Below are 54,342 nucleotides of genomic sequence, written 5' to 3' on the forward strand. Positions count from 1 at the left end.
CCAGGGCAGCTACCTCACGACTCGCGACGGCACGCAGATCTACTTCAAGGACTGGGGTCCCAAGGACGGACAACCCATCGTCTTCTCCCACGGCTGGCCCCTCACGGCCGACGCCTGGGAAGACCAGATGATGTCCCTGTCCGAACGGGGCTTCCGCACCATCGCGCATGACCGTCGTGGCAACGGGCGCTCGTCACAGCCCTGGGAAGGCCACGACATGGACCACTTCGCGGATGACCTCGCGGAGCTGACCGCCGCGCTCGACTTGCGCAAGGCCGTGCACGTCGGCCACTCGACGGGCGGCGGCGAGGTGGCGCGGTACATCGGCCGCCACGGGACTTCGCGCGTCAGCAAGGCCGTGCTCATCAGCGCCGTGCCTCCCATCATGCTCAAGACGGACTGGCACCCGAACGGCCTGCCGATGAAGGTCTTCGACGACATCCGCTCCGGCGTGCGCTCCGACCGCTCGACCTACTACAAGGACCTGAGCATGGCGTTCTACGGCTTCAACCGGCCGGGAGCGAAGGTGTCCGAGGGCCTGCGCGAGAGCTTCCGCCTCCAGGGCCTGATGGGCTCCATCAAGTCCGAGTACGACACCATCAAGGCCTTCTCTGAGACGGACTTCCGCGCGGACCTGGCGAAGTTCGACGTGCCCACGCTGGTGATGCACGGCGATGACGACCAGATCGTCCCCTTCGAGGGCGGAGGGAAGCTCACCGCCACGCTCGTGAAGGGCGCGCAGCTGAAGGTCTACAAGGGCTTCCCCCACGGCATGTGCTCCACCCACAAGGACGTCATCAACGAGGACCTGCTGCTCTTCATCAAGGGCTGATCAGGCATCCGCGCTTCCACGAGACCGCCAGCACTACGGGAACGTCACGCCACCGAGTGTCACAGTACGGGGCCCTGCATCCTCCCACAGCTTGAGGGAAAAGGTCCCTCGGGAGGCATCGGCAGGGGCCTCCGCTTCAACCACCATCCGCCATGGTTCGCCCAACGTGGCGGGCGCGTCCTGCCATACGCTCAGCACCTTCACGTCAATCCCGGTGCTGCTGCGAAGAACCGCGCCGCTCGCCACCCAAGGCGTTTCACTGAGCTGCGCGGTCAGCCAAATCTCCAGCGCTACCCGCTTCACCGAGCGGTAGGTGTGGACCCTGAATAGGCTGAGGGCGTTCTTCGGGCCCGGGGTAATCGACTCGGTCACCTTCTTCCCGGCCAGACCACCGTCGTCAACACTGCCCGCCGCGAGCAGCCCCGTCAGCCCTCCCGGGGCCCCATGCTCTGAAACGATGCGCACATTCTCTTCCTGGCAGCGCAAGGTCGCCGCCCGAGCTTCCCTCGTTTCTTCCTGGTACGACTCGACCGTTCTCTTGTTTCGGTACACCTCAACGAGTGCGTCGGCACGCGCGGGATGAACCACGAGCAAGAATGAGGCGCCGACAGGTGCCGCTCCGTCACGAAACCTCACCGCCACGCGGAACTTCTCGCCCGGACTCGCGCGCGCCGATGGAACCAACCGCATCGTCGTTCGCCCTGAATCAACGTTCGAGAAGGAATCCAGTCCCTCAATCTCGGTGGCTTCCTGCACCAGTTCAGAGTCGAAGAGCAGAACCGTGGACAAGCCTGGACTTACGGCCACCTCAACCCACGCCCCGGGCGCATTCGGCTCCAACTCGATGCGCCGAGCCCCTCCAACCGAGGCCGTGGCTCCCCGCGCTGTCGATGCGCCTGCAACGAGCAAGAGCCCCAGGCGAATGGCCGATGATGATGCATGCATCCGTCTGAGACTCCCGCACGTTGTCCTGCGCACACCACATCACTCGAACTCGCGCACAGCTCGCACGTCCCCTGTCGAGAAGACTCGGGCCGACGTAGGGCCGTCATCGCCCGGCTTCCGCTCCAAGCCCTTCTCTTCACTCTCGGCTAGCAGCTCCAGGCACACCGGGAAGCTCGCACCTGCGCCTGTGGTCGCGCGCGTGAACCGACCATAGACGCGGTCGCTCACCGTGAGCCGTCCCGAGAAGATGGTGGCATTCGGCATCCGCTCCCAAGGGCCGATCAACATGAGTTCCGTGGCTCCGTCCTTCACGGTAGTGACTCCCGCTCCTTCGACGAGAAGCGTCACCCCATGGGTGCGGCCCGTCTTGATACCTAGCGCCTCCATCGCTTCGACTGCGCCTGACGGGCACGGCGCGGGCGGAGGCGGTGGACGCACCTGCACGCCGGGGCAACCCAGTGCCGAGCAGGCCACCGCTGCGGCAACGGCCCTGCTCATGAGGACTGTCCCCTTCCTCGCGGGCTTCGGGGGAGTAAGGGTCTCGGTCTTCTGCTTCGTCACGATGGTTGTCGCCTCAAGGAGCGTCGCTGGAACGGCGACGACCGCAGGGATGGCCTCCATTCCGATGGGGGGAGCCGCGGCCGGGCCAGCTTGGGACGAACTCCCGTGACGCGCTACTTCCTGATGGGACGGCACGGCCCCGTCGATGCGTGACGTCCGCCAGCTCCACAGCGCCCCCGCCGCGACGAGCACCACGGCCAAGGCCACGACTGCCCAGACCCAAGCGGGGCGCACGGTCCTCGGCACCTGCTCCGTCGTGGGAGCGCGCTGCCCGGGTGCGCGTACCTCGCTCGCTGGCTGGGGCTCTTGCCTCGCGACCTGGGGACGCTTGCCGCGCCGGGGCCGTTGGCGGGGGGCGTGCAGCCACTTGTCGTGACTGTCCTGGTGACCTTCCGTCGTGGCCGATGCTTCGCTGTAGGAATCGCACAGCGGCACGTCCCACGCCGCGTCCGCGTCGCGAAGAGCTTCCTCCAGTGCCACGCGAAGGGCCTGCGCACTCGGCACCCGCGTCGCGGGAGTCTTCTCCAGCAGCCGCATGCACACGTCACTCAGCACCACGGGGACGCGCTCGTTCAGCTCACGCGGCGACCTCGGTACGTCAGCGATGGCGGCTTCGTCGCGAAGGTGGTCATCCGCTCCCTCGAAAGGAACGTGCGCGGTGAGCAGCCCGTAGAGGACGACCCCCAACGCCCACAGATCGTCCGAGGCCGTGGGTGCATATCTGGCCCCGGGAACGCGTGCATTCTGCCGGAGGTACGTCCTCGCCTCCGGGGAGCGATACTGCGGTGTCCCTGGCGGGAGGATGTCCGACGTGATTCCCCGCGCGCCCTCGTAGTCGCCCACGCCGAAGTCCACCAGCTTGGCCGCGCCATCCGAGGTGCGGACCATGATGTTGGCCTCCTTCACGTCACGATGAAGGACACCCGCTCCATGGGCCGCCTCCAATGCTCGCGCCACGTCCAGCACCACCCTGGCCACCTGACGCGCAGACGGGTTCTCCTCACGGGCCCACGCATCGAGCTGGCGTCCCTCCACGTACTCCATCGCGATGAAGGCGAACTCCGGCGATGCCGTAGGCCATAACCCGAAGCCGAGGATGCCCACCACGTTGGGGTGCTTCAGCTTCAGCAGGATGGAGACTTCGCGCTCCACCCGCTCTCCCACGCGCTCCAAATCCAAGAGCTTCAACGCGGAGGGCTGCCCGTCGCACCGCGCGAGGTACACGGCCCCAAAGCCACCGCTGCCCAGGGGGCTCTCCACCGTATAGCCCACCACCTGGGAGCCGGGCGCCAGCATCGCGAGGGACGGCCCGTTCCTCATGGCGTCCTTCTCCCGGTTCTCACGGTGCCACTCTCTTGCATTCGCTTGCCTCCCAGCGGGCGGCGCACGCTACCAGACGCGTCACCCACCGCGGAGTCCATCCTCGCCAGGTCCGAGCAGCGCAGGATGCCCCAGGTTCATCATCAGTCGTCAGACTCCAGGGATTCAATTCCGAGACGCTTTCGGCTACACAAGAGGGCCATGTCCATGAATGAAGCGCTGGCAATCACCATCGGAACGAGTGCGCGTGAGGCGCGCGAGAAGCTGGGGCTGACACGGGCTGAGGTGGCCGAGCGCGTGGGCCTCGTGCATGCCGTCTACAATCGCCTGGAGCGAGGGAATATGTTGCCCAGCGTCCCCTCCCTCTTCCGGCTCTGCACGGAGCTGCACGTATCTCCCGAGGTGCTGCTGGGCTTGACGCCACCAGGGGCAGGAAAGAAGGGGCAGCGCGCTCCCCCTCGCGAGGAGGGGACCCCCGAGCTGCGCCGCCTTCTTTCCCTGGCGCGGAAGCTGGACGCGGAGAAGCTCGACGCCCTGCTTCACATGGCCACCGTCTTGTCGCGCTAGCCCTTCTTCGCCAGCGCGCGCGGTGCGTGCTCCTCCAGTTCCACAGGGTAGAGGTCGCCCTCACCGAACTCCATCATGCCCCCCCGATGGCTGCCGCCCTCCGCGACGACGCGGGCCACCTCCTCCAGTGCGTCCTGGCGCCCATAACCTGGGTGCCTCTTGGCCAGGGCTGCCCGCAGCGCATCGCGCAGGTCCGCCGCCGTGGCAAAGCGCTCCTCGGGGGCAACGCGCAGGGTGGTGTGCAGAATCGCCTTCACGTCCGGCGCCAGACTCTTCACCGCGCGCGCGACGTCCTCCGGTCCGAAGCTGGCGAGCAGCGTCCTCATCTGAGTCAGGGGCAGGGAGGGAAGGTTCTCGGGGACGAGATGGCGCATTCCCTTGGGTGGTGGCGGCACGTCCTCCACGTCGAAGAGGTGCGTGCCCGTCAGCAGCTCCACGAGCAGCACGCCCAGGCTGAAGACGTCGGAGCGCGGAGACAGAGGGGCACGATCCAGGTACTCGGGCGAGGCATAGGCGACGTCGCCCCTCACCAGACTGGCGGGCGACTCGGTGCGCCCCACCAGCAACGAATAGGACGCGCCGAAGTTGGCCAGCTTCACCTCTCCGTGCGCACCCACGAAGACATGCCGGGGATTGACGTCGCGGTGGATGATGCCAAGCGGCTTGCCGTCCTCCCCCCTTAACGTGTGGGCGTAGTGCAGGGCTTCCGCCAGTTCGCCCCCCGTGTAGAGGGCGAAGGCTTCCGAGACGGGCTTGCCGCGCAGCACCCCAGCGTTCACCAACGTCTCCAGCGAGGGGCCGTCCACGTACTCCATGACGACGTGGGGCGCGTCCTCGTGAATCTTCAGGTGGAACACCTGGGCGATGCCGGGATGGTTGAGGCGGAAGGCCAGCTGAATCTCATCGGAGAGCCGCTTGCGCTCCGTGTACGTCGCGGGGCTCGGCAGACGCCGCACAAGGCATAGGCCCGGAAGCGTCTCCTCCTGCGCGTAGCGGTGGGCCACCAGCAGCGTGTCTCCTGTCTGCATGTGGGCCAGTTCGCGGACGGCCTCATACCGGACGCCTCCTACTTTGAAGAGGGGCTGGGGCGCATGCGGAGTCGGGGGATAGGACTTGCGACGTGACTTGGGGAGGGTACTGCCACTGTCCGTAGAGGGAGGCATGAGTCCGCGGGAGCAAGAGGGGTAATGCACTGACACTCCCGAGGATTCTTTGCGGCAATCACCTGAAAAGTCCATGACTCATGGACTTTTCAGGTTCCATCCCTCAACGGACGAGCTGCGCCCTCCGGATGGAGGCGACGCACCTGGCCAGATCAAGCGCCCGCGCAGGCCGCCTTCACCAGGGGCAACGCGAAGGAGAAGCGCGCCCCGCCGGACGCGGCGTTCTCCGCCCAGATGCGTCCACCATGCGCCTCGACGATGTTGCGGCAGATGGCCAGGCCCATCCCCAGCCCGCTCGCCTTGGTGGTGAAGAAGCTCTGGAAGAGTCGCTCGTGGTGCTCCAAGGGAATGCCCGGCCCCGAGTCCTGGAGCTCGAAGCGCAGCTCCCCTTCCCCTGTGAACGTGCGAAGGTGGAGCGTGGGCCGAGGGCACTCCGCGCGCTTCATCTCCTGCATGGCATTGAGCGCCAGGTTGACGATGATCTGCTGGAGCTGCACGCGGTCCGCCTCGATATCCGGGAGGCCCTCGGCCAGCTCGAAGCGCAGGTCGACGTCATGCGCCGACAGCTCGTGACGGAGGAACTGGACGGCCTCCTCGACGACCTGATTGGGCGACAACCGGCGCGCCTCCGAGCCCTTGTTGGAGGCCATGGCGCGGATGCGAGCGATGATGTCGGCGGCGCGCCGCGCATCACTCACCATGTTCGCGTGGATGGCGCGCACCTCGTCCAGGTCCGGCACGGGCCGAGACAACCAGCGCACTCCCGCCGCACCGTTGGCCGCGATCGCCGCCAGCGGCTGATTCACCTCGTGGGCGATGGACGCCGTCAGCTCGCCCAGCACCGACAGGCGTGACGCGTGCGCGAACTCGCTCTGCAGCGCCCTCACCTCCCGCTCGGCCGCCACTCGGGCCGAGAAGTCGATGACGCCCACGAGGACGGGGCCACGGCCATGGTGCCCGGGCGGCCAGCAGACGGTGAACAGCGCCTCGAAGAGCTTCCCGTCGAGGGTGCTCAGGCGCGTCTCCCGCGACAGTCCCGGCAGGCGCCGCACCGCGGCCAGCAGGCTCTCCGCGTAGACAGCGCGGCTCTCCCGGGGCCAGAACGCGGCCACCGTGCCACCCACCAGCTCCTCGCGACTCTTCGCGCCGAACAGGGAGACCGTCTTGTCATTGACGTCGACCACCCGAGTCACGTCGATGGCCGCGTCGATGAACTCGGGGTGGGCCTCGAAGTAGCCACGGAAGTCCTCGACGCCCTGCTGCGCCAGCTCGGCCAGCATCCCGCGCACGGCCGAGAAGTCGAGCTCCCAGAACGACGCCGCCATGGCCTGGAACAGGTTGCGATAGCGGTGCGCCTGGAGCCGGGACTCCAGCTCGATGTCGCTCAGGCTCGTGATGTCGCGGCCATATTCGACAATCGAGACGGGCTTCCCGTCCGCGACGGGCTGCACCTTCCAGCGGACATCGATGCGCCGGCTCTCGCCAGACGCGGTGGTCCGCTTCAGCTCCCCTTCCCAGTGCCCCTGCTCCAGCAGGTGCCGCTCCAGACTCGCCCGCATCGTCGGGTGGTGGCTGCCCAGGTGCTCGTGGAGGTCCCTGCCCACCATGGCCTCGCGCGAGTAGCCATAGAGCGCCTCGGAGGCCTTGTTCCACAGGAGGACCTTGCCGCTCACGTCACGGACGATGACGCTCTCGGACACGCCATCGAGCAGTGCTTCGAGGAGGCCCGATGGGCCCTGCCACGCCTCTGCGGCCAGTGACGTGTTTGCTTCGGGCATCCGCGCGCTCCGACCTGGGTCCTGGGAGAGCTCCGCAGCAGACCTTCGAGGCGCGGCTCATGCAAGCGCGCGTTCGACACAGGCGATGAAGTCCTCACTGTCAAACGGTTTGCGCAGGAGACAGGCCGGCTTGCAGGCCTTCGCGCGCTCCAGCACCGCCGCGTCCGTCTTCGCGGTGATGATGATGACGGGCACCGTGGAGCCTCGCGCGTCGAGTTCCCGCTTGAGGTCGATGCCGCTCATGCCCGGCATCTGGATGTCGGTGATGAGGAGGTGCGTGCGCGCCAGCTCGCCCGACTCCAGGAAGGCCTCGGCGCTGTCGAAGGCCAGGGCCTTCCAGCCATAGGAGCGCAGGAGGTTGACCACCGCCGTGCGCACCGACGCGTCATCGTCGACGACGGAGAGGAGGGAGTCGGGCGACATGGCTCGGGCCTAGGGCTTTCGCGCCGGGAGTGCGGACGGAGGCGGCGTCTTGGTCAGCTTCAGCGCCTCGGCCATGCGCACCAGGTCCGCCAGCGAGTCCGCCTTCATCTTCCGCATCGCGGAGCCTCGGTGAATCTTGACGGTGATTTCCCGCAGGTTCAGCTCGCCGGCCACCTGCTTGTTGAGCAGTCCGGCCGTCACCAGCGTCATCACCTGTTGCTCGCGCGGAGTCAGGCTCGCGAAGCACTTCCTCACGTCCGCCAGGCCCTCGCGCTGGGCGCGCTGTCGGCGGTGACGCTCCACCGCCACCGCCACGGCGTCCAGCAGGTCCTGCTCGCGGAAGGGCTTGGGCAGGAAGTCCACGGCCCCCGCCTTCATCGCCCGCACCGACATGGGGATGTCCCCGTGGCCGGTCATCATGATGACTGGCAGGTCGATACCCAGCGACTCGAGCTGGTCCTGGAACACGAGGCCGCTCATCCCTGGCAGCCGGACATCGAGCAGCAGACACCCGGGAGCATCTTCCCGCTTCGCGTCCAGGAAGGTGCGGACCGCGTCGTGGGCCTGGGCCTTCATCCCCACCGAGCGGAACAACGACTGCAATGCCGTCCGCAACGAGGTGTCGTCGTCGATGATGTGGATGACGGCGTCCTCGCCCATGGGAGGAACTTGTCATGGCGGCGAACGGAGCCGCAATCATACGTGAGTATAGGGCTCAGCCTCCCACCATCTTCAGGAAGCGCCGCTGCATCTCCTCCGGAGACACCTCCTCGATGCGCTTGGAGAGGGACCAGCGGTGGCCGAACGGGTCCTGGATGTGGGCCACGCGGTCGCCGTAGAACTCGTCGGTGATGGGGCGCTCCAGCACGGCTCCAGCGGCGATGGCGCTTTGGGCCATCCCGTCCACGTCATCGACCGAGAGGTTGAGCAGGCTCGTCGCCCCTCCCCGGCTCTGCGGCCCGACGATTCCGTACTCCGGATACTCATCCGCGATGGACAGCACCACTCCGCCCAGGAGCAGCTCCGCATGGCCCAGACGTCCGGAGGGCTCCACCAGCCGCATCCGCTCCTCGGCGCCGAAGACCTGGGAATAGAACGTGAGCGCGGCGGTCGCGTTCTTCATCACGAGCTGGATGCCCAGCCGAGGCTGCGGGGACACGTCCTTCTTCATGTCCGCCGTGGTGTCGGGCTTCATCACGAACCTCCTGGTTCAAGGGTGGATACCCACAGTCTGCCCATGGCGCGCGCTCGGGGATTGGAAGAAATGCACCTGACGTGAGGAAGCCATGATGTCGCCGTGATGCGGCGGCAACGCCTCCCGGAGTCTGCTGCTTCCAGGCCCGCGTCCCTGGCGGCTCGCCGGTCCGACACCGCTCTTTCCCGAGGTCCCCATGCTGTCTCTTCGAGTGAGTCCGCGAGGCATCGCGTGGCTCGCGGTGCTTCTCTGCATCACGGCGGTGAACCCCGCCTGGGCGGACATCCCAGGTGAGGAGGGCTTCACCTACGTGACGTCGTGTGGTTTCGCGATGGAGAGGGATGGGCCAGGGGTGCCGTACGAGGAAGGGGGGGAGCGGAACGCGCCCCTTTTGCTTGATCGCTCGGAAGCGCTCATGGAGGACGGCTCCGTCGAGATCCGCCTGGAGAGCTTGGACAGGGACGACGACACGCTGACGTTCTCGCTGGTGGAGCTGCCACGCCACGGCCGGCTCTCGGGCACGACCCCCTTCCTCGTGTACACGCCCCACCCCGACTTCCACGGCGAGGACTACTTCACGTTTCGCGCGAGTGATGGGGAGACCGAGTCGCCTTCCGCCAAGGTGTCCTTCTCAGTCAAGGCGGTCAACGACGCCCCTATAGCCATGTCTCGCGAGGTCACCGTGTCCGCGGAGGGCTGGATGGAGCTGGAGTTGGAAGGCCGGGACGTGGAGGGAGACACCCTCACCTTCGAGCTGCTCGAAGGCCCCTCACAGGGAGAGCTCGAAGGCGCCTTGCCCCGTGTCGTGTACCGGCCCAGGGCGGGCGCATCGCGCGAGGACACCTTCACGTTCGCGGTCAGCGATGGAGAGCACACCACCTGCGCCACGGTGACCCTGCACATCATGCCCGTGAGTCCCTCCCCCATCGCGAAGAACAAAACCCGGCTCACGATGACGGCGAGCGAGCAACACTCCGTCCTGCGCGAGGCCCGCGATGCAGAGCAGGATGCACTGACCTATTCAGTGAGCACGCGCCCTGACTCAGGCGAGCTGCTCGTCGTGGCGCCCGCGCTGACAAGCCAGGCGGGTCCAGGCGTCGAGGACGTCGCCCCGCCGCTGTTGCTGGCGCTCGGCGCCCTGGGCCTGCTTGTCCGGCGGCAATCGCAACTCCGCTGCGCGAAGGCCGTCGAGCTCCGCCCCAAGCTGAGAATGCGAGCCTGAGCACGCTCCGCACCATGCCTGGGTGGCTTCATGCCCGCCAATCCCTAACTCAATGCCACCGCCCTGGACATCCCAGGCGTGGCACACAAGGACGGCGACATGCAGACGGGAACCGTGAAGTTCTTCAACGAGACCAAGGGGTTCGGCTTCATCACTCCGGATGAAGGAGGCACGGACGTGTTCGTGCATTTCTCCGCCATCAACCCGGACGCCAAGACCCTCCGTGAAAACGACAAGGTCGAGTTCGAGGTCGAGCAGGGAAAGAAGGGCACGATGGCGGCGAACGTCAGGCTCATCTAGGTGGGGCCCCTCCCAAGCAGAGCATACGAGACTGGGGGCGCCTTGCTCCCAGTCTGGATGGATTCATCCCATCCATCCCTAATTCAATACCAACTCCCTGGACATCCCCAGGCGTGGCACACGAGGACAGCAGCATGAAGACGGGAATCGTGAAGTGGTTCAACGACAGCAAGGGCTTTGGCTTCATCACTCCGGATGACGGAGGCGAGGACGTGTTCGCGCATCACTCCGCCATCAACGCGGACGGCTTCAGGTCTCTCGCTGAGAATCAGCGGGTCGAATTCGAGGTGACGAAGGGGCCCAAGGGGCTGAACGCGCAGAACATCAGGCCGCTCTAGGAATGCCCCGAATAGACCCGGCCAGCCCTCGGAAGCTCGAAGGCTGGCGATGGGCTCGAGCCCCTAGCGCGCCGCGCTCTTGATGACGGGCAGCTTGGGCGCCCGTCCATAGAGGAGCTGGTAGGTGTTGTACGAGCGCAGCACGCGCTTGATGTAGCCGCGCGTCTCGGAGATGGGGATCTCCTCCACCCACGCATCCAGCGGCAGGTCCGGCTTGTCCGCGCGCCAGCGATTCACCGCGCCCGGACCCGCGTTGTAGCTGCCCACCGCGTACGGCGTGTGCCCGCCGAACTTCTTCAACAGGCCGCCCAGGTAGTGCGCGCCGAAGCGGATGTTGAGGTCCGGCTGGAGCAGCTGATCCACCGTGAAGCGCTTGAGCTTCAGCTCCCGGGCCACGCCCTTCGCGGTGGACGGCATCAGCTGGGTGAGGCCCAGCGCCCCGGCCCAGGACAGCGCCTTCGGGTCCAACGCGCTCTCTTCGCGCATCAGCGCCTGGAGCAGATCCGCCTCCACGCCCGACACGGCCGTGTGCTTCTCGATGAGCTCGCGGAACGCGTTGGGATAGGCCACCTCCCACACCACGCGCGTCTCGCGGGTGATGCGGCCACTCAAGTCCTTGCGCAGCACCAGCCGGGCCACGGCGTGGGCGGCGCGCTCGTCACCCGCCTCGTGCAGCACCAGCACCAGCAGGCGGACGGCCTCCGCGGGCTGGTTCGTCCGGTTCACCGCGAGCAGCTCCGACGACACCGCCTCCGGGAAGCCGAGCCGCAGCAGCTCGATGCCCGCGCGGAAGTGCGGGTCCTCGCCCACCGGCCCCGCGAACAGCGGCCACGGGCTGGCGGCGTCGGGCACCGCGAAGATGTCCGGGGAGATGCGCTCCAGCCGCGCCGGGTCCACCGTCGTCAACTGCGAGCGCGCCATCAGCCCGTAGTACGTCGCGGGGTGCTCCACGGCGATCTTCTCGAACAGCTCCGCCGCGCCCTGGATGTTGCCCTGGTCCTGGAACGTCCGCGCCCGCCAGTACCGCGCGCGCTCCACATCGTAGCTCTCGTCCGCCTGCGCGAAGCGCTGCTCGATTCGGTCCAGGAAGGACAGGCCCGCGTCCTCCACCTTGCTCGTGCGCGCAATCCAGTACGCCTTGAAGAGCGCCTCGCCCAGGAAGTCGCCCTGCGGATACAGCTTCGCCAATTCATCCAGCCGCGCCATCGCCTCCTTGGGGCGGCCCGTCTTCACGTACAGGTCCGCCGCGTAGAACAGCGCGTCGTCCGCGAAGCTGTGGTCCGGGAACTCGCGGGCCAGTCGCTCGTACGTGTCAGTCCCGCGCGCCGAGTCGACAATCGAGCGCGACGAGCCCAGCACGTACAGCGCCCGCGCCAGCAGGTCGCGGTCCTCACACTTCTCCGCCACCTGCGAGAGCGTCTGGATGGCGCGCGTGTGCTCGCGCTCCTTGCGCAGGCCCTTTCCGTAGGCGAAGTGGGCGCGGCACGCGAGCTTCTCCGGCAGCTTCAGCTGCGCCAGCAGCGGCTCCAGCTGCGTCAGGCCCTGCTTGTTGCGGTGCAGCTCCACCAGCGCCTCGCCGCGAGCGACCTTCGCCTCCACGGGCGGCGTCTGTCCCTTCAGGCGCTTCTCCGCCTGCGTCGCCAGCGCGGACAGCGGATGCGCGCCCCACAGGCGCCACAGCGCGGCGCGCTCGGCGGCCTTGTCCTTCTTCTCGGCGGCGATGTCCGCGATGGCCATCAGCGCCTCGGCGCCCACGTTGCGGCCCCAGCTCGGAGCGGCGCGTGACGTGAGCGGCTCCAGCGCGGCCATGGCGCCCGCGGCGTCCTTCTTCTTGCGCAGCACCCGCGACAGGGCCAGGCGCGCGTCCACGTACAGCCGGGACTCCGGCGACACCTGGGCCAGCAGCACGGCGGCCTCGTCGAAGCGGCGCAGCCCCTCCAGCGCCACGCCCGCATGCGTCAGACACCTGTCTTGAAGCGCGGGGTAGTCCGGCGCCAGCGCGGCCAGCTCCTTCGCGGCGGTCTCATCATCCCCCGAGCGCACCGCGGCCAGCGCGCGCAGGTAGCGCACCGGCGGGCTGTCGCCCTCGTCCTTCAGCAGCTCGCGGGCCCGGCTGTAGTGGCCCTTGTCGAAGGCCGCCCGGGCCTCCTTCTTCTTGCCCTCGCCGAAGTACGGCGCCAGGTCCTCCAGCGCGTACCGGCGGCCCCGGTGGACGACGGGCGCGGGGGGCGCGGGGTTGGGGAAGGCCGGGTTGAGGACCTCCACGAAGCCCTCGGGCACCTGCGTCTTCTCCGCGTCCGGACGCGGAGAGAGCTGGGCCTCGGAAGGCGCGTTCTCCGTGTGGGACGAAGGGGCCTCCGTCACGGTGGGGCTCGACAGCTGGGGTGCTGGAGCCGGTGTGGCCTCCTCCGTCGCGGCGGGGGCGGAGACCTGGGGGGCGGGAGCCTGCGCGGACAACAGGAGCGCGGAGGCGACGACGGCGAGCTTGGGCAGGAAGGGCTTCATACGCGGGGCTGGGGACCCTGGGAGGTGGGCGCGGGCTCGCCCCATGACAACTGGGAGTGCATGGAAAATTTCCGGAGATGGACACAGGTTAGACTGTCCGCAAGCCCATGGACATCCGGACTCAGAGCGCTCTGCTGGCATCCATCATCGGCCTGGCCCTGGGCGTGTCCATGTTGTTGCGCCCGGCCCGGCCGAAGGTCCTCACCCTGTACTCCGTCTTCGCTCTGACGGTGGCCGGGTACTACCTCTCGTTCTTCTTCCACAGCCTCTTCCCCGCGGCGACCTACCCCTGGGCAGCCCGCATCACCCTGGGCATCACCGTGTTCGTCGCCTCGCTCGTCCCGGGCGCGGCTGTAGGGTTCTTCCTCGAGTTCTTGGATGTCAGCAAGGGGACACACCAGGTCGGCCGCCGGCTTGCCCTCCTGTCGGTCTTCCTGGGCCTGGCCGTGGCCGTCACCCCCCTGGCCGACAAGGTGTGGGCTCGCGTGGCCATGGGCGTCTGGGTGCTCGGCTCCCTGCTCGCTTCGGTGTCGTTGCTGCTCCACCGGGTCAGGACGAACGAGTCCCGCATCGAGCAGCTGAGGCTGATGTACCTGGCCATCGGCGCGGCCGCGGGCATCCTCTTCTCGGCGCTCGACTTCCTGGGCACCGTGATTCCGCTGCCGACGCTCGGGCCCGTCTTCACCACTCTGTACCTGTTCTTCCTCGCGCAGACGCTCTTGCGGCTGCGGCTGATGGACCTGCACGAGCTGCTGGGAAAGATTGCTTCCCAGACGGTGCTCGCGGTCATCCTGGCCGCCGTCTTCACCGTGCTGACGGCGTGGGTGGACGAGGACACGGGGCTGTTCGTCTTCAACACGGTGGTGGCGGCCTTCGTCATCCTCATCCTGTTGGACCCGCTGCGCACGAAGGTAGAGGAGATGGTGGTGCGCATCTTCTTCCGCGAGCGCTTCGCGCTGCTCGACGCGCTGGGGATGCTGCGCGCGAGGATGGCGAACGTCATCGACATCTCGGAGCTGGCGCGGCTGGTGCTCGACACGCTCCACGAGACGGGCCGGGTGACGCACGCGTCGGTGTATCTGCTCGCGGAGGACCGGCCGGGGTATCGGCTGCTGGACTCGCGGGGGCCGTTGCCGGTGTCGTTCCTGGACACGGCGGCGGCGCGCGGCCTGTTGTTCGCGGTGGCCAGCGGGCAGAAGGCGGTGCTGCTGGAGAACGTGGAGCGGCGCGGCGCGACGATGCGGCTCCAGTCGGTGGAGGGACGGCGCTACCGCGACGAGCTGAAGCGGTTGAACGACACGCGCGCGTCGCTGGTGCAGATGAAGGCCGGCATCACCGTGCCGCTGGTGGGAAATGATCGGGTCATCGGCTTCTTGAATCTCTGGGACGAGCGGGTACCGGAGGCGTACGCGTCCGACGAAATCGCGCTCATCCTGGAGGTGGCGGAGAAGCTGGCGACGGTGCTGGAGAACTCGAAGCTGTACGAGAAGATTCGAGAGCGGGACAGACTCGCGGCGCTGGGTGAGATGGCGGCGGGCCTCGCGCACGAGATTCGCAATCCGCTGGGGGCAATCAAAGGCGCGGCGCAGTGCCTGGACCCGATGCGGCTGCCGGGTGAGGACGGCGAGTTCCTGGAGGTCATCGTCGAGGAGGTCAACCGCCTCAACGGCGTGGTGACGGCGTTCCTCGACTACGCGCGGCCGATGAAGCAGAGCTTCGGGCCCACGGACTTGAACGAAGTCGTGACGCGGACCATGCGGCTCATCCAGAACGACGTGCCCGCCAACGTCCAGCTCGCGGTGGAGTTGGACCTGCTGCTGCCCCGCGCGGATGGAGACGCCGAGCAGCTCAAGCAGGTGCTCATCAACCTGGTGCAGAACGCGGTGCAGGCGCTGGACACGCGCGAGGGCCGAATCACGGTGCGCACGGAGAAGCCGGAGCGCTTCGGAGAGTTCCGCAACGCGGGGGGCGAGGTGCTGGAGGTGCGCGTGTCCGACAACGGGCCGGGCATTCCGACGGACCAGCAGCCGCACATCTTCGTGCCCTTCTTCACGACGAAGCAGAAGGGCACGGGGCTGGGCCTCGCCATCTGTCAGCGCATCGTGAAGAACCACGGCGGCAGCATCTCCGTGCAGAGCAAGGCGAGCGAGGGCACCACGTTCATCATCCGCCTGCCCGCGCTGCCGGCGGAGAAGCCCGCGGAGGGGCTCATCGCGGAGGGCACGGGCACCCCGCCGCCCGCGACGAGAATCTCCCAGTCGTTCCCCGTGCCGGAGGAGCTGCGCGAGCCCCCTGCCCCGTCGGCCCCGGAGCCTCGGCCCAAGCGCGAGCGGCGACGTCGAGCAAGCTGAGTGGGATTGGGGCTAGGCTGTCTGCCCATGAGCGCCTGCCCCTTCTGCCACAAGACGATGCGCCCCACCTTCCTGGGGGGATTGCCCCGCGAGGAGTGTGGCCACTGCGGCTCCGTCTGGTTCGAGGGCGAGGCGCTGACGAAGGTGATGGGCGGCTCGGTGTCCGACGCGCTGGTGCGCCGCGCGAAGGGCCACGCGGGCATGTGCAAGGGCTGTCAGGCGAAGCTCCAGTACGTCCCGGAGTGTCGAAGCTGTGGAACCCCCGCGCCGAGCTGTCCCCGGTGCGGGCATGCCCCGCTGCCCGTCGTGCAGGTGCTGGGTGTCACGGTGGAGGTGTGCTCGGACTGCGCGGGCGTGGCGTTGGACCCGGGTGAGCTGCAGCAACTCCAGCAGGCGGCGGCGACCCATCGCAACGCTCCCCTGGACGTGCGGCCCACGCTCAAGATGGGGCGAACGACGTCCTGCGCGGAGTGCAAGCGCGAGGTGAAGCCCCGCTACGGCTTCGTCTATGAAGAGGCGCTGTACTGCGGAAGCTGCGCGCCCGAGGGCTCCGCGCCCTTCACGGACGAGCTGACGAAGGCCTCTCCGACCTCCGAGATGGACACTCCGCATGCCTCTGGCTACACCGGAGCGATGACGGCGCAGTACACGGGCGACGCCACCGGCTCCGCGCTGATGTGGCTGTTCGGCCGCGTGTTCGGACAGTGAGCTGAAGCCTGGGTCGACTCAGCCCAACGAAGCCGTCGCCTGCGCCAGCTTCTCCTGCGCGGCTTCCCACCGCGCGTAGAGGTCTTCCAGCGCATCCTTGCCGTCGCGGTGCGCATCCATCAGCGGCTTGGCCCGAGCGAAGTCGTTGTAGAGGACCGGGTCGGCGAGCTGCGCCTCGCGCTCCTTCTGCGCGGTCTCCACCTTGGCGATCTGCTCCTCCAGCTTGGAGATCTCCTTCTTGAGCGGCCCCTCCACCACGCTGCGCCGCTGACGCGCCTCGGCCTCCTGCCGCTTGCGCTCCTTCTCCGACATCGCCACGGAGGACGCAGTGTCCCCCCGGGCGGCGCTCGCGCCACCCGCCGCGGCCTCCGCCTTCAGCCGCTGCTGCTCCTGGTGGTACAGGTAGTCGTCCAGGTTGCCCGGGTGCGGCGTCAGCTTCCCGTCCGCCACCTCCCATACCTGGGTGCACAGCCCGTTGATGAAGCTGCGGCTGTGGCTGACGAACAGCAGCGTCCCGCCGTACAGCTTCAGCGCTTCAATCAGCATCTCCGCCGAGTCCAGGTCCAGGTGGTTGGTGGGCTCGTCCATCAGCAGGAAGTTGGAGGGCACCAGCAGCAGCTTGGCCAGCGCCACGCGGGCCCGCTCTCCACCGCTGAGCACACCAATCGGCTTCTCCACGTCGTCGCCGCTGAAGAGGAAGGCGCCGAGCACGCCGCGCACGTAGCTCTCCGGCTTGTCCGCCGCGAGCGGGCGCACTTCCTCGATGATGGTGTTCTGCCGGTCCAGCTTGTCCGCGTGGTGCTGCGCGTAATAGCCCACCACCACGTTGTGGCCGATGGTCACCGTGCCCGAGTCCGGCACCAGCTCCCCGGCCACCAGTCGCAGGAGCGTCGTCTTGCCCGCGCCGTTGGCGCCCACCACGGCGATGCGCTGGCCGCGCTCCACCCGGCCCGACAGGCCGTCGTACACGGTCTGCGCGCCATAGCGCTTGGTGATGCGCTCCAGCGACACCACGTCGCGCCCGCTCCGGTCCACCTCCGGGAAGCGGAACTTCATCGTCGAGCGCTCCTCCAGGACCTGCACCTTCTCCAGCTTCTCCAACATCTTCGCGCGGCTCTGCGCCTGCTTGGCCTTGGTGGCCTTCGCGCCGAAGCGGTCGATGAAGCCTTGCAGCTCCGCGCGCCGGTTCTCCACCTTCTCCGCCCGGGCCTGGAGGAGGACCTTCTCCTCGGCGCGCAGGCGCTTGTAGTCGTCGTAGTTGCCGGCGTACTCGCGCACGCCCTCCAGCTCCAGCGACACCACGCGGTTGATCTGCCGGTTGAGGAAGTCCCGGTCGTGGGAGATGAGCACCAGCGCCTTGTTGGAGCGGCGCAGGAAGCCGTCGAACCACGCCAGCGTGGGGACGTCCAGGTGGTTGGTCGGCTCGTCGAGGAGCAGCAGGTCGGGGTCCTGGAGCAGCAATCCCGCCAGCGCCGCGCGCATCCGCCAGCCGCCCGAGAGGGCCGAGGTGGGCTTGGCCAGGTCGTTGTCCTTGAAGCCCAGGCCCTTGAGGATGCGCTCGGCGTGGTGCCGGCCGAAGCGGTTCTCGAAGTCGTCCAGCTCCGCGTGCAGGTCCGCCAGGGACTGGGCCAGCTCGAGCAGGTCCTCCTCGTCGGTGGCCGCCGCCAGGGCCTCCTCGGTCTCCTTGAGCCGGGACTCCAGGGTGTCGCGCCCCGGGACGGTGCTCATCACCGCCTCCACCACCGTGCCCTCCGGCAGCCCGGCGATTTCCTGGGGCAGGTACCCCCACCGGGCCCGCCGCCGGTAGGTCAAGGTCCCCGAGTCCGGCTGGGCGACGCCGGCCAGGATCTTCATCAGGGTGCTCTTCCCCGTCCCGTTGGCCCCGACGAGGCCTACACGGTCCTTGGGGCCGAGGGTGAAGCTGTCGCTGTCGAAGAGGACCTTCTTTCCATAGGAGAGGCTGAGGTCCTGGGCGATGACGAGGCTCATGGCGGCCGGGGGTGTAACAGCCCTGGGCTCCTCGGGAAATGGCTCAGATGCCTGCCCGGTGAGCATGGGGGCCAACGTCCCCTTTCCGGACCTGCCCGGGGCCTGCCTATACTCCGGCCCCACATGGCTGCCCCCTGTCCCCATTGCGGAAGCACCGACGGCGTCGACCACCTCTGCTCAGGCCAGAGCCTCCAGCTCATCGGCCAGGTGCTCGATGGCCGCTACAAGATTGAGAGCGTGCTCGGCCAGGGCGGCATGGGCATGGTGTTCCGCGCCACGCAGACCTCGGTGCAGCGCCCCGTCGCGGTGAAGACGCTCAACCCGTCGCTCGCCGCCGCTCCCCAGTTCTTCGAGCGCTTCCGCCGAGAGGCGGAGATCGCCAGCCGCCTGCGCCACCCGAACGTCATCACCATCTTCGACTTCGGCCGCGCGCCCGACGGCACCTGCTACTACGTGATGGAGCTGCTCCAGGGCGAAAGCCTCAAGGAAGTGGTGAAGCGCGAGGGGCCCATGTCCCTGCGTCGCGCCACCAGCCTCATCGAGCAGGCCACCCAGGGCCTCGCCCACGCGCACCAGGAGGGCTGCGTCCACCGCGACCTCAAGCCGCACAACATCATGGTGATGGACCTGAGCGGCCGGGACTTCGTCAAGGTGCTGGACTTCGGTCTGGTCAAAGCGCTCGAGGCCGAGGAGGAGGAGCAGCTCACCTCCACCGGCCAGGTGCTCGGCACGCCGCAGTACATGCCTCCGGAGCAGGCCGGCGGCGAGGCGGTGGACCAGCGCTCCGACCTGTACTCCATGGCGGGCGTGCTCTACTTCTGCCTCACGGGCAGCTCGCCCTTTGGCGCGAACACCGTGCGCAAGGCGCTCACCGCGTCGCTCACTCAGCAGGTGCCGGCCGTCAACACCAAGCGCCAGGGCGCCCCGGTTCCCGCCGCGCTGGACGCCTTCTTCCGCAAGGCGCTGTCCCCGGAGAAGGAGGACCGCCACCAGACCGCGCAGGAGTTCATGGACGCGATGATGGACTCGGTGGCGGACGTCAGCGCCGAGCAGTTCGATGCGATGCCCAGCGGCGGCGCCAGCTCCGGCGTCAGCGACCGTGGCAGCGGCAGCCGCGCGAGCAGTCGCGCGGGACGTCCGGGAGCAGGCAGCGGCAGTGGGGTGCGCTCCTCGCGCGTCGGCGCGTCCCCGGGCCGTGGCTCCACGCCGTCCAACGTCGTCATCGCGCGCAGCCAGGCGGGAGCGCCGGGTGGCAGTGGCTCGTCGCCCAGCCGCGTCCGTCCTCCCCCTGGCCGAGCCGCGCCCACTCCTCCGCCGCCCCCGCCCGAGCCGGAGGGCATGTCCACGGGCAAGAAGATCGCGTTCGTCGCGGTGCCGCTGGTGCTGCTCGGCATCGGCGCGGCGGTGGTGCTGGGAGGAGGCCAGGGTGGCTCCAAGCAGCCGGCGACCCAGGTCGTCGAAGTCCCTCGGGACAGGCCCGCGAATCCCACGCCGACGCCGACCGAGGCCGCGCCGCAGGAGCTTCGGGTGAAGTTCAACTCGACGCCGTCCGGGGCCGCCATCTACGAGGGTGACGAGCAGATCGGCACCACGCCGATCGAGCTGATGCTCCCGCGTGACAAGTCCCACCAGCTCAGCTTCCGGCTCGCGAACCACAAGGCCGAGGAGCGCTCGCTCAACTTCAGCCGTGTCGCCGGGAACAGCCAGACAGTGGACGTGACGCTGGAGCCCATCCGCGTCGCGGGCCCGCCCAAGCCCAAGCCGCCCCGGCCCACCAACACCGGCCAGGATATCAACGTCTTCGAGTAGGCGCCTGGCGGCTCCCGTTCCCCTGGGAGCCGCCCTTCCCCGCCCTCAGACGAGCTTCCCCAGCTTCGGGAGCACTTCTCCGCTCTTGCCGTGCACGGAGTGCTGGAAGCGCCGCGAGTTCTCTGCGGGGTCCAGGTTGATGAGCCACGTCTCCCCGCCCGCGGCGCTCACCTGGTCGACCAGACCGGCCGCCGGGTAGACGGCGCCGGAGGTCCCCGCCGCCAGGAAGACGAAGCGCCCGCCGGAGCTGGCCGCGCGCAGCGAGAAGTCCTGGATGCGCTCCAGGTCCGCGGGGTCCAGGTACTCGCCGAACCAGACGATATGCGGGCGAAGCAGGCTGCCGCAGTCCTTGCAGCCGGGCACGGTGCCAGCCGCGTACACGGTGGTGTCGTCGAAGGGCGCGCGCTTGCACTCGTCGTTGCTACAACGCGTCTTGAAGAGGTTGCCGTGCATCTCCACCACGCGCTGGCTGCCCGCACGCGAGTGCAGGCCGTCCACGTTCTGCGTGGTCAGGAGGAAGCGGTCGCCCAGGTGTCGCTCCCAGGCCACCAGCGCGTCGTGCCCGGGGTTGGGCGAGACGCCGGAGGCCCCTGCTCGCCGCTGGGAGTAGAAGCGCCACACCCGCAACGGATCCTTCGCGAAGCCCTCGGGCGAGGCCACCTGCTCCACGGGCTGATCTTCCCAGAGCCCGTTCATTCCTCGGAAGGTCGGGACTCCGCTCTCGGCGGAGACGCCCGCTCCGGTGAGGACGAGCAGCCAGGTATTTGAATCGAGAAGGAGCGTTTCCACGGTGCCTCCTGTGCGGCGTGGGATTCAGGATATGAAGCGTGGGACGACGATGACCGCGCCGAGCCCTGACGGGCGGGTGCGGAGACCTGGCTCGAGGCCCCCATCATGGCGGAAATCACCCTGGACCTGCGCGCGGCCCCCAAGGCGCAGGCGTACGAGGAACTCCAGCAGCACGTGCAGGCGGCGCTCGCCGGCATGGACGACCCCATCGCGGGCATGGCGACGATGAGCTGCCTCATCCACCACGCCTTCGGCCACCTGTGGACGGGCTTCTACCGGGTGGTGACTCCGGGGAAGCTGCTCCGAGTGGGTCCCTACCAGGGCACGCTGGGGTGCCTCGAAATCAAGTTCGGCCAGGGCGTCTGCGGAACGGCCGCCGCGAAGGGCGAGACGCAAGTGGTCGCGGACGTGCACGCCTTCCCCGGACACATCGCCTGCGACGCGCGCTCCGCCTCTGAAATCGTGGTGCCGGTGTACGGGAAGAACCGCGAGCTGCTCGCGGTGCTGGACATCGACTCCGCGAGCAAGAACGCCTTCGACGACCTGGACCGCCAGCAGCTCGAGCTGATGATGCGCTGGTTTCAGCAGTAACACCGTGGCGAGAGTACCCGAGGGCGCGGGAAGCCTGGCCCGCGCCCCCAGGAGTGACTGTCTTCAGTCGCCGCGCGCGTAGGCCACGGCGAGCTGTCCGGCGAAGCGGGCGTTGTTCACGAGGAGCGCGAGGTTCGCCTTGAGCGTCTTGCCTCCCGTGCGCTGCCCCAGCTCCCGCAGCAGGAAGGGCGTGACGTCCTTGCCCCGGATGCCCTGCCGCTCCGCTTCCGCGAGGGCGGAGGCGATCTGCAACTCCACCTCGTGACGAGGCAGCGCGGTCTCCTCCGGTGGCGGCACGGTGTAGAGCACGCCACCCTGCCCCAGCGTCTCGAAGCGGGCGCGAGCGATGCGCGCGGCGGTGGCCACGTCGTTCACGCTGTGCTCCAGGGTGATGCCGGAGTCACGGCTGTGGAAGGACGGCAGCTCGCGCGTGCCCACGCCGATGACGGGGACGCCCGCGGTCTCCAGGAGCTCCATCGTCTTGGGCAAATCGAGCACGGACTTCGCGCCCGCGCACACGACGGCCACGGGGAAGCGAGCGAGCGCGGCGATGTCCTGGGAGATGTCCCAGTGATCCGAGGCGCCTCGGTGGACGCCGCCGATGCCGCCCGTGGAGAAGACGCGGATGCCGGCCGCGGCGGCCAATTCGCACGTGGCGCTGACGGTGGTGCCGCCGGAGGCACGGGTTGCCACGGCGATGGCCAGGTCGCGAGAGCCGAGCTTCAGCAGGGGCTCCTTGCCCTCCGCGAGCCGGCGCAGCTCCGCGTCCTCCAGACCGATGCAGACGACGCCATCCATCACTGCGGTGGCGGCGGGCACGGCGCCGGCGCGGCGGATGGCCTCCTCGCAGGCGCGGGCGGCGGCGAGGTTGTCCGGGTAGGGAAGCCCCTGGGCCACCACACTCGTCTCCAGGGCGACGACGGGCTGCCGCGAGTCGAGGGCGCGACGCACCTCGTCCGAAAAGCGTAGGTCCATGACGCGCGTTTAAGCCACGGCGCGGCATGGGGACAAGCCGAGCGGCGGGGAAACGTCGGCTTGCGCGAAGAATCGCTGGGCCTTATTCCCTCGCGCGCCGTGTCCACGACTGCCGCCAGTGTCTCCGCTGCGCCGCCGCGCGCCTTCTCGGCGTCCGACCTGGCCATCCTCGGTGTCGTCGTTGTCTGGGGCACCAACTACACGGTGGTGAAGGAGGCCTTGGGGACGATTCCGCCCCTGGCCTTCATGTCGGTGCGCTTCGCGGTGGCGTCGGTGGCCATGGCGGTGTTGCTGCTGGCGGTGGAGGGCTGGAAGCCGCTATCGAGGCCGGTGTTCTTCAAGCTCGCGGTGCTCGGGCTGGTGGGCAACACGGCGTACCAGCTCTGCTTCATCCTGGGGCTCTCGAACACGACGGCGGCCAACAGCGGGATGTTGGTGGCGGTGACGCCCGTGCTGGTGGCTGCCCTGGGTGCGGCGCTGGGAGTCGAGCGGCTCAACCGTCCGCTGGTGATGGGCATGTCGCTGGCGGTGGTGGGCATGCTGCTGGTGGTGGCGGCGCGCGGGCCGTCGCTGGGCACGAACACGCGGCTGGGAGACGGGCTCATCCTCGTGGCCTGTGTCTGCTGGGCCATCTACACCGTGGGCATCCGCTCGCTGGGCAACGAGGTGTCCGCGCTGAGAATCACCGCCATCACGATGCTGATGGGAGCGCCGGGAGTGGTGCTGGCGGGTGCGCCCGCGGTGCTCGCGCTGGACATGGGGAGCATCGGCCCCAGTGCGTGGGCGGGGGTGGTGTACTCGGCGCTGATTCCGCTGGTGCTCAGCTACTTCATCTGGGGGCGGACGGTGCAGCAGGTGGGCAGCGCGCGCGCGTCGCTCTACAACACGGGAGTGCCCGTCGTGGCGGCGCTCACCGCCTGGGGCGTTCGTGGCGAGAAGCCCACGCTGCTCCAGGCCGTCGGCGCGGCGCTCATCCTCGCGGGGGTGTTGCTCAGTCGCAGGAAGTGACGCCGAGCCACCGCTGAGCGCGGGCACGAAGCCAACCCGAGCCGTGTCAACGCCTGTCTCGCCGCGAAGCATGACGCCGAGCCACGGCCCCGCTGAATCAGCGCCCCTCTTCCCCGCGCCGCCCCCGCTCCACCGCGAGGCCGTACTCCTCTATCTTCTTGTCCAGCGTGGGGCGGCTGATGCCCAGCAACGCGGCGGCGCGGACCTTCTTGCCTCCGGCTTCCCGCAGCGCCTCGGCGATGGCGTCGCGCTCCAACCGTCCCACGCGAGCCTGGAGCGTCTGGGTGTCACTGGCCGGGCCGCCCTGCTGGACCTCCGGAGGAAGCTGCAGCGCCCCCACCCGGCCTCCGGCATAGAGCAACCCGAGTCGCTCCCCCACCAGCTCGAGCTCCCGGACATTGTGCGGCCACGGGTAGTCCGCCAGCAGGCGCCGAGCATCCGCGCCCAGGACGGGAGGCTCCCGTCGCACCCGGCGAGCTGCTCGCGAAAGGAAACCATCGAACAGCGCGAGCACGTCCGCCCGGCGCTCCCGCAGCGGAGGCACCTCCAGCTCGAAGCCCATCAGCGTCCGCGCGAGCGCGGCATCCACCTCGCCCCGGGTACCCAGCAGGGCCACCGGAACTGAAGCCGTGACGAGCAACCGCACGTCCACGGGCTCCTCGCCGCCCTGTCGAGCCGGAGCCACGCGCCGGGCCAGCAATCGCGCCAGCCGCTCGGCCAGGTTCCGGGGCAGCGCATCGACGTGCTGGAGCAGCAACGAGCCCCGGTCCGCGCGCAGCAACGCGGAGGCCCCTGGAGGCTGCCCAGGCGCGCTGGCGCGGCCAAAGAGGGCCTCGTCGACGGCCTCCACGGGCTGTCGGCAGTCCACCACCACCAGCGGCTCCAGCGCCCGGGGCGAGCGCGTATGGACGACCCGGGCCAGCAGCGTCTTGCCCGTCCCCGGCTCGCCATACAGCACTACCGGCGCGGCGCTGTTCGCCGCCCGGCGAGCCCCATCCACCAGCGCACGCAAGGGCCTGGACGTCCCGAGGAGCACGGGCGCGGGAGACTCGGCCTCCATCCGCGAGCGCACCGCCGTATACGCCTCACCGCCGAGCCGCCCGAGCGCCGCGAGGAGCTGTCCCTCTCCCCCTGTGAAAGAGGAGTCCGCGCGCGTCGCGTAGAGCACGCCGAAGGGCATGCCACCGGAGGCCACGAGCGGCGCGCACATCTCCGTCTCCGCCTGCACCAGTTCCTTGCGCTCCATCGCCACCTGCGCCAGCGAGCGGGGCACGGACATGGACTCCGCGCCCGACACCGCCGCGGTGAGCAGCCCGGTGTTGCTCCCCAGGAGCGCGGCGGCGCGGTCCGCGCTCAGGGCCCGGGCGACTTCATCCGCCAGGCGCCGCAACACCATGGCCTCGCTGGTAGCGCCCAGGAGCGCCGTGCCCGCCGAGTACAGCGCCGCCGCCGCGCCCACGTGAGGCAGCACTTCTTCAATCGGCACATGGCCTGGCGACGTGGGGCCGCCCTCCACCAGCGTCACGGGCGGGGGCTCGAAGACAGCCATCGTCAGGCCCACCCGGACGCGGTCTCCGGGATGCAGCACCACCTCTTCGCTGATGCGCACGCCGTTCAGCAGCGTCCCATTGCGCGAGCCCAGGTCCGTCAGCCGGACCTCTCCCTCGTGGATCGTCAACTGCGCGTGCTTGCGGGAGACCTGGTCATCCCGCAGGGGGATTTCACAGGAGGGGCTGCGGCCAATGGCCATGTCCGAGAGCACCTCGTATCGGCGCCCCGCGGACGGGCCAGTGAGCAGCAGGAGTGCGGGCATGGGGCGCGGAGCCTAGCGTCCCGGAGGACGCGGGCAAGCACCGCCGCGTCGCCCTACATCGGTCGCTCTGCGTTGAGCAGGGCCCGGATTTCCCCTTCATCCAGGGCTCGACCCTCTCGGCTGAGCGCCAGCGCGTTGACCTGGGTCTCCTCGACCTCGACGTGGGCGCCCTTGCGCCACTCGGTGGTGTGCACCGCGCCATCCACCAGCTTGCCCACGAGGGTGCCGTCGTCCCGGGCCATCAGCTCCAGCCAGAGGTTCTCCACCACCGTGTTCCCGTCCGGGTGGGTGTCGAAGGGAGCCCGCACGAGGAAGGTGAGCGGCTCCATCAGCCCCCGCCGCTGGAAGCGCGCCAGGAAGGAGGGCAGGAGCGCCTGGGCCTCACGGCGCATGGACTCCGTCTGCTCCTCGGGCTCCTGGGTGAAGCGCTCCCGGTACGGAACGAGGAGCTGCGACGTGTTGTGGCGCCCCAAGGGGGACACCACGGTGAGGAACAGTCCCTCGTGTCCCTCGAAGGTCTCCAGCGGCACGCCGAGCAGGTTGGCGCGCGCCTCCTCGGAGGGCACCACCATGAACGGCTGTCCCTCGCTGGTGCCCACCTGGGAGCGCAGCGCGGGCCCCTGACCGAAGGCCAGGTCGGTGCACAACTCGTGCAGGAAGCTCTCCGCCGGCAGCAGGTCCTGCTCCGCCAGGTGGAAGATCTCCAGGTCCCTCGCTCCGAACTTCTCCATGCCGTGCGAGTGAACCCACAGCGGCGTGTCGCCCTCCGTCACCTCCACCGCGTGCAGGTGGACGTGGTCCCGGATGTCGAAGTCCAGCTCCGTGATCTCCACCACGTCCTCGGGCTCATGGAGCTTGAAGGCCGCCAGGTCCACCAGCACCCCGGGCACGTGCTCCAGCAGGGTGCGCACGGCCCACAGCGCCTCGAACACGGGCAACGTGGGCTGCGCCCCGCCCGGCTCCAGCGACAGGTGGTAGTAGGCCTTCGCCTTGCCCAGGCGCGAGAAGGCCTCGGGACTGCCGCTGTACGAGGCCTTGTTGAACTTGGGCAGGCCCTCGGGCCCCACCGTCAGCCGGACATTCACCTCCGAGCTGTCCGCCCGGAGCACGAAGCCCTGGCCGTCCTCATCCGGAGTGAACTCCACCTCGTCCGTCGCGAATGAGGCACGCAGGGCATCCAGCGGCGCGGGCCCTTCCTGCTCGGTCGCCAGGAGGTAGACCTCCATCACAGGTGCTTCTCGATTTGCTGAAAGAGGTCCACGCGGTCCACCAGGTCGGTCAGGTAGTCGAGCTTGTCGGTGGCCAGCACCAGGACTGGAGACAACCGGTAGGCATCGAACCATTCCTCATACAGGGCATTGAGGCGCTGGAGGTAGCGGGTGGGGATGTCCTTCTCCATGGAGCGGCCACGCAGGGCGATGCGCTCCTTCAGCGTCTGCACGGGGCAGCGCAGGTAGATCATCAGGTCGGGCGGACGCAGCGACTCGGAGATGGTCTCGTAGAGCTCGCAGTACGTCTTCCAGTCCCGCTTGTCGATGAGCCGCTGGCGGTGGAGGTTCTTGGCGAAGATCTCCGCGTCCTCGTAGAGGGTGCGGTCCTGCAGCACGGTACCGGGCGTGCGCTCCAACTCCCGGTGGAGGCGGAACTTGTGCGTCAGGAAGAAGAGCTGTGAGCGGAAGGCCCACGTCTTCATGTCCTTGTAGAAGTCCGCGAGATAGGGGTTTTGGTCATTGGGCTCGAAGGACGGGGTCAACCCGTACTTCCGGCAGAGGAAGGACGTGAGCTCCGTCTTCCCGGCGCCGATGTTGCCCGCGATGGCGATAAACTTTTTCCTGGCCACGCCACCCCTGCTTGTAACCCCGCCAAGCGGCGCGTACCAGCAACAAGGTGAGGAAGGCTCGTGGTAGAAGAAGTGCATGCCCCCGTGTCGTCCCTCTCGCCGCGCCCCTGGGCGCCGCCACCTTCCGGGGTGCGGCCGCTTGTCCGGCCGTCCGGGACAGGACATCTCGCCGTGGGGCTGCCCTCGGACCGCGACTTTCGCCGGCCCGACGAACCGGCCCCGAGGAGGGGGCTGAGGGATGCGTAAGCTCTTCTGTGTCGTGACGGCGGGCGTGTGGACTCCCGTCTCTTTCGTCCTGGCCATCCTGGCGATGGTGTTGACGCTGAGGCCGGCCAACTCCGTCTGGGTGGCTCGCAAGATATGGTCCCCGGTGTTGCTCTGGGCTGGTGGCGCGAAGCTGGAGGTCCTGGGCCAGGAGCACCTGGACCCCAAGCGGGCCACCATCTACGTGGCCAACCACCAGTCCACCATCGACATCCCGGCGCACTTCATGGCCGTGGCGGTGCCTTTCCGTTACGTGGCCAAGAGCCAGCTGAAGTGGGTGCCGTTCATCGGCTGGTATCTCGCGCTCGCCGGTCACGTCTTCGTCAACCGGAGCAACCGCTCCAAGGCCATCGCCTCGCTGGACGCGGCCGCTGCGAAGATTCGCGCCGGGACGAGCATCTTCCTGTACCCCGAGGGCACCCGCTCCCCGGACGGCCACATCCTGCCCTTCAAGAAGGGCCCCTTCGCGCTCGCGTTGAAGGCCCGGGTCCCCATCTGCCCCGTCACCATTGAGGGCTCCGGCGACCTGATGCCCAAGGACAGTTGGAACATCACCCCCGGCACCATCCGCGTGAAGATCGGCAAGCCCATCGACACCACGGGCTTCGCGGAGAATGACCGGGAGGGCCTCGCCCGCGCCGTGCGAGAGGTCATCATCGCCGACAGCCTCGCGCTGGGCGGCAAGGGTGGCGACCCCGAGGACTCCGTCGCCGCCGCGGGCCTCGAAGGCATCAGCGCCGCCCGCGCCACCTCCACGAACTGAGACGTTCTCCCGTGACGACGACTCCCGCCTTCCGCTTTCGCCCCTGGGCCCGCGCCGCCGTACTCGGTCTGGGTCTGCTCGCCGCCGGCTGCGGCCACACCACCTCGGCCACCACGGGCGCGCCCCGCCCCACAGACGAGCGCTCCCGGGCGCGGGCGTACCTGGAGGAGAACCAACCGCAGAAGGCGCTCGGACTCCTGAAGGACCTGCACGCCAAGGCACCCGAGGATCTGGACGTGGCCCGCACGCTGACGGAGGCCCAGGTGAAGGCGGGCCGCACGGACGCGTGGATTGAAGAGCTCCAGGGACGCATCGCCGCGGGCGAGCGCGCGGTGGACCAGTACATGCTCGGGCTCGCGCTGTTCTCGCGAGCGAAGGACGCCGGCGCACCGGCCGTGGCTGCCTTCGAGCGCGCCATCACCCTCTCCCCGGACACCGCCGAGTACCACCACCGCCTGGGTGTCGCCCGCCTGGAGTCCGAGCAGTACGCCGCCGCCGTGGAGCCCCTGCGTCGCGCGGCGGCCCTCGCTCCCGAGCGCACCGCCTGGCGCCTGCCGCTGGCCAAGGCGCTGCACCGCACCGGTGACTCCGCGGGCGCGGTGGAGGCGCTGGGAGTCGTCGTCCGAGGCCGCCCTACCCCCGGTGATGTGGCCACCGCGCGCGCGCTGATGGAGCAGGTCAGCGACCCGTTCGGCGGCTTCCCCAAGGCGGCCGAGGCCAAGCTGGAAGAGGGCCTGCGCTACCTGAACGATCTGGACGCGCCCCAGCACGCCATCCTCGCCTTCGAGGAAGTGCTGCACGACTACCCGGACCTGGCGGTGCTGCACTCGCTGCTGGGGCTCGCATACCAGCGCCTGGACGACGCGGGCCGCGCGGTGGACGAGTTCAAGCAGGCCATCGAAAGCGCGCCGCGCGACGGAAAGAACCACCTCTACCTGGGCGAGCTGTACGCCTCCCGCCAGCGTCCGGACGCGGCGCGCGCGTCGTTCGAGAAGGCCGTCGCGCTGCATCCGCTGCTGGACGCGGCCTGGTTCCGGCTCGGAGATCTGCACCTCGAGCGGAGAGATCTGGTGGCGGCCCGCGAGGCCTTCACCGTGGCGGTGTCGCTGCTGCCCGACTCCATCCCCGCACGGGGCAAGCTGGCGCTCGTGTACCAGTTGGAAGCGGACTACCCCGCCGCCGAGCGCGAGCTGCGCTACGTGGTCGGAAAAGACCCGGAGAATGTGGAGTTCTCGCTGCGGCTGGGGCTGCTCTTCACGGAGCAGTCGATGAAGTCCTCGCGCCCGCAGGTGAGGAAGTCGGCGGCCGAGGAAGCGGAGCGCTGGCTCTCCAAGGTGCTGGAGGCGCAGCCTGAGAACGCGGTGGCATCGCGCGCGCTGCAATCCCTCAAGGGCCAGTAGCCACCAACGGCATGTGCCCTCTACACTTCGCGCCCGATGAGTGATGGCCGCAAGTCTCCGCGCACGGTAACCAATCCCGGCACTCAGCCCCGGACACCGAGCAGTCCGGGCATGCCTCGCACGCCGACGGACCCGGGCACCTTGCGGGTGATGACGGCCGCGCGCACGGCGCCGCTCCAGAAGGGCAAGCAGGACGGTGCCCTGAGCAAGCGGCTCGCGGGCGAGGCCTCCAATCAAGCCCTCAACGCGCTCTCCATCCTGAAAGAGTTCGCGGGTGACTTCCGTCAGCGGGATCGCTTCTTCAAGTACAAGGCGTCCATCGTCGCGGGGTGGGTGGCGCTGACGGTGGCGAGCTTCGTCATCGCCTGCCCTGGCAGCTCCATGCAGACGGGTGACATGGACGCGCGGCTGGTGCTCAGCGACAAGTTGGATCGGCCCTCCATCACCATCTGGAACGAGAGCAAGGAGGCGTGGAAGGACGTCACGCTCATCGTCAACGGCCAGTACCGCGCGGCGGTACCGTCAGTGGGCGCCGGGGAGTTCATCACGATTACCCCCAAGCAGCTCATGGGGACGGGTGGCGCCGCGCCCGCGGACCTGCGCTTCGACACGCTGGAGATGCGCAGCAGCGACGACAGCGCGAACCTCACCGAGGACCTGGGCAAGGAGTGGAAGCGCCTCCTCGGTCCGAAGTAGCGAGCTCCTCGGAACCCCGCAAACACGAAGGGCGCCCTTCCCCTCGGGAAGAGCGCCCTCTGCGTTTCCACCCGCCCCTCCTCACGAAGGGGCGTGCGGATGACGGCCTTACTCGGCCTTGGTCTCTTCGGCGGCAGGAGCCTCGGCGGCCGCGGCCTTCTTCTCGGGCCGGTCCACCAGTTCCAGGAGGGCCATCTCCGCGGCATCACCCCGGCGGAAGCCGAGGCGGATAATGCGGGTGTAGCCACCGGGACGGTTGGCGTAGCGGTCCTTGTACTCGCTGAAGACCTTCTGCAGCACGTCGCGGTCCTTCACCGTCCGAGCCGCCAGACGCACGTTGGAGAGCCCACCGCGCTTACCCAGCGTGATGATGCGCTCCGCCAGCTTCCGGGCCTCCTTGGCCTTGGGAACCGTGGTGCGGATGGCCTGGTGCTCGAGCAGCGAGGTGACCATGTTCTTGAGCATCGCGAGCCGGTGGCTCGTGGTGCGGTGCAGCTTCCTTTGTCCTACCCTGTGGCGCATCGTCGTGCTCCGAGGCCCCGCGTGGGGGCCACCACTCCGGCCGTATCAGGTACCGGGTGGGAAGGGTGAGCCCGACACGGGGCTCACCACTGCTGGTCAGGTCCAGTCAACCGCCCTGGACCCCTTCCCTCCGCGCCGCGTACCGCCATGTCGCGGGCACGAAGGAAAGTACCACGAATACTCTACGCCTTCGGCGCCGCCGGGGCCGGAGCCTGCTTCGGGGGCCAGTTCTCGAGCTTCATGCCGAGCGACAGGCCCATCTCCGCGAGGATCTCCTTGATCTCCTTCAGCGACTTGCGGCCGAAGTTCTTCGTCTTGAGCATCTCGGCCTCGGTGCGCTGCACCAGGTCGCCGATGGTCTTGATGTTCGCCTGCTGCAGGCAGTTGGCGGAACGCACCGACAGCTCCAGCTCGTCCACCGAGCGGAACAGGTTCTCGTTCAACTTCGCCTCTTCCTTCGGCGCCTCGGCGATGACCGGCTCCTCCGTCTCGTCGAAGTTCACGAAGACGGTGAGCTGCTCCTTGATGATCTTCGCCGCGTACGCCACCGCGTCCTGCGGGGACACCGAGCCGTCCGTCCAGACCTCGAGCGACAGCTTGTCGAAGTCGGTGACCTGACCGACGCGCGCGTTGGTGACCTGGTAGTTCACCTTGCGCGTGGGCGAGAACAGCGAGTCGATGGGGATGGTGCCGATGGGCGCACCCAACACCTTGTTCGAGTTGGCCGGCACGTAGCCACGGCCGCGGCGGCACGTCAGCTCCATGCGGAGCTTGCCACCCTCGGAGATGGTGCAGATGTGGTGACCGGGGTTGAGGATCTCCACGTCGGCGTCGGTGATGAGGTCACCCGCCTTGACCTCCTTGGGTCCTTCGGCCTCGATGCGCAGCGTCTTCGTCTCGTTCGTGTGCATCCGAAGGAGGACTTCCTTCAGGTTCAGCACGACGTCCGTGACGTCCTCGGACACCTCGGGGATGGTGGTGAACTCGTGGTCCACGCCCTCGATCTTCACCGAGGTGATGGCCGCGCCCTGCAGCGACGACAGGAGCACCCGGCGCAGCGAGTTGCCCAGGGTGGTGCCGAAGCCACGCTCCAGCGGCTCCGCGACGAACTTCCCGTAGGTGGGCGTCAGGCTGTCCTGGTCCACCTCCATGCGGCGCGGCTTGATGAGGTCACGCCAGTTCTTCGCAATGTACGTATCAGCCATGGTGTACGACTCCTCGAGACGTGCGCCACCACCGACTTACCCACCGGCACGGCGGGAGGATGGCCACGTAGGGGACTGCGGATAAAGCACGACGCCCCGGCCTCGTCGGCCAGGGCGTTGAGTACCTCGTCCAGGTGCCAGCTGCGGCCTGGCGCGGGGACTACTTGGAGTAGAGCTCCACGATGAGCTGCTCCTGGATGGGCATGGTCAGGTCCTCGCGGTTGGGGACCGTGCGAACCGTGCCCTTGAACGACTTCTTGTCCAGGTCGATCCACTGCGGAACGCCACGGCGGTCCACCGTCTCCAGCGCCTCGGAGATGCGGAGCACCTTGCGGCTCTTCTCCACGACCTCGACGGACGTGCCGGGCTTGATGGAGAACGAGGGGATGTTGACCTTGCGGCCGTTCACCTGGAAGTGGCCGTGGCGAACCAGCTGGCGCGCCTCGTTGCGGGTGTCCGCGAAGCCCATGCGGAACACGACGTTGTCCAGGCGGAGCTCCAGCTGCTGCAGGAGGTTCTCACCCGTCTTGCCCTTGGCGGCGGACGCGCGGTGGTAGTAGCCGCGGAACTGATTCTCCAGCAGGCCGTACATGCGCTTGACCTTCTGCTTCTCGCGCAGCTGCACGCCGTAACCAGAGAACTTCACGCGGCCCTGGCCGTGCTGGCCGGGGGGATACGGGCGGCGCTCGATGGCACACTTGTCCGTGTAGCAGCGGTCGCCCTTCAGGTACATCTTGAGGTTTTCGCGCCGGCAGATACGGCAAGCGCTCGCGGTGTAACGGGCCACAGACTTCTCCTTAAAGGTGATCTGGAGCCGCCCCCACGCCCGTGAGCGCGAAGGGCGGCCCGGACGAAGGGGTTAGACGCGGCGGCGCTTGGCCTGACGGCACCCGTTGTGCGGGATGGGCGTCACGTCGCGGATGAGGTTGATCTTCAGACCGGCGGCGGCCAGCGCGCGCAGCGCCGACTCACGGCCCGCGCCCGGACCCTTCACGAACACGGACACGTTCTTCAGCCCGTGCTCCATCGCCTTCGCCGCGGCATCGCCGGCGGCCACCTGGGCGGCGAACGGGGTGGACTTGCGGCTTCCCTTGAAGCCACGCGCCCCTGCCGAGGACCAGGAGATCACGTTCCCGGACACGTCCGTGATCGTGATGATGGTGTTGTTGAACGTGGACTGGATGTGGACCACGCCATTGAGAATGCTCTTCTTGCCCTTGCGCTTGGCCTTCTTCGCGGCAGGGGCCTCGCCCTCGGTGCCCGTGGGCGCCGCAGCCGAAGTATTGGTCTCGTCAGCCATGTGAGTTGCTGCTCCTGAGAGGAGGTGATCGACGCCGGCACCTCACGGGCCGGCGCTGCGGTTTACCGAGCCGGAGCGGCCGGCTTCGCCCGAACGATGCCACGCTTCGGACCCTTGCGGGTACGCGCGTTGGTGTGGGTGCGCTGGCCACGGACAGGCAGGCCCTTGCGGTGACGGAGACCCCGGTAGCAGCCCAGATCCATCAGGCGCTTGATGTTCATCGTCACTTCACGCCGGAGGTCACCCTCGACCTTGTAGCTGGCCTCGATGATCTCACGGATCTTGCGAGCCTGGTCCTCGGTGAGGTCCTTGGTCCGGGTGGTGGGATCGATGCCCGCCGCCTCGATGATGTCTTGCGCGGACTTGTTGCCGATCCCGTAGATGTACTGGAGCGAGATCACGGCGCGCTTGTTGGGCGGCAGGTCGATGCCGGCGATACGAGCCATCTTCGGTCTTCCTTCTGGAGTGGAGTTGGTCTGAAGCCAACGGCCTGCCGGCCGTTAGCCCTGGCGCTGCTTGTGCCGGGGGTTGGAAGCGCAAATCACGCGCACGATACCCTTGCGGCGAACAACCTTGCACTTATCGCAGATCTTCTTGACGGACGCCCGAACCTTCATGGAGCGAACTTCCTTCCTTCGAACAGATGAAAAGTCATGAGGGGCGCCACCCTAGTCCCAGAGCAGCGCCCTTTTCTACTTCGCCCGGTACGTGATTCGTCCGCGCGTCAGGTCGTACGGAGACAGTTCGACCTTCACTTTGTCTCCCGGGAGGATGCGGATGAAGTGCATCCTCATCTTGCCCGAGATGTGCGCGAGCACCTTGTGGCCATTATCCAGCACCACGCGGAACATCGCGTTGGGGAGGGGCTCCATCACCGTCCCCTCAACTTCGATGGAATCATCCTTCGGCAAGCGTCAAACCCTCTTCCCGGACCACGAACCTCTTGGAAGCGCGGCGGGATAGCACTTTGGTCCGCAAGTGGCAAGCGTCCCGCGCGGGAAAACTCGGATTCCTACCAACCCACCGTAACAACTTCGTATTTCACCTGCAGTCCCGGCCGCCTTCACGCCCCACGGGTGAGCACTTCGGAGCCACCGTCCGTGATGAGGATGGTGTGCTCGAAATGGGCGGACAGCTTCCGGTCCGCCGTCACCGCCGTCCAGTCATCATCCAGGATCTCCACCTCGTGGGTGCCCTGGTTGACCATCGGCTCCACCGCGAGGACCATCCCCGCTCGGAGCTTCATCCCCGCCCCCGCCTGCCCATGGTTGGGCACGTGGGGATGCTCGTGGAGCTTCCGGCCAATCCCATGACCGGTGAAATCCCGGACCACGGAGTACCCCCGGGCCTCCACGTGCCGTTGGACAGCATGCCCTATATCGCCCAGCCGGTTACCCGGCTTCATCGCCTGGATGGCCTTGTGGAGCGATTCTCGCGTCGTGTCCAGCAGCGACTGGGCCTCCCTGGACACCTTCCCCACCGGCACCGTCCTCGCCGCGTCCCCGAACCACCCCCGGTAGGACACCCCGAAGTCGAGCTTCATCAGGTCGCCCTCAGCCAGCTTCCTCCGCTTGCTGGGGATGCCATGCACCACCTCATCGTTGATGGAGGCGCATAGCACACATGGGAAACCCAGGTAACCCTTGAAAGCCGGCCTGGCCCCATGCTCCGCCGTCAGCCGCTCCGCCAGCGCGTCCAGCTCCCAGGTGGTGACACCCGGGACGACCGCCTTCTCCAGCGCATCCAGGACGTCGGAGACAATCCGACCGGCCTGGCGCATGAGGCCAATCTCATCCCGGGATTTGATTCCAACCTGGCTCATGGGCGGTCCGTGCGCTCCCGCCGTGCACGGAGAACGGGTGGCAAGCGGCTGCGGGCGCCGCAAGCGCCCTGCGTCCACTCGCCAGCACGTCCGCTCATCAAGCCTTGCCCTTACCCGCGGCGCTCTTGATCTCCTCGTAGATGCCATCCGGGGAGCCCACGCCGTCCACGCTCTTGAGGACACCCTTCTTCTCGTAGAAGGCCTTCAAGGGCGCCGTCTCCGCGTCGTACTTCTGCAGACGCTTCTCGATGACGTCCGGCATGTCGTCCGGTCGCTGAACGAGCCCCGTGCCACACTTGTCGCAGTACCCCGCGCGCTTCGGGGGGCTCTGGTCAACGTGGTAGACGCTGCCATCCACGGGACAGACCCGCCGGCCGGAGCCACGCTCCACCAGCGTCTTGTGTGGCACCTCGAGCGACACGACCGCGTCGAGCCGCTTGCCCAGCCGCCCCAGCATCGTGTCCAGCGCATCAGCCTGGCCCGGCGTGCGCGGGAAACCATCCAGCACGAAGCCCTGGGCCACGTCTGACTGCTTCAAGCGTTCTTCGACGATACCGATCACGACTTCGTCCGGCACGTACTGGCCCGCCGCCATCAGCGGACCCGCGACCTTCCCCAGCTCCGTCCCCTCCGCTACTGCCTTGCGGAGAATGTCACCGGTGGAGATCTGCGGGATGTGGAAGTCGGCGAAGAGCTTCTTCGCCTGGGTGCCCTTCCCCGCGTTCGGCGGTCCCAACAGGATCAGGTTCATGTGCTCCTCTCAGCTCCCAAGGAAGGCACGGAAGTCGTCGGCCACGAAGCTTCCAAGCGCCCCCCATGTGCACCACCGAATACCTTGAACGACTCCATCCCGGAACGACGAGGCGCCCCTCCCCACGACGGGGAGAGGCGCCCGGGACGTGAACGTCGTGACTCAGGCCGCCACGCGCACCCGGCCGCGGATGCGCGGGCCACGCGGCCCGGCGAAGCCCTCGTAGTTGCGGCTGATGAGGTGACCCTCGATCTGCTGCACCGTGTCCAGCGCCACGCCCACCACGATCAGCAGCGCGGTGCCGCCGAAGGTGAAGCGCACATTGAGCAGGCCGCTGATGACGGAAGGAATCACACAGATGACCGCCAGGTACAGCGCTCCACCGAAGGTGAGTCGGTTCAGCACTCGCTCGATGAACTCCGCCGTCTGACGACCCGGACGAATGCCGGGGATGTAGCCACCCTGCTTCTTGATGTTGTCCGCCACGTCATCCGGCCGGAAGGTCAGCGCCGTGTAGAAGTAGGCGAAGAAGATGACCATCAGGACGAACAGGCCGTTGTAGATCCACAGGTTGCCTTCGATGGCGCGCTGCACATCCTGAAGGAACGGGAACCACGTGCCCAGCGTCGCCGGGAACGACAGCACCGCTCCCGCGAAGATGGGGGGGATGACGCCCGCGGTGTTGACCTTCATCGGGAAGTACGTGGCCTGGCCTGCGAACATCCGCCGCCCCGCCATGCGCTTGGCGTACTGGATGGGGATGCGGCGCATGCCGCGCTCCACGTAGACCACCACCGCGATGATGAGGAGCATGAAGAACAGCAGCGCCAGGACCTCGGCCACCGCGATGACTTCCTGCCGCGTCAGGTCCAGCAGCGACTTGGCTCCCGGGAGCACACCCGCGACGATTCCCGCGAAGATGATGAGCGAGATGCCGTTGCCGATGCCTCGCTCGGTGATGCGTTCACCCAGCCACATGATGAAGGCCGTACCAGCCGTCAGGCTGATGACCGTCATGAAGGTGAACCAGACGCTGTCGTCCGGCACCACCACCTGGTTGAAGCCACTCTGGCCGCCGTCCGAGCGCCCCAGGGACGCCAGCCACCGGGAGATGCCGATGCCCTGGATGACGGAGAGGACGATGGTGCCGTAGCGGGTGTACTGGTTGATCTTCTGCCGCCCCGCCGCGCCCTCCTTCTGCAGTCGCTCCAGACTGGGGATGACCACCGCCAGCAGCTGCATGATGATGGAGGCGCTGACGTAAGGCATGATGCCCAATCCGAAGATGGACATCTGCTCCAGCGCGCCGCCGGAGAAGAGGTTGAACAGCGACACCAGGCCGCCCGACTGCTTCTGGGCGTCCATGAAGGCGTTCATCGCCGCCCGGTCCACGCCTGGCGTGTTGATGAAGATGCCGATGCGGTACACGGCCAGCAGGGCCAGCGTATACGCAAGCCGGCTGCGCAGCTCGGCGATGCGGAAGACGTTGGCGAAGGCATTGAGAGCCACGGGGTAGCCATCCTCTTCGTGAGGGTTCTGCCAGGACGACAAAACGCCCCTGTTCCACGGACGGGAAAGGGGCGCAGAAGCCTACACAAGCGAAATGGCGCGCACCACCGACAAGTGATGCGCGCCTGACATGCTCAAGCCTTGGGCTGCCGAGGGGCCTTGACGCCCTTGCCAGCATGGGCCTTCGCGGCCGCTTCGGGCTTGTGAGCCATCAGCGGAAGGACATCCACCGCGCCGCCAGCCTTCTCGACCGCCGACTTCGCGGCCTCGGAGGCCTTGTGGACTCGGATGGTGACCTTCTTGGTCAGCGCGCCGTGTCCCAGCAGCTTCACGCCGTGGTAGCGACCCTTGACCAGACCGACCTTCTTCAGGGAGGCCTCATCCACCGTGGCGCCCGCGTCGAAGTGGTTGTCCACGTCCGACAGGTTCACCACCGCGTACACCGTGCGGTTGGGGGAGTTGAAGCCAAACTTCGGAAGGCGACGCTGCAGAGGGCTCTGTCCGCCCTCGAAGCCCTCGAACCGCATGTTGCCGGAACGGGCCTTCTGACCCTTGCCACCACGACCGGCCGTCTTGCCCAGACCGGAACCCTGGCCGCGGCCGACCCGCTTCTTGCGGTGCCACGAGCGCGAGGGACGCTTCAAATCGTGCAAAGTGCTCATTGTCTCAGTCCTCTCGTGCTCAGGCCTTGTTCTGCTTGGCCTGGTAGGCGCGCGCGCGATCCCGCAGGGCGATCTTGCGCGGCTTGCGGCGCTTCGGCGCCGGCGCCTCGGTGCTCACCGTCTCCAGGGAGACCAGGTGCTTCACCTTGAACGCCATCCCACGGATGGCAGGGGTGTCCTTGAGCAGGCGCTCTTCACCAAACTTCTTCAGACCCAGGCCACGGATGGTGGCCAGCATGTCCTCGGAAGCACCCGCGTAGCTCTTCGTCAGCTTCACCTTGAGCGCCATGACTAGCCCCTGTGCTCTCCGGCGAGCTTCGCCGACTCGACGTCCTTGCCACGCAGCCGCGACACCTGCGCCGCGCTCCGCAGCAGCTTCAGGCCAGCAACCGTGGCCTTCAGCACGTTGTGCGGATTCCGCGAACCCTGGCTCTTCGTCAGGATGTTGCGGATGCCCGCCGCCTCAAGAACCGCGCGCACCGCGCCACCGGCGATGACGCCCGTACCTTCGCTGGCCGGCTTCAGCAGCACCCAGCCGGCGCCGAAGTGCCCGAGTATCTCGTGCGGAATCGTGTGACCCATGAGCGGAACGCGGAACAGATTCTTCTTCGCGTTCTCGCCGCCCTTGCGGATGGCCTCGGGGACCTCGTTGGCCTTGCCCAGGCCGACGCCCACGTGTCCAGCGCCGTCGCCCACCACCACCAGGGCGGCGAACGAGAACCGGCGGCCGCCCTTCACGACCTTGGCCACGCGGTTGATGTTCACCACGCGGTCGGTGAGGTCCAGATCGTTCGGATTGATCGGAGTTGCCACTTGGAAATCCTTTCGAAAGCTAGAACTTCAGCCCGGCCTCGCGCGCGGCGTCAGCCACGGCGGCGATGCGCCCGTGATAGGGGAAGCCGTTGCGGTCGAACACCACCGCCTCGACGTTGGCAGCCTTGCACCTCTGCGCGATCAGGGTACCAACCCGCTTCGCGTCCGCCTTCTTGTCGCCTTCGTCCTGGCCCTTCAGCTCCTTGGACAGCGACGAGGCAAACGCGAGGGTCTTGCCCGTGGTGTCGTCCACCACCTGCGCGTAGATGTGCTTGAGGCTTTTGTAAACGGTGAGCCGCGGCCGCTCGGTGGTGCCCGAGAGCTTCTTGCGGATGCGGTTCTTCCTCTTGAGGCGGTGATCGATCTTCGTCGGCATGGCTGCTTCCTTGTCCTTCCGGCGGCGATGCGGACTTCCGCCGCCGGATGATGCCGTCGGACCCCACGGGTCCGACGGGATTGGGAACCCTCAGGACAGACGAAACGACTAGGTCGTTCCGGTCTTGCCCTCCTTACGGCGGATGCGCTCCTCGGTGTACTTGATGCCCTTGCCCTTGTACGGCTCGGGCGGACGCAGCGAGCGGATGTTCACCGCCGTCGCGCCCAGCACTTCCTTGTCCGCCGAGCGGAGCGTCAGCCCCACGGTGGGGAGGCTGTCCTCGGTGCGGGCCGCCTTGTCCACTTCGGCAGTCACACCCTCCGGCAGGTTGAACACCACCGGGTGCGAGTATCCCAGCGCGAAGTGGATGGCCTTGCCCTTCACCTCGGCTCGGAAACCAACGCCGCGGATGTCCAGCTTCCGCTCGAAGCCGGTGGACACGCCCTTCGCCGCATTCGCGAGGATGGTGCGGGTCAGGCCGTGCAGGCTGCGCGCCTCGCGAGAGTCATCCTCGCGCAGCACGTTGACCTGGCCGTCCTTGATCTCCACCTTGACCCGGGCGGGAAGCTTCACGGACAGCTTGCCCTTGGGGCCCTCGAAATTCACCTGCTGGCCGGCGACGATGGCCTTCGTCTTGTCGCCGAGCTTGATCGCCAGTTTTCCAATCCGACTCATGGTTGCCTCGGTCCTGTATGCCCGGGGCGCGCACTCTCACGAGGCGCGGCCTCCAGGCAGCTGGCTAGTAGACGGTGCAGAGCAGCTCGCCGCCCGCCTTCTGCTTGCGGGCCTCGGAGTCCACCAGGATGCCGCGGGACGTGGACAGGATGGAGATACCCATTCCACCCAGTACCTGCGGGATGTCGTTCACGCCAGAGTAGCGGCGGAGACCCGGCTTCGACACGCGGCGGATGCCGGTGATGGCGGGGCTGCGGTCGGGACCGTACTTGAGCTGCACGGTAATCTCGCTCTGCGGCGAGCCCTCGGGGGTCGCGACGGCGAACTCCCCGATGTAGCCCTCGTCTTTGAGGACTTTGATGATCTCGAGCTTGAGCTTCGAGTGGGGAATGACGACCTTGTCGTGACGCGCGCGCGAAGCATTGCGCAGGCGGGTCAGCATGTCGCCAACAGGATCATTGACCGGCATGAGCTACCTTCCAAGCAAGAGCCCTTATCGAGCATCTCGCGTTCGCGGCCGCCGCGCCTGCCGGGCCCATCCCGGGGGTTCGCGCCGACCGCCACTGCTGAAGTTGGAACTTCGGTTGAGCACACTCCGCCAGGAGCGCGCCCAGGGTGCCGACGAGCCCTTTCGAGCCCCTCAGCACCCTGCCCTTCCGGCTACCAGGACGACTTGGTGACGCCGGTGATCTCGCCCCGCAGCGCACGGTTGCGCAGACAGATGCGGCACATCTTGAACTTGCGAAGGAAGGCGCGCGGCCGACCGCACAGCGGGCAGCGGTTGTACTGGCGCACGGCGAACTTCGGCTTGCGCTTCGCCTGGGCGATCTTGGAGAGCTTGGCCATTGTCTTGAGGTCCTTGGCTCGAGGGCTTACTGACGGAACGGCAGGCCGAAGTGACGCATCAGCGCCAACCCCTGCTCGTCGTTCGCGGCGGTGGTGACGAAGCTGATGTTGAGCCCCTTCACCTTCTCGATCTGGTCGTAGTTGATCTCAGGGAAGATGATCTGCTCGCGGACGCCGAGCGTGTAGTTGCCCTTCCCATCGAAAGCCTTCGGGGACACGCCCTTGAAGTCACGCACGCGCGGCAGCGCCACGGTGATGAGGCGGTCCATGAACTCGTACATCCGGGTGCCACGCAGCGTCACGGCGGCACCGATGGCCTGGCCCTGGCGCAGCTTGAAGTTCGCGATGGACTTGCGAGCGCGCGTGACGATGGGCTTCTGGCCCGTGATCGCCGCGAGCTGGTCCACCGCCGACTCCAGGATCTTGTTGTTGGCGAGCGCCTCGCCCAGACCCATGTTGACGACGATCTTCTGGAGACGCGGAACCTCCATCGGGTTCTTGAGGCCCAGCTCCTTCATCAGGGCGGGCACTCCTTCCTTCCGGAAGCGCTCCTTCATGCGGGCCGGCTTGCTCTCGAGGCCTTCCTCGATGTTCGCCGCGAAGCCAACCTTCTTGGCCTCTTCCTTCTTGCCCCGCTTCGCCTTCTTTTCCTTCTGGTCCGGCTTCTTCTCGTCAGCCATCGTCGTATCCTCTGCTTCGGGGCGCCGTTGTGGACCCAGCGCGTCCGATCAGTCCTTCATTTGGAAACTGAAAACACCGCGAGTGCCCCGGAACAACCCGGGCCCTCGTTGCCTGCACGCCCCCCTACCCGCCCACCAGGGCGGACAGAAGGGCGCGCATACATGCCCCAACAGGGACTCCTAGTCAATCAGCGCGTCGCAGTTCTTGCAGAACCGCTGGAGCTTCTCGCCCTCGGTCTTGACTCCCACGCGGGTCGGCTTGTCGCACTTGGCGCAAACGACCTGGACATTCGCCAGGGCGATGGTGCCGGGCTTCTCGACAATGCCACCCTCGGGGTTCTGAGGCGTCTTCTTCTGGTGACGCTTCACCAAGCGCAGACCTTCCACAGTCACGCGGCCGGCCTCCCGGTCGATCTTCAGCACCTTGCCGCGCTTCGTCGCCGGGCTCTTCTCGGAGGCTTCGGCCCCGGCCATGACCTGGACCGTGTCTCCAACTTTCATCTTCTGCATGGCTTCCTCGTCTCTCTGGCTGCTCGCCGTCCGGCCTGCGGTCCTCTCAGAGGACTTCGGGCGCCAGCGAGATGATCTTCATGAACTTGCGGGCGCGGAGCTCACGGGCCACCGGCCCGAAGATGCGCGTACCAATGGGCTCCATGTCCTTGTTGATGAGGACCGCGGAGTTGCCATCGAACTTGATGAAGCTGCCGTCGGCCCGACCCACCTCGCGCTTGGTGCGGACGATGACGGCCTTGGCCACGTCACCCTTCTTCACCTTCGAGTTGGGCAGCGCCTCGCGGATCGACACGACGATGACGTCGCCGATGGACGCGTACTTGCGCTTCGAACCGCCGAGCACCTTGATGCAGAACACCTTCTTCGCGCCCGAGTTGTCCGCCACGTCGAGCACGCTCGTCATCTGAATCATCTGGGAATCTCCTATCGCCGGTGACTCCACCACACCGCCTCACGGCCGCGCAGGTGGAGGTGCGTGCTAGACGTTCTTGCTCTTCTCCAGCACCTCAACCACACGCCAGCGCTTGTCCTTCGAGGCAGGCTTGGTCTCGGCGATCCGGACCCGATCACCCTCGTTGATGGTGATCTTCTTCGGATAGTCGTGGTCCTCCACGTGCGCCTTGTACTTCTCGCGCAGGCTCATGATCTTCCCGTACTTCGCGTGGGGAGCCCGGCGCTGGACGGTGACCACGACCGTCTTCTGCATCTTGTTGGAGGTGACGATACCCACGCGCGTCTTCGGACGGCCGCGGGAGGAGGTCTCTGCCTTGGGCGCTTCAGTCGTTTCAGCCATCTTTGTTCTCACTGTCTCTCATGCACCCGGGGGCTCTCGCTTCCCGGATGGCCGTACGCACCCGCCTTGAGCGAGCGCGCTTGGAGGAATCGCGACGGGGCCCTTAGGCCTTCGCCGCCTTCTTCTTCTCGCCGAGAACCGCCAGCACACGGGCCAGGTCACGCCGGTGCAGGGTCCGCTCCGCCGGGCTGTCCAGCGAGCCGGTCCGCCGCTTGAGCTGGTCCTGGAACAGCGTCTCACGCAGTTCCGTCGCCCGCCGCTGCAGGTCGTCCGCCGACAGCTCCCTCAGTTCCTTCGCAGTCGCCATTGCTATCTCCACATGCGTGCGGGAGCCCACCCGAAGGCGGCTCCCGCCGCGGTGCCTAGAGGCTCAGGTCCGTGCGCGTCACGATACGCGTGAGCACCGGCAGCTTCGCCTGCGCCAGCTTCAGCGCTCCCGTGGCCACCTCGGTCGTCATCCCCTCCATCTCGTAGAGGATGCGGCCGGGCTTCACCACCGCGACGTAGTACTCCACGCCACCCTTACCGGTACCCATTCGGGTCTCGGCGGGCTTCTTGGTGATGGGCTTGTCCGGGAAGATTCGGATCCAGATCTTGCCGCCGCGCTTCACGTGGCGGGTCATCGCGATACGAGCCGCCTCGATCTGCCGGGACGTAATCCACCCCGGCTGCAGGCTCATCAGGCCGAACTCACCGTAGGTCAAGTCGCTGCCACGGTGCGCGGCGCCAGGCGTGCGGCCCTTGTGCATCTTCCGGTACTTCGTACGTGCAGGCTGAAGCATCGTCGCTGTCCTTCACTGCCCTGCCCCGGGCGCCCTCTCTCGAGAGCGCCCAAAGCGGGAGGGCTCTTAGCGGTTGGAGGGCATGGGGGCCTGGCCGCCCTTGCCCGGGAGAACCTCGCCCTTGCAGACCCAGACCTTGCAGCCGATCTTGCCGTAGGTCGTCTTGGCCTCGGCGAAGCCATAGTCGATGTCCGCGCGGAGGGTGTGCAGGGGCACGCGGCCCTCGCGGTACCACTCGTAGCGAGCCATCTCGGCGCCACCCAGGCGGCCCGAGCAGGCCACGCGGATGCCCTTGGCTCCGAACTTCATCGCCGTCTGAAGCGCCTTCTTCATGGCGCGACGGAACGCGATGCGACGCTCGAGCTGCGTGGCGATGTTCTCCGCCACCAGCTGCGCGTCGGTCTCCGCCTTGCGGACCTCGACGATGTTGAGGAAGACCTCGTTCTTCGTGAACTGCTGGAGGTCCTTCTTCACCGTCTCGATGCCCGCGCCGCGCTTGCCGATGACGATACCCGGACGCGCGGTGTGGACGTTGACCTTCACCTTGTTGGCGGCGCGCTCGATCTCCACCTTGGACACGCCCGCGTGGTTCAGCGACTTCTTCACGAACTCGCGGATGCGGATGTCTTCATGGAGCCACTGCGCGTAGTTCTTGTGCTCGAACCACTTGGAGTCCCAGGTCTTGATGACGCCAAGCCGGAACCCGATCGGATGAACTTTCTGTCCCAACGTGAATCTCCTTGAACGTCCGGGCTGGGCCCGACGGGTCCTACTTCTTGGCCTCGGCCAGCACCACGTGGACGTGGGCGGTCTTCTTCTTGATCGGGGTGGCCCGACCCATGGCGCGCGGCATGAACCGGCGCTGGGTAGGACCCTGGTCCACCGAGATGGTCTTGACGTAGAGCGTGTCCACGTCGACCTGACCCTTGGACAGGTCCGTCGCGTTGGCCACGGCGCTCTTGATGAGCTTCTCCACCGGCAGGGCCGCGGCGCGCTTGGTGAACTTCAGGATGTTGAGGGCGGCCTCAACGGGCTTGCCCCGGATGAGCGCCGCAACAAGAGACAGCTTGCGGGGGCTCATGCGCAGGAAACGCAGATGTGCAGTCGACTCCATGGTCATCTCCTCAGGCTCTCAGGCAATGCACCAGGCTACTTGCCCGGGGCCTTGGCGACCTTCTTCTCCGCCGAGTGTCCACCGAACGTACGCGTCGGGGCGAACTCGCCGAGCTTGTGGCCCACCATGTTCTCCGTGACGAACACCGGGATGAACTTCTTCCCGTTGTGCACCGCGAAGGTGTGACCCACGAACTCCGGAAGGATGGTGGAGCGGCGGGACCACGTCTTCACGACAGTCTTCTTGTTCGTCTTGATCATGTCCTCGATCTTCTTGACGAGGAAGTCGTCGACGAACGGACCCTTCTTGATCGAACGAGCCATGGCTTGCGAATCCTCTTACTGGCTGCGCGCGCCCTGGCGGCGGCCGCTCACGATGAACTTGTCAGTACGCTTGTTGGTGCGCGTGGTCAGACCCTTGGTCTTCTTGCCCCACGGCGACACCGGGTGCGGGTTACCCTGACCGGACTTACCCTCACCACCACCGTGCGGGTGATCCACGGGGTTCATCGCGAGACCACGAACCGTCGGGCGGATGCCCAGCCAGCGGCTCTTACCCGCCTTACCAATGCGGATGATCTCGTGCTCGATGTTGCCCACCTGGCCCACGGTGGCGCGGCACTCGATGAGGACCATGCGGACGGTTCCGGAAGGCATACGCACCTGCGCGTAGCGGCCCTCCTTCGCCATCAACTGTCCGGAGGTTCCCGCGGAGCGGATGACCTGGGCGCCACGGCCCGGCTTCAGCTCCACGTTGTGGATGATGGTACCCACCGGGATGTTCTGCAGCGGCAGGGAGTTGCCCGGACGGATGTCGGCGGTCTCGCCGGCGAACACCGTGTCGCCCACATTCAGGCCCACCGGGGCCAGGATGTAGCGCTTCTCACCGTCTGCGTACGTCAGCAGGGCGATGTTGGCGGTGCGGTTCGGATCGTACTCCACCGCGGTGACCTTGGCCGGCACGCCGTCCTTGTCACGACGCTTGAAGTCGATGACGCGGTAGCGGCGCTTGTGACCACCACCCTGGTGACGCCGGGTGATGTGTCCGTGCACGTTGCGGCCACCCGAGCGCTTGAGCGGCTCGGTCAGCTTCTTCTCGGGCGCGTCCTTGGTGATGTCCGCGAAATCGGACACCGTCATGTGACGGCGGGCGGCGCTTGTCGGCTTGTACTTCTTGATGCCCATGGTGTGTTCCTCAGGCTGACCTCAACGCCGTAGCGTCAGGCCGCCCCTCCCTCGAAGAGTTCGATCGAGTCGCCTTCCTTGAGGGTGACGACCGCCTTCTTGAAGTTGGGCCGCTTGCCGATGCTCCGACCCACGCGCTTGATCTTGCCGCGGACGACGTTCGTGTTGACGCCCTCGACCGTGACCTTGAACAACGTCTCCACCGCGCGAGCCACGTCATGCTTGGTGGCCTTGCGGTCGACGATGAACGAGTACTGACGGAACTTCTCGCGGGCCTTGTCCAGCTTCTCGGTGATGAGCGGACCCTTGATGACGTCGCTGAGATTCATGAGAGCGCCCCCTCGAGGGTCTTCGCCGCCGCGGAGGTGAGCACGAGGTGCGAGTGCTTCAGAACGGCCTCGAGGTTGAGACCCTCGGGAGGAAGCACGTCGAACTTCGCCAGGTTCCGCACGCTGCGGTGCAGGTTGGTGTTGCTCTTCTCGTCCACCACCAGGGCGTTCTGCAGCTTCAGGCGCTTGGTGAGCGCCTCGAAGGCCTGCTTGCTCTTGGGGGCGTCCAGGGAGAACCCGCTCAGGATGATGAGCGTCTTCTCCTTGGCGCGCAGGGACAGCGCGGACTTCAGCGCGCCGCGACGCACCTTGCGGGGCGGGCGGTAGAAGTAGTCGCGAGCCTTGGGAGCCATCGCCTTGCCGCCGCCCACCCAGTGGGAAGCGCGGATGGAACCCTGGCGGGCGCGGCCGGTGCCCTTCTGCTTCCAGGGCTTCTTGCCGCCGCCGCTGACCAGCGAGGTGTTCTTCACACCCACCGTGCCGCGACGCCGGTTGATCTGCTGCATCTTCGCGACCTCGTAAAAGAGGTGCGCGTTCGGCTCAGCGCCGAAGATGTCGTCGGAGAGCTCAATCTCCGACACCTTCTTCAAATCAAGGTCGACAACGTCAAACTTCGCCATGGCACTTTCCTCGCGGGGGTCGGAGTGAAACCACTCGGACGCCCACCCGCTTCCTAGGACTTGATCTCGACGTCAACGCCGGCCGAAAGATCCAGCTTCATGAGCGCATCCAGCGTCTGCTGCGTGGGCTCGAGAATATCGAGCAGGCGCTTGTGCGTGCGGATCTCGAACTGCTCGCGGCTCTTCTTGTCCACGTGCGGCGAACGCAGCACCGTGAACTTGTTGATGCGCGTAGGAAGGGGGATCGGACCGGCCACCTTCGCGCCTGTGCGCTTGGCCGTCTCGACGATCTCACCCGCGCTCTGGTCCAGGAGCTTCGAGTCGTATGCCTTCAGCCGGATGCGGATCTTCTGTGTCGCCATTCGCAAGAACCTCTTAGAACGAACTTTGTGCCAACGCCCCGGGAGGCGCTACGACCGACGTCCCCTGGTTGTCACAGAGCCGTTTCTTCAGAACGAAGGGGCGCGGTGATTACCATCCCGCCCCGGTGTATGCAACTGGATTTCCTCCGGCTCCCTGGAAATTCCCCGAGGGGATGTCCATGGGAGCCAGGAGGAGGCCTGCTACTCGATCACTTCCGCCACAACGCCGGCGCCCACCGTGCGGCCACCCTCGCGAACAGCGAAGCGCAGCTCCTTATCCATCGCCACCGGGGTGATGAGCTCCACCTCGATTGCGATGTTGTCGCCCGGCATCACCATTTCCACGTTCTCAGGCAGCTTCACCGTTCCCGTCACGTCCGTCGTGCGGAAGTAGAACTGGGGACGGTATCCCTTGAAGAACGGGGTGTGGCGACCACCCTCTTCCTTCGACAGCACGTAGATCTGCGCCTTGAACTTGGTGTGCGGCTTGATGCTGTTCGGCTTCGCCAGCACCTGCCCGCGCTCCATGTCCTCGCGCTTCAGACCACGCACCAGCGCGCCGATGTTGTCGCCCGCTCGGCCCTCGTCCAGCAGCTTGCGGAACATCTCCACGCCCGTGACGACGGTCTTCTGCGTCGGACGCAGACCGACAACTTCGATTTCCTCACCGACCTTGATGATGCCACGTTCCACACGTCCCGTCGCCACCGTTCCACGGCCGGCGATGGAGAACACGTCTTCCACCGGCATCAGGAAGGGCTTGTCCGTCGCGCGCTCCGGCGTCGGAATGTACGCGTCCACGGCTTCCATCAGCTTGAGGATAGCGCCCTCGCCGATTTCGCTCGTATCACCCTCGAGCGCCTTGAGCGCCGAGCCAGGGATGATGGGGATGGTGTCGCCCGGGAACTCGTACTTCTTCAGCAGGTCGCGAACTTCCATCTCCACGAGCTCACGCAGCTCGGGGTCGTCCAGCATGTCCACCTTGTTCAGGAAGACCACGATGTACGGAACACCGACCTGGCGCGCCAGCAGAATGTGCTCGCGCGTCTGGGGCATCGGACCGTCCGCCGCGGAGACCACGAGAATCGCGCCGTCCATCTGCGCCGCGCCCGTGATCATGTTCTTCACGTAGTCGGCGTGGCCCGGGCAATCCACGTGCGCGTAGTGCCGGTTCTTCGTCTGGTACTCCACGTGCGCCGTGGAGATGGTGATGCCGCGCTCACGCTCTTCCGGCGCCTTGTCGATCTGGTCGTACGCCAGGAACGTGGCGCCGCCGGTCTTCGCCAGCACCTTCGTGATGGCCGCCGTCAGCGACGTCTTGCCGTGGTCCACGTGTCCGATCGTGCCGATGTTCACGTGGGGCTTGTTACGCTCGAACTTTTCCTTGGCCATGACAACTCCTCACCGGGCTGAGCCGGTCAACGACCCGGCGCGTCTCGAATCCCGCAAAACACACTGCGAAGGTGCTGCGTCCTGCTCCAAACCCGCCACAACGTCAACTGAAATCGCCCGCCGGGCTGCCTGGTGCCCCGTCAGTACCGGTTCAGCGCCGTCTTGGGCGCCGGCGCGTAGTGACTGAACTGCATCGTGTACGTCGCCCTTCCCTGGCTGCGGCTGCGCAGGTCCGTTGAGTACCCGAACATGGCTGCCAGGGGGACCTGTGCCTGGATGGCCTGTAGCCGACCCGGGCGGGGCGTCATGCCGAGCACCCTGCCGCGACGGCCGTTCAGGTCACCAATCACGTCGCCCATGAAGTCGTCGGGCGTGACGATCTCACAGCTCATGATGGGCTCGAGCAGCACCGGGGTGGCCGCGCGCACCGCATCCTTGAAGGCCAGGGAGCCGGCGATCTTGAACGCCATCTCGCTGGAGTCCACGTCGTGCATGGAGCCGTCGTAGGCCTCCACCTTCACGTCGACCATGGGGTAGCCCGCCACCGGGCCGTTCTGCAGGGCCTCCGTGACACCATCACGGACCGCGTCCACGAACTCCTTGGTCACCGCGCCGCCCGTCACCTTGTTCTCGAAGGCGAAGCCCTTGCCGGGCTCGTTGGGCATCACCCGCAGCCAGATGTGGCCGTACTGGCCCCGGCCGCCCGTCTGACGGATGAACTTCCCCTCCGCCTCCGTCTGGGTGGTGACGGTTTCCCGGTACGCCACCTGCGGCTTGCCGATGTTCGCGTCGACCTTGAACTCGCGCAGGAGCCTGTCGACGATGATCTCCAGGTGCAGCTCGCCCATGCCGGCGATGATGGTCTGCCCCGTCTCCTCGTTCGTCTTCACGCGGAACGACGGGTCTTCCATCGCCAGGCGCTGCAGCGACTGGATGATCTTGTCCTGGTCCGCCGTCGACTTCGGCTCGATGGCGATGTCGATGACCGGCTCGGGGAACTCCATCCGCTCCAGGATGATGGGCTGCTTGTCGTCGCAGAGCGTGTCGCCCGTGCTCGCCAGCTTCAGGCCCACCACCGCGCAGATGTCACCGGCGCAGCACTCGGTCAGCTCGTCCTTCTTGTCCGCGCGCATCTGCACCAGACGGCTGACTCGCTCGCGCTTGCCCTTGACCGAGTTCCACACCGCCGTCCCCGCCTCCAGCTTCCCGGAGTACACGCGAAGGAAGGTCAGCGTCTGGGATTGGAACGCCGGGTCGTTCATGATCTTGAACGCGAGCGCACTGAACGGAGCGTCGTCCCGCGTCTCGCGGATGGCGTCCTCGCCCTTGGGCGTCTTGCCATGCACCGGGGGGATGTCCAGCGGGCTGGGCAGGTAGTCGATGACGGCATCCAGCAGCGGCTGCACGCCCTTGTGGCGGAACGCCGAGCCGCAGAACACCGGGAACAGCTTCAGCGCCACACAGCCCTTGCGGATGGCCGAGCGAATCTCCTGCTCGGTCAGCTCCTGTCCCTCCAGGAACTTCTCCGTCAGCGCGTCATCCTGCTCCGCCGCCGCCTCGAGCAGCTCCGCGCGCGCCGCCTCCGCCTGCTCGCGGTACTCCTCCGGAATCTCCGCCACGTCGTAGCGACTGCCCTGCTCCGAGTCGACGAACACCAGCGCCTTCATCGTCAGCAGGTCGATGACGCCGCGGTGCTTGTCTTCGGCGCCCAGCGGCAGTTGCATCCGCACCGCTCGCGCACCCAGCTTCTCGCGAATGGTTCCCACGGACATCTCGAAGTCCGCGCCCACCCGGTCCATCTTGTTGATGAAGCAGATGCGGGGGACCTTGTACTTGTCCGCCTGACGCCAGACCGTCTCGGACTGAGGCTCCACGCCGTTCACCGCGTCGAACACGGTGATGGCCCCGTCCAGCACGCGCAACGAGCGCTCCACCTCGATGGTGAAGTCCACGTGCCCCGGGGTGTCGATGATGTTCACGCGGTAGCGATGCTCACCGCGACTCCAGAAGGCGGTGATGGCGGCCGACGTGATCGTGATGCCGCGCTCGCGCTCCTGGACCATCCAGTCCGTGGTGGTGTTTCCCTCGTGCACCTCGCCCATCCTGTGGATGGCGCCGGTGTAGAAGAGGATCCGCTCGGTGGTGGTCGTCTTGCCGGCATCGATGTGCGCCATGATGCCGATGTTGCGGTAGCGCTCCAGGGGATGCTCGCGAGCCATTGCGTCGGTACCTCTCCATGAGGGCGGGAGGGCCATGGGGCCCCGTCTCACGTACCCACCCGGACGATTTCAGAGAACCTGCTTCACCTAAAGAAACCGCCCGGATGCAGACTCTGCATCCGGGCGGGATACCGCGAGGCCGAAAGACCTACCAGCGGTAGTGCGCGAAGGCCTTGTTGGCCTCCGCCATCTTGTGCGTGTCCTCACGCTTCTTCACCGCGTTACCGCGGTTGTTGGCGGCGTCCATGATCTCGCCGGCCAACTTCTCCTGCATGGTCTTCTCGCCACGCGCCTTGGAGTACGTGATGATCCAACGCATTCCGAGGGCGACGCGACGGTCCTGACGGACCTCGACGGGCACCTGATAGGTGGCGCCACCGACGCGGCGGCTCTTCACCTCCAGCACCGGCTTGACGTTGTCGAGGGCCTTCTTGAACGTCTTGAGGGGGTCTTCCTTCGCGCGCTCTTCGATGAGGGCGAAGGCTCCGTAGCAAACGCCTTCCGCGATGGCCTTCTTGCCCTTCCGCATCAGGTCGTTGACGAACTTGGTGACGAGCCGGTCCTGGAACTTCGGATCCGGAAGAATCTTGCGCTTGGCGACTACGCGACGGCGAGGCATCTCTTCTCTCTTCCCTTACGCCCCACTCTCCTTGGAGAGCTGATGAAACCGGGGCTTCTTGAACTGCTGAAGGAAAACAACCAGGACGCTCCCCAGGGTGCGGGGCTCAACGTCCAAACTCTGGAACAACGAAGGTGGTCTGCTCTCAGCTCGGGCGCTTCGCGCCGTACTTGGAGCGGCTCTGCTTGCGGCCCGCCACGCCCACGGAGTCGAGCGTTCCACGAACGATGTGGTAGCGCACACCCGGGAGGTCCTTCACACGACCGCCACGGATCATCACCACCGAGTGCTCCTGGAGGTTATGGCCCACGCCGGGGATGTAGGACGTCACTTCGATTCCGTTGGTCAGACGAACACGCGCCACCTTGCGGAGGGCCGAGTTCGGCTTCTTCGGAGTCGTGGTGTACACACGGGTGCAAACGCCGCGCTTCTGAGGGCACTCCTTGAGCGCGGGGCTCTTGCCCTTGATGTTCAGCTTCTCGCGGCCCTTGCGGACCAGCTGGCTAATGGTCGGCACTGATACCTCTTCCTCGGGTTGGCCCCCCCTTAGAAACAAGGGGCGGCGCATATCTACCTACAGGACTACTGAAAAGGGCCGCGAGTATAGGGACCGACCCCACCGTGTCAAGCACGGCATGACGCGGACCTGAACAGGTCAGCGCCAGCGAGGTCATTCCCGGAGACTCGACAACCCAGGGTACAACAGGTCGCTCCTCTACTCCGCGTGCACTCAGAAGTCGAGGACCATCACCACGGCGTCCTCGCCCTCGTCCGCGTAGTAGTTCGGCCGGATGCCGACCGGGCGGAAGCCGAACGTGCGGTAGAGCTGGATGGCCGCCTCGTTGCTCTTGCGGACCTCCAGCGTGGCCAGGCAGCACCGCCGCCCCGTCCCTCGCTCGAGCACCTCTTCCATCACCGCTCGCGCCACGCCCCGCCGACGATGCTGGGGCGCGGTGGCCACGTTGAGGACGTGCACCTCGTCGTGGACGATCCAGAAGATGGCCAGCCCCAGGAGCAGCGGCGGCCCGGTCTCCTGGGCCTCCTCCACCAGGAGGATGGTGGACCACTCGTGCTGGAGCTCGCGCTTGAGCAACTCCTGCGACCACGGATTCTTGAAAGCCGCCTGTTCCAGCGCCATCACCGCGGCCAGATCATCCACCGTCATCTGACGGATCAGGAAGCCATGGGGCGCCCGCGGCTCTCCATCCTCCCTCAGCCGCCTCATCGCTTCGCCTCCCGTGTGAAAGGCGCCACCCGCCGCACCTGCGCCGAGGCCCGCACCTGCGCGAGTTCCTCCACCGCCAGCGCCGCATAGCGTTCACGAAAGAGCTTCTCGCGGATGACGTCTCGCACCGTCTCGTAGTCCGTGGGGTAGTCCGCCGCGTGCTGTTCGTAGAAGCGGCGGATCTCCGTCTCGCCCACCTGCGCCCTCAGGCGGATGCGGCTGTCCAGGACGCGCTCGGCTCGCAGCCCGCGCGCCAGGAGGGCCTTGAGCCCCTCCAGCGTCACGTCATTGCGGGCCAGGAACCGTTCCAGTGTGAGGGGACCGCCAATCCGGGCGCGGAACGCCTCCAACCTCGCCTCCACTTCCGACGGCTCGGCGGGGAAGGCCTGGAGCCGGTCGGCGTTGAGCACCTGGACCCGCTGGTTGATGACCAGCTCCAGGGCGCCTCGGAGGGTCTCTTCGTCGAGGGGGGCCTCGAGCGCCTGGACGCCGCCCCGCTGGACGAGGGCCACCCGGGCCTCGAACTCCAGCTCACTCAAGGACAGGACCCGGCCCTCGATGATGGCGACCACCCGGTCCACCACCCTCTTCCCGGCCTCCGTGGGCGCACCCTGGGCCCACGATTGGGACACCGGCAGCAACAGGAGCCAGCCCGCCAACCACAAGGTCCCCGCTCCTGCTCGGCGCGGCGCTGCCATGGCCTCCCTCATCTTTCGGCGACTTTATACATCCCAGACCAGCCGAACAGTCCTTGCTGGCGCACTCCCACCGACTGGTTACTTTCAGTTGCGTACACCCCGGCGGGAACAAATGGCGGACGACTACTACCAGATCCTCGGCGTTGATCGGACGGCCTCGGAGGAGGCCATAAAGAAGTCGTACCGGAAGCTGGCGCGCCAGTACCACCCCGACGTCAACCCCAACAACAAGGCCTCCGAGGAGAAGTTCAAGCAGCTCGGCAATGCCTTCGAAGTGCTGTCGGACCCGAAGAAGCGCAAGCTCTACGACGAGTTCGGCGAGGACGCGGAGAAGATCGGCTTCGACGAGAAGAAGGCGGAGGCCTATCGCCAGTACCGCGCCGCCGCCTCCAGGGGCGGAGCGGGCGGCATCCCCTACGGGGGCGAGGACTTCGACCTGGGCGACCTCTTCAACGACCTCTTCGGAGGACGCCGTGGAGGCGGGGGCGCCGGGGCGGGCCCTGGAGGCTTCGACCCGAATGAAGTGTTCAGCCGGGGCCGCCGCCGTCCTCCCATGGGCCCCGAGCGGGGCAATGACTTGTCCACCCAGGTCCGCGTCACGCTGGGGGAAGCCGTCACCGGCGCGGAGCGGACCCTGTCCGTGACGAGGCCGAATCGAGGAGGCACGGGCCCCGACGAGCCGAGCCGCCTGACGGTGAAGATTCCCGCCGGCGTGCAGACGGGCTCCAAGGTGCGGCTGGCGGGCCAGGGGGCTCCCGGCCTGCGCGGCGGCCCCCCCGGCGACCTCTTCATCGAGACCGAGGTGATGGACCACCCCCTGGTCCGCCGCGAGGGGGACGACCTGCATCTGGATCTACCCGTGACGGTCTCCGAGGCGATGTTCGGCGCGGAGGTGCGCGTCCCCACCTTCCAGGGTGAGGTCACCGTCAAGGTTCCATCGGCCTCACAGACGGGTCGGCAGATGCGCCTCAAGGGGCGCGGAGTGCCTTCCCTCAAGGGCGGAGCTCCCGGGGATCTCTATCTCCACCTCCAGGTCAAGGTGCCGGATACCGATACCCCGGAGACGCGGGCCGCCGCGGAGGCCCTGTCCAAGGCCTACCGCGAGGATGTACGTCGCGAGCTGACGCTGTGATGGTGTTGGCTCTTGTCCTGGGCGCCGCCCCGTCATAGACGGCCCCTCTACCCT

At 67.2% G+C, this 54,342-nt stretch carries 64 protein-coding genes (1 of these 64 running past the window's edge); 14 read left to right on the forward strand and 50 right to left on the reverse strand.

Annotated features, from left to right (window positions below):
• A protein-coding gene (locus ACN469_RS09740; protein WP_498766438.1) for an alpha/beta fold hydrolase crosses the window boundary here: on the forward strand, positions 1–832 show its 3' portion. It extends 23 nt beyond the left edge of the window; only the last 832 of its 855 coding nucleotides appear in the window; the start codon falls outside the window, past its left edge; it ends in the stop codon at positions 830–832.
• A 33-nt stretch (positions 833–865) separates the two neighbouring features.
• Here the strand turns inward: ACN469_RS09740 and ACN469_RS09745 are convergent, their stop codons facing one another.
• Both ACN469_RS09745 and ACN469_RS09750 read right to left on the reverse strand, forming a co-directional pair.
• The gene (locus tag ACN469_RS09745) at positions 866–1,777 is read right to left on the reverse strand and encodes a DUF2381 family protein (protein ID WP_498766440.1); all 912 of its coding nucleotides are present in this window, start codon (positions 1,775–1,777) and stop codon (positions 866–868) included.
• A gap of 39 nt (positions 1,778–1,816) precedes the next feature.
• Complete coding sequence (locus ACN469_RS09750) at positions 1,817–3,658, reverse strand: serine/threonine-protein kinase (protein ID WP_498766442.1); 1,842 nt, start codon at positions 3,656–3,658, stop codon at positions 1,817–1,819.
• 207 nt (positions 3,659–3,865) lie between these two features.
• On the opposite strand from ACN469_RS09750, the gene ACN469_RS09755 reads away from it, so the two are divergent.
• Entirely contained in the window at positions 3,866–4,225 is a 360-nt protein-coding gene (locus tag ACN469_RS09755; protein WP_498766717.1) for a helix-turn-helix transcriptional regulator, read from the forward strand.
• On the opposite strand, the gene ACN469_RS09760 is transcribed toward ACN469_RS09755, so the two are convergent.
• From ACN469_RS09760 to ACN469_RS09780, 5 genes are all read right to left on the reverse strand, one after another.
• On the reverse strand, positions 4,222–5,388 hold the full coding sequence (locus ACN469_RS09760) for a serine/threonine-protein kinase (protein WP_498766444.1): 1,167 nt from the start codon (positions 5,386–5,388) through the stop codon (positions 4,222–4,224). The genes ACN469_RS09755 and ACN469_RS09760 overlap by 4 nt on opposite strands.
• A 152-nt stretch (positions 5,389–5,540) precedes the next feature.
• Positions 5,541–7,166 (reverse strand): PAS domain-containing sensor histidine kinase, encoded by a 1,626-nt coding sequence (locus ACN469_RS09765; protein WP_498766446.1) that lies wholly within the window; start codon positions 7,164–7,166, stop codon positions 5,541–5,543.
• Positions 7,167–7,223: 57 nt separating this feature from the next.
• Positions 7,224–7,589: a response regulator transcription factor gene (locus tag ACN469_RS09770; RefSeq protein WP_498766448.1), complete on the reverse strand. Its 366-nt coding sequence runs from the start codon at positions 7,587–7,589 to the stop codon at positions 7,224–7,226.
• A 9-nt stretch (positions 7,590–7,598) separates the two neighbouring features.
• A complete protein-coding gene (locus ACN469_RS09775) occupies positions 7,599–8,249 on the reverse strand; it encodes a response regulator transcription factor (protein WP_498766450.1) in 651 nt (216 codons plus the stop codon).
• A gap of 55 nt (positions 8,250–8,304) precedes the next feature.
• On the reverse strand, positions 8,305–8,784 hold the full coding sequence (locus tag ACN469_RS09780) for a VOC family protein (RefSeq protein ID WP_498766452.1): 480 nt from the start codon (positions 8,782–8,784) through the stop codon (positions 8,305–8,307).
• 196 nt (positions 8,785–8,980) lie between these two features.
• Between ACN469_RS09780 and ACN469_RS09785 the strand changes: the two genes are divergently transcribed.
• From ACN469_RS09785 to ACN469_RS09795, 3 genes are all read left to right on the forward strand, one after another.
• On the forward strand, positions 8,981–10,006 hold the full coding sequence (locus ACN469_RS09785; protein ID WP_498766454.1) for a cadherin-like domain-containing protein: 1,026 nt from the start codon (positions 8,981–8,983) through the stop codon (positions 10,004–10,006).
• A gap of 99 nt (positions 10,007–10,105) precedes the next feature.
• Positions 10,106–10,306 (forward strand): cold-shock protein, encoded by a 201-nt coding sequence (locus ACN469_RS09790; RefSeq protein WP_498766456.1) that lies wholly within the window; start codon positions 10,106–10,108, stop codon positions 10,304–10,306.
• 134 nt (positions 10,307–10,440) lie between these two features.
• On the forward strand, positions 10,441–10,644 hold the full coding sequence (locus ACN469_RS09795) for a cold-shock protein (protein ID WP_498766458.1): 204 nt from the start codon (positions 10,441–10,443) through the stop codon (positions 10,642–10,644).
• Between the two features lie 63 nt (positions 10,645–10,707).
• Here the strand turns inward: ACN469_RS09795 and ACN469_RS09800 are convergent, their stop codons facing one another.
• Positions 10,708–13,149 carry a lytic transglycosylase domain-containing protein gene (locus ACN469_RS09800; protein WP_498766460.1) on the reverse strand — a complete coding sequence of 814 codons (2,442 nt, stop codon included), beginning with the start codon at positions 13,147–13,149 and terminating at the stop codon, positions 10,708–10,710.
• 107 nt (positions 13,150–13,256) lie between these two features.
• On the opposite strand from ACN469_RS09800, the gene ACN469_RS09805 reads away from it, so the two are divergent.
• Both ACN469_RS09805 and ACN469_RS09810 read left to right on the forward strand, forming a co-directional pair.
• Entirely contained in the window at positions 13,257–15,500 is a 2,244-nt protein-coding gene (locus tag ACN469_RS09805; protein WP_498766462.1) for an ATP-binding protein, read from the forward strand.
• 27 nt (positions 15,501–15,527) lie between these two features.
• On the forward strand, positions 15,528–16,208 hold the full coding sequence (locus tag ACN469_RS09810) for a TFIIB-type zinc ribbon-containing protein (protein WP_498766464.1): 681 nt from the start codon (positions 15,528–15,530) through the stop codon (positions 16,206–16,208).
• A gap of 18 nt (positions 16,209–16,226) precedes the next feature.
• On the opposite strand, the gene abc-f is transcribed toward ACN469_RS09810, so the two are convergent.
• On the reverse strand, positions 16,227–18,197 hold the full coding sequence (gene abc-f / locus ACN469_RS09815) for a ribosomal protection-like ABC-F family protein (protein WP_498766466.1): 1,971 nt from the start codon (positions 18,195–18,197) through the stop codon (positions 16,227–16,229).
• Positions 18,198–18,452: 255 nt separating this feature from the next.
• Between abc-f and ACN469_RS09820 the strand changes: the two genes are divergently transcribed.
• Positions 18,453–20,006, forward strand: coding sequence for a serine/threonine protein kinase (locus ACN469_RS09820; RefSeq protein ID WP_498766719.1), 1,554 nt, complete (start codon positions 18,453–18,455; stop codon positions 20,004–20,006).
• A gap of 45 nt (positions 20,007–20,051) precedes the next feature.
• On the opposite strand, the gene ACN469_RS09825 is transcribed toward ACN469_RS09820, so the two are convergent.
• Positions 20,052–20,795, reverse strand: coding sequence for an SIR2 family NAD-dependent protein deacylase (locus ACN469_RS09825; RefSeq protein WP_498766468.1), 744 nt, complete (start codon positions 20,793–20,795; stop codon positions 20,052–20,054).
• A gap of 105 nt (positions 20,796–20,900) precedes the next feature.
• Between ACN469_RS09825 and ACN469_RS09830 the strand changes: the two genes are divergently transcribed.
• Complete coding sequence (locus tag ACN469_RS09830) at positions 20,901–21,386, forward strand: GAF domain-containing protein (RefSeq protein WP_498766470.1); 486 nt, start codon at positions 20,901–20,903, stop codon at positions 21,384–21,386.
• A gap of 63 nt (positions 21,387–21,449) precedes the next feature.
• On the opposite strand, the gene ACN469_RS09835 is transcribed toward ACN469_RS09830, so the two are convergent.
• Positions 21,450–22,361 (reverse strand): pseudouridine-5'-phosphate glycosidase, encoded by a 912-nt coding sequence (locus tag ACN469_RS09835; RefSeq protein ID WP_498766472.1) that lies wholly within the window; start codon positions 22,359–22,361, stop codon positions 21,450–21,452.
• A gap of 60 nt (positions 22,362–22,421) precedes the next feature.
• Here ACN469_RS09835 and ACN469_RS09840 point away from each other — a divergent pair, with 60 nt between their 5' ends.
• Complete coding sequence (locus ACN469_RS09840) at positions 22,422–23,369, forward strand: DMT family transporter (RefSeq protein ID WP_498766474.1); 948 nt, start codon at positions 22,422–22,424, stop codon at positions 23,367–23,369.
• Positions 23,370–23,466: 97 nt separating this feature from the next.
• Here the strand turns inward: ACN469_RS09840 and ACN469_RS09845 are convergent, their stop codons facing one another.
• Genes ACN469_RS09845 through ACN469_RS09855 form a run of 3 tightly spaced genes read right to left on the reverse strand, consistent with a single transcriptional unit; the run spans position 23,467 to position 27,022 of the window.
• Positions 23,467–25,182, reverse strand: coding sequence for an FHA domain-containing protein (locus ACN469_RS09845; RefSeq protein WP_498766476.1), 1,716 nt, complete (start codon positions 25,180–25,182; stop codon positions 23,467–23,469).
• Positions 25,183–25,235: 53 nt separating this feature from the next.
• Positions 25,236–26,408 carry a DUF2314 domain-containing protein gene (locus tag ACN469_RS09850; RefSeq protein WP_498766478.1) on the reverse strand — a complete coding sequence of 391 codons (1,173 nt, stop codon included), beginning with the start codon at positions 26,406–26,408 and terminating at the stop codon, positions 25,236–25,238.
• Complete coding sequence (locus ACN469_RS09855; RefSeq protein WP_498766480.1) at positions 26,408–27,022, reverse strand: deoxynucleoside kinase; 615 nt, start codon at positions 27,020–27,022, stop codon at positions 26,408–26,410. Before ACN469_RS09855 ends, ACN469_RS09850 begins: the two co-directional genes overlap by 1 nt.
• Positions 27,023–27,260: 238 nt before the next feature.
• Between ACN469_RS09855 and ACN469_RS09860 the strand changes: the two genes are divergently transcribed.
• The 3 genes from ACN469_RS09860 to ACN469_RS09870 all read left to right on the forward strand — a co-directional run bounded on the left by ACN469_RS09860 (position 27,261) and on the right by ACN469_RS09870 (position 30,145).
• Positions 27,261–28,049 (forward strand): lysophospholipid acyltransferase family protein, encoded by a 789-nt coding sequence (locus ACN469_RS09860; protein WP_498766482.1) that lies wholly within the window; start codon positions 27,261–27,263, stop codon positions 28,047–28,049.
• Positions 28,050–28,060: 11 nt separating this feature from the next.
• A complete protein-coding gene (locus ACN469_RS09865; protein WP_498766484.1) occupies positions 28,061–29,449 on the forward strand; it encodes a tetratricopeptide repeat protein in 1,389 nt (462 codons plus the stop codon).
• 111 nt (positions 29,450–29,560) lie between these two features.
• A complete protein-coding gene (locus ACN469_RS09870) occupies positions 29,561–30,145 on the forward strand; it encodes a hypothetical protein (protein ID WP_498766486.1) in 585 nt (194 codons plus the stop codon).
• Between the two features lie 108 nt (positions 30,146–30,253).
• Here ACN469_RS09870 and rplQ read toward each other — a convergent pair whose 3' ends face one another.
• The 36 genes from rplQ to ACN469_RS10050 all read right to left on the reverse strand — a co-directional run bounded on the left by rplQ (position 30,254) and on the right by ACN469_RS10050 (position 53,156).
• Complete coding sequence (rplQ, locus tag ACN469_RS09875) at positions 30,254–30,667, reverse strand: 50S ribosomal protein L17 (protein WP_498766488.1); 414 nt, start codon at positions 30,665–30,667, stop codon at positions 30,254–30,256.
• Positions 30,668–30,849: 182 nt separating this feature from the next.
• Positions 30,850–31,872: a DNA-directed RNA polymerase subunit alpha gene (locus ACN469_RS09880; protein WP_498766490.1), complete on the reverse strand. Its 1,023-nt coding sequence runs from the start codon at positions 31,870–31,872 to the stop codon at positions 30,850–30,852.
• Between the two features lie 160 nt (positions 31,873–32,032).
• Positions 32,033–32,659, reverse strand: coding sequence for a 30S ribosomal protein S4 (gene rpsD, locus ACN469_RS09885; RefSeq protein WP_141644010.1), 627 nt, complete (start codon positions 32,657–32,659; stop codon positions 32,033–32,035).
• A 72-nt stretch (positions 32,660–32,731) separates the two neighbouring features.
• On the reverse strand, positions 32,732–33,172 hold the full coding sequence (rpsK, locus tag ACN469_RS09890) for a 30S ribosomal protein S11 (protein WP_141644009.1): 441 nt from the start codon (positions 33,170–33,172) through the stop codon (positions 32,732–32,734).
• 62 nt (positions 33,173–33,234) lie between these two features.
• Positions 33,235–33,618: a 30S ribosomal protein S13 gene (gene rpsM, locus ACN469_RS09895; protein WP_141644008.1), complete on the reverse strand. Its 384-nt coding sequence runs from the start codon at positions 33,616–33,618 to the stop codon at positions 33,235–33,237.
• Between the two features lie 54 nt (positions 33,619–33,672).
• Entirely contained in the window at positions 33,673–33,789 is a 117-nt protein-coding gene (gene rpmJ, locus ACN469_RS09900; RefSeq protein ID WP_002633586.1) for a 50S ribosomal protein L36, read from the reverse strand.
• A gap of 75 nt (positions 33,790–33,864) precedes the next feature.
• Positions 33,865–34,083, reverse strand: a complete 219-nt coding sequence (gene infA, locus ACN469_RS09905) for a translation initiation factor IF-1 (protein WP_002614803.1) — start codon at positions 34,081–34,083, stop codon at positions 33,865–33,867.
• Between the two features lie 152 nt (positions 34,084–34,235).
• Complete coding sequence (map, locus tag ACN469_RS09910) at positions 34,236–34,994, reverse strand: type I methionyl aminopeptidase (protein WP_498766494.1); 759 nt, start codon at positions 34,992–34,994, stop codon at positions 34,236–34,238.
• A 97-nt stretch (positions 34,995–35,091) separates the two neighbouring features.
• Complete coding sequence (locus tag ACN469_RS09915; protein ID WP_498766496.1) at positions 35,092–35,745, reverse strand: adenylate kinase; 654 nt, start codon at positions 35,743–35,745, stop codon at positions 35,092–35,094.
• A 162-nt stretch (positions 35,746–35,907) separates the two neighbouring features.
• A complete protein-coding gene (gene secY, locus ACN469_RS09920) occupies positions 35,908–37,254 on the reverse strand; it encodes a preprotein translocase subunit SecY (RefSeq protein ID WP_498766498.1) in 1,347 nt (448 codons plus the stop codon).
• Between the two features lie 134 nt (positions 37,255–37,388).
• Positions 37,389–37,916: a 50S ribosomal protein L15 gene (gene rplO, locus ACN469_RS09925; RefSeq protein WP_498766500.1), complete on the reverse strand. Its 528-nt coding sequence runs from the start codon at positions 37,914–37,916 to the stop codon at positions 37,389–37,391.
• 19 nt (positions 37,917–37,935) lie between these two features.
• Complete coding sequence (gene rpmD / locus ACN469_RS09930) at positions 37,936–38,205, reverse strand: 50S ribosomal protein L30 (RefSeq protein ID WP_498766502.1); 270 nt, start codon at positions 38,203–38,205, stop codon at positions 37,936–37,938.
• Positions 38,206–38,207: 2 nt separating this feature from the next.
• Complete coding sequence (rpsE, locus tag ACN469_RS09935) at positions 38,208–38,729, reverse strand: 30S ribosomal protein S5 (protein WP_498766504.1); 522 nt, start codon at positions 38,727–38,729, stop codon at positions 38,208–38,210.
• A gap of 19 nt (positions 38,730–38,748) precedes the next feature.
• Positions 38,749–39,105 carry a 50S ribosomal protein L18 gene (gene rplR, locus ACN469_RS09940; RefSeq protein ID WP_498766506.1) on the reverse strand — a complete coding sequence of 119 codons (357 nt, stop codon included), beginning with the start codon at positions 39,103–39,105 and terminating at the stop codon, positions 38,749–38,751.
• A 108-nt stretch (positions 39,106–39,213) separates the two neighbouring features.
• Entirely contained in the window at positions 39,214–39,780 is a 567-nt protein-coding gene (gene rplF / locus ACN469_RS09945) for a 50S ribosomal protein L6 (RefSeq protein WP_498766508.1), read from the reverse strand.
• Positions 39,781–39,844: 64 nt separating this feature from the next.
• Positions 39,845–40,249 (reverse strand): 30S ribosomal protein S8, encoded by a 405-nt coding sequence (rpsH, locus tag ACN469_RS09950; RefSeq protein ID WP_498766510.1) that lies wholly within the window; start codon positions 40,247–40,249, stop codon positions 39,845–39,847.
• A gap of 191 nt (positions 40,250–40,440) precedes the next feature.
• Positions 40,441–40,626 (reverse strand): type Z 30S ribosomal protein S14, encoded by a 186-nt coding sequence (locus tag ACN469_RS09955; RefSeq protein WP_015350175.1) that lies wholly within the window; start codon positions 40,624–40,626, stop codon positions 40,441–40,443.
• A gap of 26 nt (positions 40,627–40,652) precedes the next feature.
• Positions 40,653–41,183, reverse strand: a complete 531-nt coding sequence (gene rplE, locus ACN469_RS09960; RefSeq protein WP_174459338.1) for a 50S ribosomal protein L5 — start codon at positions 41,181–41,183, stop codon at positions 40,653–40,655.
• Positions 41,184–41,486: 303 nt separating this feature from the next.
• Positions 41,487–41,816 carry a 50S ribosomal protein L24 gene (gene rplX / locus ACN469_RS09965; protein ID WP_141643998.1) on the reverse strand — a complete coding sequence of 110 codons (330 nt, stop codon included), beginning with the start codon at positions 41,814–41,816 and terminating at the stop codon, positions 41,487–41,489.
• 46 nt (positions 41,817–41,862) lie between these two features.
• A complete protein-coding gene (gene rplN / locus ACN469_RS09970) occupies positions 41,863–42,231 on the reverse strand; it encodes a 50S ribosomal protein L14 (protein WP_163870400.1) in 369 nt (122 codons plus the stop codon).
• Between the two features lie 66 nt (positions 42,232–42,297).
• Positions 42,298–42,624: a 30S ribosomal protein S17 gene (gene rpsQ, locus ACN469_RS09975; RefSeq protein WP_498766513.1), complete on the reverse strand. Its 327-nt coding sequence runs from the start codon at positions 42,622–42,624 to the stop codon at positions 42,298–42,300.
• Positions 42,625–42,715: 91 nt separating this feature from the next.
• A complete protein-coding gene (rpmC, locus tag ACN469_RS09980; protein ID WP_174459337.1) occupies positions 42,716–42,931 on the reverse strand; it encodes a 50S ribosomal protein L29 in 216 nt (71 codons plus the stop codon).
• 43 nt (positions 42,932–42,974) lie between these two features.
• Positions 42,975–43,394 (reverse strand): 50S ribosomal protein L16, encoded by a 420-nt coding sequence (gene rplP, locus ACN469_RS09985; protein ID WP_141643995.1) that lies wholly within the window; start codon positions 43,392–43,394, stop codon positions 42,975–42,977.
• 66 nt (positions 43,395–43,460) lie between these two features.
• The gene (gene rpsC / locus ACN469_RS09990) at positions 43,461–44,123 is read right to left on the reverse strand and encodes a 30S ribosomal protein S3 (RefSeq protein ID WP_002633602.1); all 663 of its coding nucleotides are present in this window, start codon (positions 44,121–44,123) and stop codon (positions 43,461–43,463) included.
• A gap of 40 nt (positions 44,124–44,163) precedes the next feature.
• Positions 44,164–44,508 carry a 50S ribosomal protein L22 gene (gene rplV / locus ACN469_RS09995; RefSeq protein WP_163870398.1) on the reverse strand — a complete coding sequence of 115 codons (345 nt, stop codon included), beginning with the start codon at positions 44,506–44,508 and terminating at the stop codon, positions 44,164–44,166.
• Positions 44,509–44,543: 35 nt separating this feature from the next.
• The gene (gene rpsS, locus ACN469_RS10000) at positions 44,544–44,831 is read right to left on the reverse strand and encodes a 30S ribosomal protein S19 (RefSeq protein WP_046714300.1); all 288 of its coding nucleotides are present in this window, start codon (positions 44,829–44,831) and stop codon (positions 44,544–44,546) included.
• Between the two features lie 15 nt (positions 44,832–44,846).
• Positions 44,847–45,692 carry a 50S ribosomal protein L2 gene (gene rplB, locus ACN469_RS10005; protein WP_141643993.1) on the reverse strand — a complete coding sequence of 282 codons (846 nt, stop codon included), beginning with the start codon at positions 45,690–45,692 and terminating at the stop codon, positions 44,847–44,849.
• A gap of 35 nt (positions 45,693–45,727) precedes the next feature.
• Positions 45,728–46,021, reverse strand: a complete 294-nt coding sequence (locus tag ACN469_RS10010; protein WP_141643992.1) for a 50S ribosomal protein L23 — start codon at positions 46,019–46,021, stop codon at positions 45,728–45,730.
• Positions 46,018–46,641 carry a 50S ribosomal protein L4 gene (gene rplD, locus ACN469_RS10015; protein WP_141643991.1) on the reverse strand — a complete coding sequence of 208 codons (624 nt, stop codon included), beginning with the start codon at positions 46,639–46,641 and terminating at the stop codon, positions 46,018–46,020. The genes ACN469_RS10010 and rplD overlap by 4 nt, the downstream gene beginning before the upstream one ends.
• A gap of 53 nt (positions 46,642–46,694) precedes the next feature.
• Entirely contained in the window at positions 46,695–47,003 is a 309-nt protein-coding gene (gene rpsJ, locus ACN469_RS10020; protein ID WP_002633608.1) for a 30S ribosomal protein S10, read from the reverse strand.
• A 201-nt stretch (positions 47,004–47,204) separates the two neighbouring features.
• On the reverse strand, positions 47,205–48,395 hold the full coding sequence (tuf, locus tag ACN469_RS10025) for an elongation factor Tu (RefSeq protein ID WP_498766518.1): 1,191 nt from the start codon (positions 48,393–48,395) through the stop codon (positions 47,205–47,207).
• 140 nt (positions 48,396–48,535) lie between these two features.
• Complete coding sequence (gene fusA, locus ACN469_RS10030) at positions 48,536–50,614, reverse strand: elongation factor G (protein ID WP_498766520.1); 2,079 nt, start codon at positions 50,612–50,614, stop codon at positions 48,536–48,538.
• A gap of 148 nt (positions 50,615–50,762) precedes the next feature.
• Complete coding sequence (gene rpsG, locus ACN469_RS10035) at positions 50,763–51,233, reverse strand: 30S ribosomal protein S7 (protein ID WP_498766522.1); 471 nt, start codon at positions 51,231–51,233, stop codon at positions 50,763–50,765.
• Between the two features lie 145 nt (positions 51,234–51,378).
• A complete protein-coding gene (rpsL, locus tag ACN469_RS10040) occupies positions 51,379–51,750 on the reverse strand; it encodes a 30S ribosomal protein S12 (protein WP_043408969.1) in 372 nt (123 codons plus the stop codon).
• Positions 51,751–51,963: 213 nt separating this feature from the next.
• Positions 51,964–52,458, reverse strand: a complete 495-nt coding sequence (gene rimI / locus ACN469_RS10045; protein ID WP_498766524.1) for a ribosomal protein S18-alanine N-acetyltransferase — start codon at positions 52,456–52,458, stop codon at positions 51,964–51,966.
• Positions 52,455–53,156, reverse strand: a complete 702-nt coding sequence (locus ACN469_RS10050; RefSeq protein ID WP_498766526.1) for a hypothetical protein — start codon at positions 53,154–53,156, stop codon at positions 52,455–52,457. Before ACN469_RS10050 ends, rimI begins: the two co-directional genes overlap by 4 nt.
• A 112-nt stretch (positions 53,157–53,268) precedes the next feature.
• Here ACN469_RS10050 and ACN469_RS10055 point away from each other — a divergent pair, with 112 nt between their 5' ends.
• Positions 53,269–54,288 (forward strand): DnaJ C-terminal domain-containing protein, encoded by a 1,020-nt coding sequence (locus ACN469_RS10055; protein WP_498766528.1) that lies wholly within the window; start codon positions 53,269–53,271, stop codon positions 54,286–54,288.
• Positions 54,289–54,342 lie beyond the last annotated feature (54 nt).

The sequence above is a fragment of the Corallococcus terminator genome, assembly GCF_049194865.1.
GTDB lineage: Bacteria > Myxococcota > Myxococcia > Myxococcales > Myxococcaceae > Myxococcus > Myxococcus terminator_A.

Coding starts and splice junctions, on each gene's coding strand:
- rpsJ (WP_002633608.1), bottom strand. CDS start 47,003: ATGGCGACACAGAAGATCCGCATCCGGCTGAAGGCATACGACTCGAAG.
- ACN469_RS09810 (WP_498766464.1), top strand. CDS start 15,528: ATGAGCGCCTGCCCCTTCTGCCACAAGACGATGCGCCCCACCTTCCTG.
- ACN469_RS09850 (WP_498766478.1), bottom strand. CDS start 26,408: ATGGAGGTCTACCTCCTGGCGACCGAGCAGGAAGGGCCCGCGCCGCTG.
- rplF (WP_498766508.1), bottom strand. CDS start 39,780: ATGAGTCGGATTGGAAAACTGGCGATCAAGCTCGGCGACAAGACGAAG.
- ACN469_RS09880 (WP_498766490.1), bottom strand. CDS start 31,872: ATGGCTGATACGTACATTGCGAAGAACTGGCGTGACCTCATCAAGCCG.
- rpsM (WP_141644008.1), bottom strand. CDS start 33,618: ATGGCTCGTATCGCCGGCATCGACCTGCCGCCCAACAAGCGCGCCGTG.
- rimI (WP_498766524.1), bottom strand. CDS start 52,458: ATGAGGCGGCTGAGGGAGGATGGAGAGCCGCGGGCGCCCCATGGCTTC.
- rplE (WP_174459338.1), bottom strand. CDS start 41,183: ATGAAGGAGCGCTTCCGGAAGGAAGGAGTGCCCGCCCTGATGAAGGAG.
- rplP (WP_141643995.1), bottom strand. CDS start 43,394: ATGCTTCAGCCTGCACGTACGAAGTACCGGAAGATGCACAAGGGCCGC.
- rplV (WP_163870398.1), bottom strand. CDS start 44,508: ATGGAGTCGACTGCACATCTGCGTTTCCTGCGCATGAGCCCCCGCAAG.
- rpsH (WP_498766510.1), bottom strand. CDS start 40,249: ATGCCGGTCAATGATCCTGTTGGCGACATGCTGACCCGCCTGCGCAAT.
- ACN469_RS10010 (WP_141643992.1), bottom strand. CDS start 46,021: ATGAATCTCAGCGACGTCATCAAGGGTCCGCTCATCACCGAGAAGCTG.
- rpmJ (WP_002633586.1), bottom strand. CDS start 33,789: ATGAAGGTTCGGGCGTCCGTCAAGAAGATCTGCGATAAGTGCAAGGTT.
- ACN469_RS09800 (WP_498766460.1), bottom strand. CDS start 13,149: ATGAAGCCCTTCCTGCCCAAGCTCGCCGTCGTCGCCTCCGCGCTCCTG.
- ACN469_RS09820 (WP_498766719.1), top strand. CDS start 18,453: ATGGGCATGGTGTTCCGCGCCACGCAGACCTCGGTGCAGCGCCCCGTC.
- ACN469_RS10050 (WP_498766526.1), bottom strand. CDS start 53,156: ATGGCAGCGCCGCGCCGAGCAGGAGCGGGGACCTTGTGGTTGGCGGGC.
- tuf (WP_498766518.1), bottom strand. CDS start 48,395: ATGGCCAAGGAAAAGTTCGAGCGTAACAAGCCCCACGTGAACATCGGC.
- rplN (WP_163870400.1), bottom strand. CDS start 42,231: ATGATTCAGATGACGAGCGTGCTCGACGTGGCGGACAACTCGGGCGCG.
- rplB (WP_141643993.1), bottom strand. CDS start 45,692: ATGGGCATCAAGAAGTACAAGCCGACAAGCGCCGCCCGCCGTCACATG.
- ACN469_RS09835 (WP_498766472.1), bottom strand. CDS start 22,361: ATGGACCTACGCTTTTCGGACGAGGTGCGTCGCGCCCTCGACTCGCGG.
- ACN469_RS09775 (WP_498766450.1), bottom strand. CDS start 8,249: ATGGGCGAGGACGCCGTCATCCACATCATCGACGACGACACCTCGTTG.
- ACN469_RS10055 (WP_498766528.1), top strand. CDS start 53,269: ATGGCGGACGACTACTACCAGATCCTCGGCGTTGATCGGACGGCCTCG.
- ACN469_RS09790 (WP_498766456.1), top strand. CDS start 10,106: ATGCAGACGGGAACCGTGAAGTTCTTCAACGAGACCAAGGGGTTCGGC.
- ACN469_RS09870 (WP_498766486.1), top strand. CDS start 29,561: ATGCCTCGCACGCCGACGGACCCGGGCACCTTGCGGGTGATGACGGCC.
- ACN469_RS09760 (WP_498766444.1), bottom strand. CDS start 5,388: ATGCCTCCCTCTACGGACAGTGGCAGTACCCTCCCCAAGTCACGTCGC.
- rpmD (WP_498766502.1), bottom strand. CDS start 38,205: ATGGCGCTCAAGGTGAAGCTGACGAAGAGCTACGCGGGTGCTTCCGAG.
- ACN469_RS09795 (WP_498766458.1), top strand. CDS start 10,441: ATGAAGACGGGAATCGTGAAGTGGTTCAACGACAGCAAGGGCTTTGGC.
- ACN469_RS09745 (WP_498766440.1), bottom strand. CDS start 1,777: ATGCATGCATCATCATCGGCCATTCGCCTGGGGCTCTTGCTCGTTGCA.
- ACN469_RS09955 (WP_015350175.1), bottom strand. CDS start 40,626: ATGGCCAAGCTCTCCAAGATCGCCCAGGCGAAGCGCAAGCCGAAGTTC.
- ACN469_RS09770 (WP_498766448.1), bottom strand. CDS start 7,589: ATGTCGCCCGACTCCCTCCTCTCCGTCGTCGACGATGACGCGTCGGTG.
- rplO (WP_498766500.1), bottom strand. CDS start 37,916: ATGAGCACTTTGCACGATTTGAAGCGTCCCTCGCGCTCGTGGCACCGC.
- rplX (WP_141643998.1), bottom strand. CDS start 41,816: ATGCAGAAGATGAAAGTTGGAGACACGGTCCAGGTCATGGCCGGGGCC.
- rplR (WP_498766506.1), bottom strand. CDS start 39,105: ATGCCGACGAAGATCGATCACCGCCTCAAGAGGAAGAACCGCATCCGC.
- ACN469_RS09805 (WP_498766462.1), top strand. CDS start 13,257: ATGGACATCCGGACTCAGAGCGCTCTGCTGGCATCCATCATCGGCCTG.
- ACN469_RS09845 (WP_498766476.1), bottom strand. CDS start 25,182: ATGCCCGCACTCCTGCTGCTCACTGGCCCGTCCGCGGGGCGCCGATAC.
- rplQ (WP_498766488.1), bottom strand. CDS start 30,667: ATGCGCCACAGGGTAGGACAAAGGAAGCTGCACCGCACCACGAGCCAC.
- fusA (WP_498766520.1), bottom strand. CDS start 50,614: ATGGCTCGCGAGCATCCCCTGGAGCGCTACCGCAACATCGGCATCATG.
- rpsK (WP_141644009.1), bottom strand. CDS start 33,172: ATGGCTGACGAGACCAATACTTCGGCTGCGGCGCCCACGGGCACCGAG.
- ACN469_RS09915 (WP_498766496.1), bottom strand. CDS start 35,745: ATGAACCTGATCCTGTTGGGACCGCCGAACGCGGGGAAGGGCACCCAG.
- rplD (WP_141643991.1), bottom strand. CDS start 46,641: ATGGCGAAGTTTGACGTTGTCGACCTTGATTTGAAGAAGGTGTCGGAG.
- abc-f (WP_498766466.1), bottom strand. CDS start 18,197: ATGAGCCTCGTCATCGCCCAGGACCTCAGCCTCTCCTATGGAAAGAAG.
- ACN469_RS09830 (WP_498766470.1), top strand. CDS start 20,901: ATGGCGGAAATCACCCTGGACCTGCGCGCGGCCCCCAAGGCGCAGGCG.
- ACN469_RS09780 (WP_498766452.1), bottom strand. CDS start 8,784: ATGAAGCCCGACACCACGGCGGACATGAAGAAGGACGTGTCCCCGCAG.
- map (WP_498766494.1), bottom strand. CDS start 34,994: ATGAGCCAGGTTGGAATCAAATCCCGGGATGAGATTGGCCTCATGCGC.
- ACN469_RS09785 (WP_498766454.1), top strand. CDS start 8,981: ATGCTGTCTCTTCGAGTGAGTCCGCGAGGCATCGCGTGGCTCGCGGTG.
- rpsG (WP_498766522.1), bottom strand. CDS start 51,233: ATGCCTCGCCGTCGCGTAGTCGCCAAGCGCAAGATTCTTCCGGATCCG.
- ACN469_RS09765 (WP_498766446.1), bottom strand. CDS start 7,166: ATGCCCGAAGCAAACACGTCACTGGCCGCAGAGGCGTGGCAGGGCCCA.
- ACN469_RS09860 (WP_498766482.1), top strand. CDS start 27,261: ATGCGTAAGCTCTTCTGTGTCGTGACGGCGGGCGTGTGGACTCCCGTC.
- rpsS (WP_046714300.1), bottom strand. CDS start 44,831: ATGGCTCGTTCGATCAAGAAGGGTCCGTTCGTCGACGACTTCCTCGTC.
- ACN469_RS09755 (WP_498766717.1), top strand. CDS start 3,866: ATGAATGAAGCGCTGGCAATCACCATCGGAACGAGTGCGCGTGAGGCG.
- ACN469_RS09750 (WP_498766442.1), bottom strand. CDS start 3,658: ATGAGGAACGGGCCGTCCCTCGCGATGCTGGCGCCCGGCTCCCAGGTG.